The following is a 57,671-nucleotide window of genomic DNA, read 5'->3' on the forward strand; positions in this document are numbered from 1 at the left end:
GCAAGATACCCTAAACTCCTCTCACACCAGGCCTACTGGTCAATCTCTCCCCTTTTTTTCATACTTTGTCTAAATCGATACGATCCTCCATTAAGGAGGAAGATATGGGCCCTTTGGGTTAGTCGGTCCAGAAGAGCTGAGGTCATCTTTTCATCTCCGAATATAGAGGTCCAATCTGTAAATTCGAGATTCGTAGTTATCATGACACTAGCTCGTTCATAACGACTGACAAAGAATTGGAACAAGAGCTCAGATCCAATCTTCGTGAATGGCACGTAGCCAAGTTCATCTATAATCAGTTTTAATTTGAATATTTCTGGTATTATAAAGGTTCTAATTGCTAATGTAACTGTAACGATGGGAAAAGGAGCATTATTATAAATCATTTAACAATCTAAATATTAACAGCATACTCTTACTAATTATTCTGCTTACAATTTCATTGTTAAATCTTATTTTTCTTTTTATTTTCAAAATGATTGACTTTCCTAAATTTGAATAAATTGCATTATCTAAGTGTTACTCTTATGTTCCAGGACTTACTACCATATTTCCAATTGCCTCATCATAGGAAGAAAACTGAAATTTCCCCATTATTAAGCATATATATTTTATCAGCTCCTTTTAAACTTTCCAATCTATGGGTAATAATCAGGGTTGTTTGATCACTTTCCATTGTAAAATCTATTTTTCTTTCTGTAAGGTAATCAAGTCCAGATGTAGCTTCATCTAATATCAATAGTTGAGGTTTTTTTACTAACGCTCTTGCTATAGCAATTCGTTGTTTTTGCCCTCCAGAGAGATTTATAAATTTTTGACCTATAACTGTTTCATAACCCAATGGTAAATTTTCAATAAAATCATGAGCACTTGCGGATTTAGCAGCATGAATAATGTCATCCTGGCTAGCTAATAAATTCCCGAACTGTATATTTTCTTTTATTGTTCCGGAAAATAAATTACTATCTTGAAACACAACAGCTATTTTATCAAGGTAGGATTTTAAATTTAATTGTCTAATATTTGTTCCGTTAATAGTCATAGTCCCAACCTGTGGAAACCAGAATCCTAACAAAATATTTATTAAAGTTGTTTTTCCTTCCCCACTTTTTCCAATTATAGCTATAGTTTCACCTTTATTAATTTCAAGAGCAATATTATTCAATACACTTTTATCATGACCATAAGAAAGAGATACACCTTCTAATACTATTGGAAACAAATCTGTTTTAATTTCATTGAAATGGATAACTTCTTTTGGATTGTCAAATAGCTCAAAAACTCTTTTAGCTCCACCTAGACATCTTTGAAATTCTACATTTAAATTTAAAATAATGCTAATCGGACCAAACAAACCCATTAGGTAAGTTATAAAAACAATTAATGTACCTAATGACATTTCACCATTTTGTACTTGCTTCCCTCCAAAGTAAACAATAATTATAAAAACAAACCAATATATAATAAAATTAACATTTGAAGAACTAGCACTGATAAATTCTCTCTTTAGTTGTACCGGAAGTAACCTTAAATTTACCTGATTAAGTCTTTGAATATCCCAATCCTTTCGTAAAAATCCAATTATCTCCTTTGTATTTATTAAACTTTCTTGTGTTTTTTCGGTAATGTCGGAAATTATTAATTGTATTTTCTGAGATAATTTGTTTATCGGTTTTAAAAAGAATAAATTCACACCTAAATTTATAGGAATTAGGATAATAACTATCATTAGCAATTTAGGATTCAATAAGATTAATATGGTACTTGTTATCAGCAATTGCTGAATAATTGTAATGAAATTGGGTAAAATATTATTAAGAATATTTGTTATAAGTGATAGATCACTCTGAAAAATGGATAAGTACTCTCCAATACTTTTCTTGTTATACTCGGAAAATGATAATTCTCTTATTTGTGAAATCAAGTCATTTTTAATTTCAATAGTTATTTTTTGTGATATAAAAGTAATAATCAATTGTTTGGCTATATTAAGTGCAAAATAAATAATTGCTGCTAATGCTATTCCAAATATAAGTTTTGGGAGCAAATTAAATTGACCCTCTCCAAAAACATCATCAATAAGAATTTTATTTATAAATGGAAAAAAAGATTGTGTCAGAGATATTAGAAATATCAAAATTATGACTAAAAATATCTTAAATTTATGGCCTTTTGAATAATAAAATAATTTCATTTGGTCCCACCTATACTTTTTAAAAAACTTAAAAAAACTAGACCTACCCCAAAATTTAGTGGTAGGCCAGTTCTTAAGAAACGGACGCAAATAAAGCATCCAATACTCGGTGATCAAGGGACATTCACAGTAGGTTTGGAAAATCACTTGGCTTTTGAATGGTGTATAGTTTGGCATCGGCTAAATCACGAAGTCTTGGAGCAAAACGAAATCCTAACAAATGGCTTAAACCAAAAACTTGATCGGTATAACCGGCTGTATCAGTAAAGTGTTCCTCAATATTTAATTCTGTTTCATGATGAAGTAACCCATCGATGACATGTACTGCATCTCTTGCATTGGTATTAATGACTTTCGTATAAAAAGACGAAAATTGATCACTTGTAAACCTATAAATAGTTGCTCCTTTCCCTGTGCCGTAATGGGGATTTGCTTCGGCATGCAACGATGAAACACCAACTTGTACTCGCATTCCGTCAGATGAAGATGTGGTTCCATCCCCCCAATAAGAGGCTAGAGCATGCTTATGCTGAAAATTTACCAAAGTTGCCTGTGCTCGATTTATAGCATCGTCATACAAACGCCATTGTGCGGCATTGGCCAGCTGATGATAAGTAACTCCAGGTGTAGCATCTGCCATTTTAGTCAATCCAATATTCGTCCCCATTGCCATAAGCGCAGCCATTAAAATTACCTTTTCTTCTCCCTTTGGAGGGCGATTGGTGGAAGCATGTATTAACATTTCGTCAAACCCTGTCCAGTGCGCTACCTCCATTAAAAGATCAGTGAGCTTAATTCTTGGAAGCATATTATATAAGGATAAACTGAAGGTTCGTGCATCTTCTGGGGTATCCTTTTCCAAACGATCTACCCTAAGTTTTGCTTTTTCTATATTTACTCCTTCAAGACTATCAAGGTTATTTGAAACCCATGTAAAGCGTTCAGCTAGAGCTTTCCTTCTTTCCTCAAGGTATTCCTCTGCTGATGAGCGAACTGCCAATCTGGTATCTTTAAGATTGGTTGTTGTCCATTCATTTTTAGGAACAAGGTACTCCTCAAAGTCCTTATGAAGCCTACTACCGACTACAGATACGTCTCCTGAACGAATATGATTTTTTAATTCCGTTAGGGCAGCCATTTCATAATAATGTCGATTAATTGTTCCTTCCTCATCGTATACATGCTTTTCCCATCGTTTTGGGACGAAATCTAATGGCGCTCCATCTGGTACTTTTCTTTTTCCTGATTCATTCATCTCATTCAATGTTTTTAATGCACGTAATAATGGTTCTGCTGCATTTGTAGAACGAAATTCTAATGATTTAAGAAGAGTAGGGGTATACTTTCTTAGATAAATAAATCTATTCTCTAGCAAGTCAAGGTAATCATAATCCATTGGTCGTGCTAACTTTTTTGCTTCTTCAATGGAAGTAACAATTTTATCCCAAGGCATTACCTTTTCAATGGTACTAAATGGATCAAGCCCTTCATCTCGTGCTTGAATAAGCGCAGCCCCAATATCTGCAAAGTGAACAACCTTTTCATTAACTGCTTTTCCATTTTCTCTTTGCATTTCCTCTTGTGTTTTGCGACCTTTCGATTGTAAAATCATCATTTGTCGATCATGAATCTCAATTGCTTGGTCAATTAAGTCCTGACTTAGTGTTCCTAGATATGCTACAAGAATGGCATATTTCTTATTTTCTTTAAATCTGCGAAATGAATGGGGTTCATAACGTGCTCCAATACGTGATAATTGAAGCAATCGATTGGGATGTACTTCATGTATATTTGTCGGAAGTTTCAAATCCCGAATATATTCCAAACGCTTTATTACTTTTAGAAAAGCATCAGGTGATGACTGGCCGGGAATTTCCCTCAACCATGCTAATGGGGTTTTCCTGCTCTCCGCAAGTGGATTGATAAATTCATCCAACTTTTTCTTTTGCCAGCTTGAAAGGGACCCGGTTAAGGATTTAAAAATCTTTTCCTCTGCTCTCCGACGGGTTTCCCACACAAGTCGCTCTATTGTAGTCATTCCAGGAAGAATTATTTTTCGATTCCTAAGTTCTTCTTTAACAGTTCGAAGTAGATACATGGAATTGCCATTTTGAAGAGCATGTTTCAAAAGATACTGGGATAACTCCCGATATGTCCTTACAGAAAAATTCTGGTATCCATATACCTGTCGAATTTCTTCCATATGTTCATGCTTAGTTGGGTCACGTTGGGCATATAAAGAAAAAGAATCGGGATTAGCATCTATTTGTTTTGCTATGTATTGGATTACATAATCTGGTATAGGTTCGACATCTGAGAGAGACCAACCGGGATAGCGCAATACACATATTTGGACAGCAAATCCTAAACGATTATGATCTCTTCTATGTCGTTTAATAACTTCCAAGTCATATTGCGAAAAAGTATAATAGATTTCCATCTCGTTCGGTTATATCGGATGGAATCCGTACAAATTCAGCTCTTTGGTCTGCTGTAAGTAATTCTTTCCCTCTTGATGCCATTTCCTCCCCATCCTTTCGTATTCAAAGACTTATTTCTTTTCTAAATATCGATAAACAGTTGTTCGGGAAACACCCCACCTTTGAGCAATATCCGTAATGGGCGTCCCATTTGCCACTAATGTCTTTAACATTTCTAACTCTTTCTTATCTAACTTCTCTGGTCGTCCTCCTAATCGTCCTCTGGCTCTTGCTGCAACACGGCCAGCTGCTGATCGCTCCTGAATAAGATTACGCTCAAACTCAGCAAAGGCTGCAAATAGATGAAACATAAGTTGCCCCGTTGCACTAGCCTTGTCCATCGTAATGTTTTCCTGCAAGCTGTGGAAACTAATACCTCGGTCATTAAGGTCATTCACAATTTTAATTAAATGCTGCATATTTCTACCTAATCGATCTAAGCGCCAAACTACTATCGTATCACCAGAGCGTACAAATCGAAGGGCTTCATCCAATCCTTGTCTTTTATCTCTTGCTCCACTAATTTTATCTGTAAATATTTCTTCACAACCATGTTCTCTAAGAGCATCCAATTGTAAATCAAGATTTTGAATGCCTGTTGAAACACGAGCATATCCCACCTTCATTAAATTCTCCCCCCATTTTTTATTTTTTCAGTTTTATCGCATCATAACTTAATGTTAGGGGTAATATCTGAACGTAGATTTCTTTATAGGGTTTATGAACACATATAGTAGATAAAAAGCTAGAAAACTATTTAAATTTCTCGATGTACAGAAAGGGATGGTTTTCTGAACAATAATATTTTAGCGTTCTTTCCAGACTTTATCTGGTTTGGGCCAATAAAAAGAATAAAAATAAAAAATATATGAACAAAGAACTGAATGATAATTATGAATTTTTAAAAATTATTTAACACCGGAAGGAAAAAATTGGTTTTTAGCAGAATTACTACATTGTAAATATAAATTACGCCGGAATTGAGGATGTTGATATTGAATAACATAAAAAAAATTATTTTTATCCTAGTTGCCTTATCAATAGTATCCAGTCTTTTTTACTTAGGGTTTAAAAATGAAAATAAAGCAGCCTCTGATGTGAGTAATAAAGAATTATCCCTTAAAGAGGCAATTAATCTTGGATTAGATAGAGCCAAAAAATGGAATGAAAATGCTTCTTTATCGAGAGTTAGCAGTGTTGATGAAAAAATGGGAGGTTCAAGAGGAGGAACAGGGAAACGGTATAAATGGCATTTAAATTTTATGGTTCCAGGTACAAATAAAGCATTGCTCTTAGGAATTTCAAAAGGGGAAATAAGTACGTTTCAAGAGTATGAAGAACCCAATGATGGAGGGTATCTAAAATTAGATATTATTAAATTTGATAGCCCTCATCTACTGAAAATCGCAAAGCAGAAATACGCTCTTCAAAAAGGTGTCGATTGGGCCACAGGGTACCAGTTTACACTTTCCCGTGATAACAACGGCAAACCTACTGTAACCATATTTGGACTAGATAAGGATAACCTTTTTACACGAATTAATTTAGATCCTAAAAACGGGAAAATAACGAGTGCCATACACAAAGTACCAAACGGAGGAGGGTTAATCAAAGTACGGTTGGGAACAAATAAATCTGAAATATCAAAAAAAAGTATGGCTATAAAGGGGATTTTAGCGAAAAATGATGGTTTAGTTACTTGGGGAGATCGAAAGCCAAGAGTGTTTAATTCAGCAGTACAGCCTTTCATAGAAGTAAGTAATAACCATGGGAAGTCTTGGACTCCACTGGATTTTAATGAGAATATACAAAATGCTTGGGTTTCTGATAACGAATTATATGCTGCAACTAAACTAGGAATCTGGCATATTGGAACCTCTGAAAATAAAACAAAAAGAATTTTAACATTAAAAAGGAAGATTGAAAAAATTGACTACTCTCAAAATAATAACATGGCAGTTTTATCTAACAACTATATATACACAACAACCGATAGTGGTAAAAAATGGGATAAAATTTTCCTACCCGAACCTATTATTTCACTTCTAATTTCGGATGGAGGTAATTTGATACTTTTTACAAACGATCGAAAACTTCTCCTTAAAAAAGCTGATAAATGGGATACTCTTAAAATGACTGCAAGTGAAGTTGCAGTGTCAGATATAAAGGTAGTTGGGGATAATTTATTCCTCGCAACAAATAATTCATTGTTAGTTTATAATCTTAAAAATAATAGATGGAACAAAATAAAAATCAATGAACAAATAATTCAATTAATTAAAAAGAGAAACAATTTATTTGGGATTTCAGAAAATGGAGCGATTTATTTAATTAAACTTGTTGGAGGTGATGCTAATGGATGGATAGCCGAAAGGTTGTTCGAAGGAACAGAGGGGATTGTTACAGATTTGGAAGTCGCACAAAATGATTTCTTTATAGGAACACAACCAGATTATTTTTGGGAACCTATGAATTGAAGAGGAACTCTTTTAAATTATAATGTACATAATTTAAAAGAATGAGAATTTTTAAACCAAGATTCAAGAAAGAAGAAGAAAATAATTTATTACCTTCATAGGGGGAGGAATTTAAAATGAAAAAGAAAATGAGTATATTGTTTATTGTTTGTTTAATATTTTCTTTAGCGCCTCTAACCGGAAATGCTGCTTATTTTGAAAAAGCTAGTGAAAATGTGTCTGCTTATTCTGCAAGTCATTATAAAGCAAATGGAAGTATTAGAAAGACTGCCCATGGTGTAACTCCATATAATGGTTCTGCAGCGATGAAGGCGACAACAGTCAGTGGTTCAGTCCCATTCGGATCTCAAGCCATAACACCACAATATATAACAAATTACAATGGGTCTAGCAAAAACACTTTTTATATCGAAGATACAGGCGTCTCTTCACTCCTATCAGATTATGCTATAGATGTTTGGTGGGGGTGGTGCCGTGAATATGCTTATAATAATTCTGATCTCAATTTGGGTTGCAGCAAAACTGAACCTGCCTACGTAAGTGCAAAAAATTGGGGAGATCCATTAATGAGACTTAAATTCTTTACCAATTAATTTAGGGATATCAATTTTGTTGTTTGACTCAAAAATTTGTTATTGAAAATAGTAGAAAGTTTAAATTACCAAAGTCCAATCATAAAGCCAATTTTTCCTACGCTATGGGGAAAATTGGCTTTATTGATGGACACTAATTGGGCCATAGTCTTCCATCAAAGCTTTTTAAGATTTAAAGGACTGCTGTTTATTTTACAGCCAAGATGTAATTCGATATAGTCAAAACTAAATTTACAAAATCATTAATATAATTATCAGGAAACACAAAAAATCAAATGCCGGTGATGTCTTAACGTATGAAAAATTTATTCATGTCGAATTTTGCTTAGCGTATGTTTTCCGCGTTTTGTTGGTGGGACCCCTTAAAGGGCGCGATTGTTGTATAACCTTTAGATTTAAACGACTTTATTATTTTTTAATCGACTATATTTTTTAAACAACTTTATTATCATGAAACATTAGCACCCGCCATTAAGTGAATGCCAGGGTGCTATTCCCCTTTTTCGGGGGATGTGCAAAAACACCCTTAAAGCATCTCACATACACTTATCAGAATTGTTTAAATGGTATTTACTCCCATAGTGCCCCCTCATCGTTCGAATCGTTTCCAAACCCCTAAAAACGCTTTAATAAACGCATTTCATCTGTGTAAACGCTAGGTGTTTTTATTCTCTAAATTCATTGATACGACTGCTTTTATGGCGTCTACAAAGGGGACTGAATTAGACATAAATTTTTCCAATTCTCTAAACGGGATACGGCAAGAATTCGTTCTTTTTGGGGCCACTCATTACAGGTGAAAATTTTTTAGACTTTCGTTACAGGGGAACGGAAACGATTCGAGGATTAAGGGGACACATAAGAAGAAATTTCCAAGTTTTATGACATATCTTATTCTATTTCTTTTATCTTTCGATAAAACGCTGCCTGGCTAACCTCTGTAATTGCGTAAATCTCTTTTAGGGGTACCGACAGCTTTCCACGCTTGTTGGCGGTACCCCATCATCAACTTTCTTAATTGTTCATCTATTTAACCTTTTTTGTTCTTTTGTTAGATAAATAACATTACTAGGTCGATTTATACCAGGCAATAGGAGGGTATCCATAAAGCTATCTTTAAAGTTCAAAAAGTTCCATGGCTTTATAGCAAAAAATGCTTCAATTAAACTGACTAATATTAATTCTTGGTAAATCTTCGAGCCAACTCCGGGTTTCCCACTATGTTCCCAGGGTACCATTTCTTCTTTTATCATCAACGGAACATTACCAATTATTTTCCACTTTCCTTCGTCTAAATCTTCTGAACGAGTAGTAATTACAGATACCACGATTGATTGAATGATTTCTTCGACTAACAAAATATTCTCACTGTTCATTTTTAATATAGCACAAGTTACTGATTTTTTACCTTTATGCCATAATATCTGTCCATAACCATAGGAACCATTAGATAAAGGTATGGAAAAAACATCTCCATCTTTCCATTTTTGAGGTTTCGGGCGTTTCCAATGAATCAGAATGTTTCTAATTTTTTCTACATCTTCATCATTTAGCACTTGGTGATATGGAGGAATTAATAATTGATTTATAAGAATTGCGACTTCAAGAATATGTTCACCATGTTTAGGGTTTGAAGTTATAAAAATACAACCAGCTTCAGCATCAATTTTAATTTTTTTATAAACTTCATTATTATATCTTTTTAATGCTTCACGTAATTTTTGTTCAGCTTCATAATTCGTTTCAAGGCCAAATTCTTCTGCCAAACTTTGGGCAATCAAAAAATTTTGGTAGCCAACGCTAGGTAAATTAATTTTTACATCCCCTACTTCTACAGTGCAATTTTCATTTATAACCATAACTAATCCTCCGTTTTTTTATTTTTCAAAGAAAAATTATACATTCATTGAATCAAGATTCATTTAAATCTCGATACCATTCATGAATATAAAAAAGAACCGGCGACAATTGAAATTCTTGTCGCTCAGTTCTTGAAAAGGTGTGTGATTTAAATATAGGATAAAAATTGATTAGTTAGTCAAGAACTTATAATTATTTAATTTTGAAAAATTACTTGTCCTTAAAAAGCAGGGAACCAATTTCTACCAAAATATTATTTACCATCTTACATAGGTTTCCCCACCAAGGTCACTCCATTTCTTTGGTGAAATAGCGTTAATTTTATTTTGTAATGTACCATTCATGCTCTTGGCACCACCATGCATATTAATATAATGTTGTTCCCACCAACTTAATTGGCTCAATCTTATATTTTGCTTCAACCTAGCAAATCCATATGTTAAACCTACCTTTTTGCCGTTAGACTTATGTGCCGCCATACGGATTGAATAAGAAGTTGGACTTTTAGATTTTCCAACATACTTTAACCCTACAGTTCCTCTTGGACCAGCGACAACTCTTCTCATATAAATTATACCTGTTGCTGGGTCATTATTAGATCTGCTAATTAATTGTCCTACTCCAATTCCAGCTCCAACTGCAGCTAATCCGGCAACTGTAGCATATACGACAGAACCTTCTATTACACAGGCATCCCAAAAGCAATGTCCACTAGAATCAGTATATATTAATGGGTTATTATCGGTATATGCATATAGATTCATACTAAGTGGGTCATCTAACTTCCCTTTGTACGTATCCTCTGTTATAAACCGTCCTAGGCTCGAATTATAGTAACGGGCCATTAAATAATATAAACCTGTTTGCTGGTCAAAACGATAACCTGCGTAGCGATAAGGGTTAATATCTTTCATTGTTCCTGTTGAAGAAGTTATCTTTCCCCACGCATCATATTGATATTGGGCTACTATATTTCCGTTCTCATCTGTTAGAGCTGTTACATCTCCATGCCCGTTCAAATGATAATAATATGTTTTTCCACCCTTAACCATTGTTACTGGATTACCTTGATCATCCCAGGAATATTCTACAATTACATTGGTACTTGCATCTGTCTCAGCGATAACTTTATCACCGGCATAATAGAAATTTGTTGTACCAGTTGATGTTGTCATACTTGTACGGTTACCTTTGTAGTCGTAAGTAAACTTAGCCAAAGAGCTTCCATTCTGGTCTTTTACTTCGATCAGCTGGTTATTTTCATTGTAAACAAATGTTTTATCGCCGTCGTTCGTAAGGTTACCATTCTGGTCATACGTATACGCTAGGCTGTTAACACCGGTTAACTCATTTGCGGCACTATATGAATAAGTCGTTGTTGTAGAAGAAGTATCTTTTGTCTCAATTTTCTTTGTACGGTTGCCAACTGCGTCGTATTCATATGAAATTGTAGTTCCATCCGTTAACGATTCTTTCGTTAATTGGTTTAGAGCATCGTATTCATAGGACATTGTCCCTTTATCTGTTACAACGCTTGTTTGGTTTCCATTGGGGTCATAGCTATATTTATAAGAGTCTAATATGTCCCCAGTATTTTTGTAATTTTTCAATTCGTTTATGCGATTGCTACTATCATATTGAAGGGAAGCATAGGAATTGTTTGCTCGTTTAACGGAAGTTACATTCCCGCGTTCGTCATAGACAAACTTTGCTCGATTCGAACCGTTTCTTGCTAACGAAATTAGTTGATTTAACTTGTTATAAGCATAATCTAAAGAAACAGTTGTTGTCCCTGATGGGAATTTTACAGAATTAGGATTACTATTAGAATCATAAATGTAATCGATCGGAAAAGAATCACGAGATTCTTTGGTCAATCGATTATTACTGTCATAGGTAAAGGTAGTTTGTTTGCCTAATGCATCTGTAACTGAAGTTAAATTTTTATTCGCATCATAAACAAAATCCCATTTTTTTACGCTATTGACATAGGTAGCGCTTAAACGATTTAAATCATCATACGTGCTAGTAATCGAATCCCCTTTTGGGTATACGATCTTTGTTTGGTTCCCATTTTTATCGTAATTAAATTGGGTAATCTGGTTTAACGGGTTTGTAATTTTAGATAAATGATTAAACTCATTATAACCATAATTAGTTACATTGCCTTTCGCATCGGTAACGCTTGTACGGTTTCCATTTGCATCATAACCATAAGAAGTAATTCCCGTTTTTGTATCAGTAACTTTCGTCAGTAAATTACGACCATCATATGCAAACGAAGTCGTTTGTGCTTTTGCATCTTTAACGCTAGTACGATTACCAACAGCATCATAACCGAACGTAATGGCATTTCCAAGCGGATCTTTGATACTTGTTACATAATTTCCCCCTGCATCATAAGTGTTGGAGGTAATGGACGCTCCAAGTTCAAGACGCATCGCATCAAACCATGCAGTTCCAGTCTGGTTTTTATAATAATAGTACACATCAATATAATCAAACGTCGCTTTAGGATTGACTTCTGCTGCGACATGCTGCCAATCAGATGCTGTTTTACTAAAATCGTTGGCATTAGTCCAATCGAATGCGGTTCCATCGGTATAATGGATGCCTACCTGCAGGGCATAATCGCCACCGTTAGGATTTGCTCCCACTTGTTTGGACCATCCTGAAAACGTCAATTTCGTATTGGCATCCCCAGAAATATTAATGTGCTGTTTGATAAATTTATCCTTTCCAGTTTCCCCTGTCATTTGGAAAGAAGATTCGCCAATATAAACGTTGTCATCACTTTGATTAACGTTTTGAATGATTTTGTCATTGGCAGAAAGATTGCCGCTAGTTTCCCAGTTTTCAGGCATACTTGGTGGATTGGCATCCATTCTTTCATAACTTGAGTTATCAACCAAGTTATAAGCTGAAAGAGTGGTTCCTTTTTCCAACTGGACGCCGTCAAAATGAGCAGTACCAGATCCAGCATTAAGACCAACAGATACTCGAATAGAATCCGTTCCACTTGGCACATCGGAAACAACAGCTTGGACCCTAGTCCAGTCATGAGTACCCTTCAAACCAAATGAGTAGGATGTAGGTTCAATTGGAGTTCCTTGCGTATCCAGGTATTCAATTTTTATTAAAGCGGTGCCGGCCGTGTTTTCAGTTTTTATATAGGCACTAGCAATGTATTGATCGCCAGCCGTATATTTAATCTGCTTGGAGCTGACAATCGCCCAACCGGTTGGATTGGAAATGCTAACTGCCTTAATGCCAAACCTCTTCGTAGTGGACCAACCAAAAGTGGCAGTTTTTTGGTCCTGCATATACTTAGTCCATCCATCTGGCCAGTTATCGCTATTCTTATCCAGTTCAAAGCTCGAGTTTGATAACAGGTTGTCGGCCGCTGACATAGGATGGGTATCGTAAAGGAGGTTCCCTTTTGAGTCATACCGACCAGCAGTCGTTTGAATGTTTGGATCAGTCGTTTCCATTTGATTGTTATTTCCATCGTAATCGTTGGTACTAGTATTTTGATTGAAATCAGTTTCTTTTGTTATGTTGTTCTGGCTATCATATTCATACGTTGCCTTCTGGTTATCTGGGAGCTGTTCCCCTGTTAAATTTCCATTTGTGTCATATGTGTAAACATAACCTTTTGTTAAAGAAGGATTAATTTTAAAATTATTACACGTATTACTCGAGTCTTTACTTAGATTCGCATCAATCACTGTCGTCAAATCATTATTATCGTTATAACAATATTGTGTGACAGCTTTACTCGACACATCCTGCGGGTTTTCCGTGATTTTTACAACATTTCCATTCGGATTTGTTGTATAGTCAACCTTTTTTCCTTCTCCATCTGTTACTGATGTTACAAGATTCGTTGTATCATAGGAATACGTTGTTTGACTTGTATTGGTAACGCCATTGGTTGTGATTGGTCTACTAACACTGGTCACACGGTCTAATGTGTCATATACAATTGTAGTTTTAATATTGCTTGGATCAATAATCCCAGTCAAATTATGATCTGTATCATACGTAAAAGTAGTTGTTTTCCCTTTTGCATCTGTAACTTTTATTAGATTACCAGAGTTATCATATTCGTAATTAGTTACCCTCCCTGCAGGATCCGTCACACTGGATACATATCCATTTGTACCATAAGCGATGGCGGTTTCCCTTAAGGATGCATCTTGGACTTTTGTTAACCTTCCAGATGTATCATATATAAAAGTAGTTTTATTTCCATTCGTGTCTACAATTGAACTGATATTCCGATTGGAATTAAAATTGGTTTTAGTACCGTCGTTATCAGTAATCGTATAAGTGCCATCACTGTTTTTAGCTAAATCAAGATAGATACCCACGGGCGATTCATATCCGCCACCGACTTTTTCTCCAAAAATTTGGCGTGTACTATCTTCATCTACATAAGTGATCGGGCCGCTTCCTTTATCTGATAAATACCTTTCCCAATTGGTAAACCATCCGTAACCGAATATTCCTTTTGTTTGCGATTTTCGGTTATTAAAAGTGCGAGTGAGACTTACTTCAGGACCATTCCCTGGAATATCGATATCTGTTTCCTGATAAAAAAGATTTCCATTTGCTGGGTTAACTCCGTCATTGGTTGTTAACCAAAATGATTCTGCACCGATGGGCTCTACTCGATAGTTAATTGTCAGGCGAGGAGTGTTTGTTCCACTATTCACACTGTTAAAAGAACGATACGGTGATGTGGCTTCGTTCTGTTGTTTCAGCATGAAACCATAATTTGCTTGGTAACCGTTATACCAGTCCTTCGCAAGAGTTGTAATGTCCCAGCTCCAATAAGCATTATACGTATTGCTTGTCACAGTGGATTCTTTTGTACTTGATGTTGCTGGCTGTGAATTCCATGTTACAGATGCAGGCCAATCACTGTTGATTCGGTATAAATCAACCGAAACCTGCTGCCCATCATTATTTGTTTGATACGCATTAAACGTCGCACTCGTAATTGAACTATTGCTAGGAAGGCTAGGCAGATAGAATCTAGCAAGAGCCCTTGTCGTTCCAAATGTACTATTATAGCCTGTGTCCAAATAGGTATTGCTTGAATAAATGGAATCAGGAGAATTACTTGCGACAAAGTTGTCCCTTAGAATGTTCCAATCATCAATCGTAGGATCAATCGTTACTGGAAACTTTGTCTTGGGATCCTTCAAAAATTCTGGGTCAGCTACCACATCTACAAATGTTTTTCCATTCTCTTGACGTAGCTGAAGGGTAACCTTTTCAGAATATTTTCCATCTGCATCGGTCATAAAAGGGTTTTCGAAAAACCATACTGGATTTCCCTTTGAATCTTTGAAAACAATTGTTCCATTCTTTTCTTTATTAGCTGTAACATCTTTTTGTTTTAGTTCAAAACTAAAAGTGTTATTATTTTGGTATTGATTCAGAACAATATCCTCTTTGACTGTTCCGCCGTTTACACGGTAACGAATATCGGTATCCTGTAACATCCCTTTAAATGTCACTTCATTTTCTTTAATAGTTCCCGGTACCTTATTAGCAGCTACTGGTACAAGGCCGATACTTTTTCCGTTTTTTTCAACCGTTACGAGCTCGTCATTTCCAGATTGTTGGGCGAACAAGGTTTTTACATCATTCGCAGTATTTTCAAACTTATCAAGTTTGGAAGGACTGTTTTTTAATTTATTGTCAACTTTTTTCCACTTTTTATCGGATGAATCCTGGTAAAACTGTTGATTCATGAAGATTTCTTCTGTGAAGCTTCCATCGGGATTTAAATATCTGGTTGAAAATGAAGTACGTTTACTGGTTAGTTCCAGTTTCTCCTTTGGAAGTTTGCTTGGCAATTCACCAATATCTGCAATTAAAGTTTGCTTCTTTGGTGCTCTTTTTGCTTCTCCTGGTGCTGCTTTTGCAAAATTTGGCCCTATTAAGCTAAAAATCAGGCAAAATGATAAAACAATTGCCACATAACGATAGAATGACCTAAATAAAGGCATGTAATATACTTCATCCTCTCTCAATTTATGTACTAATCCGGATAGTCCAGATAATTATACCTAGATTATTAAATATTGGATATAGAGTAAATAGTGGTAAAAAGGTAAAGGATTTACCACTATTTTGTAATCTTAATTGAAAGAAGTTTTACCTTGAAAATCACCCTTTCCTCCTTACAAAAGATAAGTCTAAAAAGTTTTGTATTCTATCTTCTCCGTAAAACCCACGCCTTTACATAGTCCTTTGATAAGTCGTAAATGATGCGATGGAGTAGCTGTTGTACTTCCAACTATATTTGCTACATCACATACACATAATTCATCTTCTACGCTTAAGGCGTAGGCAATTTTAATCCTAGTGTCATCGGATAAAGCTTTAAATATTTGTGACATCTCGGCTGAACCCCGTATTCACGCGTTGATAAACGCGTTTCATCTGTGTAAACGCTAGGTGTTTTTCAGGCGTTTTTATTCTCTCAATCCAATGATATGACTGACTTTATGGCGTCTACAAAGGGGCCTAAATTAGACAATAATTTTTTCAATTCTCTAAACGCCTTAAAATCGCGTTATTTCAAATAAAAAAATCCAACACCTTTCACAGGGCTGGAGTTCTTTTTATATCGCTAATTCAAATGATTGTTGGATTTCTTGTATTAATTTTTCTGCACCTTCACGAGAAAGGATTAATTTACCCTCAGCAAGAATTAAATTTTTATCAGAAACGTCACCTGTTACTACACAGGTCATATTGGGTTTATATTTTTTCAAGATGATCTGATCCCCATCAACGTAAATTTCGTGAGAATCTTTTTCTTCAATATCAAGTGTACGTCTTAATTCGATAGGGATTACCACACGACCTAATTCATCAACCTTACGAACAATACCTGTAGATTTCATTTAAACATTCTCCTTCTCAATAAATAATAAAATATATCTCTATTAAAATACTAATTAATTTCTATATTCGTCAATTTGTATTAATATCCAGCTATTTAACTCTTTTAACCTTTTAATATCCGATTAATTTTATTCTCGACCTGTAAATTGCCCAACAAACTCAACATCATCTATTTTCCAACCTTGCTCTTTCACATAGATCAAGGACGTTTTGACAATGACTGTTTCCGTGTTGGTAACATTATTAAATTCTGTGCTTAGCTTAAATTCATTAAAAAATTCAGCTTCTGTCTTTGAAGATTGATATTCAAAAGGCTTTAATCCTACCATTGAAGATTGAACTGATTGGTCCGAATTCGGAAGTTCCATGCCCGAAGGGTGGGTTGCCTTATATCCCTGATCGGTCATGAAAGGCTTAATATTCTTATATCGTTCAGCGGTCGTTTGGTAGGTGAAAAAGTTTGTTAGAAATTTTCTGTTTACCTCTAATGCGTCCGTGTTTTGGATAGATGATAAGGAAGCGATCTTCTCTTCGTAGTTGCTTTGGTTCGCTCTGACTTCTTGTAATTGTGTTCGTAAACTGAAGGCATACACAATAAAAACGGCAGCAGCAATAAATCCAAGCATTAGTAAAATATAATTTTTCTTTTTATTTGGTTCTATGACGTCTCACCTCCATTACTGAATCCGTCTAAAACCTAAGAAGGGATACAAGCTTTTCCATTGTTCAACAGAAGAATAGGACGTTCCATTACTGTCATTAGAATTAATGAATTTCCCATCTCCCACATACATTCCAACATGGGAAGCTCCTGGTTTGTAGGTAGAGAAGAAAACTAAATCGCCAGGCTTAATTTGATCTTCAGGAACGGGTATCGTTTTATCGTATTGTGATTGAGCTGTCCCGGACAGCTCAATTCCAACTTGTGCGAAGGTGTATTCTATTAACCCTGAACAATCAAATCCTCCTGCTGCTGGGGTTCTACCACCCCACACATAAGGTCGCCCAAGAAACTGATTCATAATAGCAAGGACTTCCTCCACATCAAAACGTTGAGTACCGTCACCTACAACGACAACGCTGTCATTTTCACCATTGTAATAGCGAAGCACATGTTCCACATAATTCACGTCACCGTATCCGGACCAACCCATTTTAGCAGCCATCAACTGACTAAATTCACTAGCTGTTTTTTTGGAATATCCCCCACGCTGTAATGCGTAATCAATAAAGCCATTTCCGAAGTTGTACGATTGCAAAGCTAGGTTTATGTCGCCTTTGGCTTGCTTCATTACCTTTGCAAAATGTTCCACTCCGATTTGAATCGAATATTCAGGGTCAGTAATGGTTCCAGGAGGAAGTCCAATTGATTCCGACGATTGCATCACATCTAAATGCCGTCCTCCTGATTCTTGTTGAATAAGAGCCATGATAAGCCCCACATATTCACCAATTCCATATTCCTCTGCATATTTCCTTATAAGAGGTTCATACCGCAAGACGTCAGCCGCTACTTGCGCTGTCCCTCCTGTTCCTTCTCCTGAAATGCCCGAATCAAATTGATTCTCTCCGCCTAAGCTAATAGAAATAAATAAAGCGATTCCGAAAATAAATGTGAGAAGAAGAAGGATACCAGCAATAATCCAAGTCAGAGGGTTTTTAAGAACGGCTATGGTTTTAGCAACTTTTGCCCCCTTCTCCAAAACACCTTGCATATGCTCTCCTTTCTAAAAGCAGTTCTGACACAATGAAACAGGTCATTGTTTATAAAATGAAATGTAATTGCGTCATAATGCTTTTCTCCAACATCATTTTCGTTGTTTAGTTCTTGTTGGGTTTCTACTTTCTGATTTCTTGACATTTTCAGTAGATGGATTGGCATTTCGCGATTTAATTTGTTGTTGAGCTTCCCATTGAGTGAGATGTTTGCCCGATTCTCTTGAAGCTGCTACTTCATTTTTACTATCCATTCTTCCTGACGGACTACGGTGAGAGGAAGGTTTAACCTCTTCGTTTTTTCTAGCTTCTCGGGCCGCCCGACTAGAATTACTACTCTTATTAGCGTCTTCACCTTTTCCACTTTTGTAATCATCTAAATGCACAATAGCAGCACCAGCATTTCGTGAAGCTGAACGTGGGGCTGCTCCTGCTGCCAATGTAGCAGCTGCAGTTTTCCCACCTTTACCAGTAGCTTGTTGCCCTGGATTGTTGCTAGAGCCTTGTTTTTGAGGGGTATTTTCTCCCCCTGCATTTCGGTGTTTTGATCGGATTCCACTCGTTACTGTACCAGGTGTAGCAGTTATAGCCGTTTTCCGTCCTGCTCCTTCTTCTCCTGATTGAAACCCTTCTTGACGATTTTTATAAGCTTGCCCTACCATTCTTTTTGCCCCTTTGAAACCCTTTTCGCCAGCGTCACCCATTTTACTAAAGGAGTTTGTTGTCGCTCTCTCGACGATTTGCTGACCTTGTATCATCCCCGCTGAAGCAACTTCGAATAGTTCAGAGCGGTATTTAAATAAGCCCCACATAGTAATACATATCAAGAAGACGACAAATGCATAGCCTTCTACTCCATTCGTGACTTTGACCGATTCATAAAGCAAGCTAACAATTCCCGTAATGACAGCGATTAAAAGCACCAATCCTGCTTTCATCAGTAACACGCCTACTATCTTTTTTCCGTGATTTAATGCACTTTCACTATAAGAAGGGATTAACGAAAGAACGAGTGGAATTCCCGTGAAGATCACTAATGCTAAGAACCATACTTGAAGCAAAAACTTAAAGATTCCTAACAACAAAACAGGAATAGAAAGGGCAATGGTGGAAATGATCGTAACGATTAAATACCCAAATCGTTCACCGCTAAAATCCGGTGTCATTTGCTTGTTGTTAAAGTTGGCTACTTCATCACTTACAATAACTTTTCTTTCCTCTTTTCCTTCCTTTGTATAAGGCTTAATTTCCAAAAGTTTATCTACTCGGTTTGTATCCTCACTTACAATGTCCGCTTCTTTCGTTGAGCCATAATTTAAAAGTAAATACGGACGCTTGACCATAAGATTAAACAATTGATTTTCTAATACCGCCATTCCTTCTTTGGGATTATAGGCTGCGTTGCTGTCAAATCCATCAGAACTAACAAGAACGTTTACCGAGCTGGCAATCCCTTCAAGTTCCGCCCCTCTGTCATTCAGCCATTTGATATTTCCTGTTGCATCAGAATAAAACCAAAAGGTGAGAACCATGATAGCCAAAGCACCAACGATTGCTTTTACCGCATGCCCCGCTTGTTGATTGACAAAATAACGCCATGCTGCGGCTCCTCCTACAAAAATGACAAACAAAGATAAGAAAGTCCCTGACATAATTTCATAGATTCGTTGACTCATAATTCCTGCTTCGCTTGCAATGATACTAATTAAATCGAAAGACATAAGCTGATCAATTGAATAAAGGGTAAAGCTAGCGACTGTTTTATTAAACCCCCACATTCCTTGATTAATGGCATGTAAGGCATTATCACCAGTATCTTTAAGACTGTCCCCAATATTCGCTTCCATCCTGTAATGATCGAGAGGATATTCCTTGCTTTCCAATGTCACACGGCCAACGGTTTCTTCTTTTTTCTGAACAGTCGGTGAGATATCATCCGCAAGTGAAGCTGTTGGCATTAGGAGAAAAAGTAACGCAAAACATATCCCTATTCCCCGTTTCAGGAATTTCATCCAATCCCTCCTATTTACAGTTGATACAAGCTTCCCGTTCAAATTTCTGTTTAATTTCATCACGGTTAATATCCAAACTTTTACTTGTATCAACTTTCCACATATCAGCTTTTTTACGGAAAACAATATTGTCCTCTACTGCATTATCACCATTCGGATTGTCAAAATCCGCAAAAACATAATATTGCTTTAATTCTTTATCGTAGTATAATTCAAAACGAATATTTTCATATTTCAGACCTGAATCTATTTTCTTAGTAGTCTTATGAACCTCATACGAACCCTTCTCATAGATAAATTCTTGCTCTTTTTTATAATCTCGATCAAACTTGGCTTTTTCCCACTTATATGCGATTTTTGCAATTTCTTCAGGAGAAGTTCCCTGATTGCACCCCGCTAATAGTGCCATCAAAGCAATAAATAAGATTAATAATTTTTTCATCAAATAAATGCCTCCTCGGTTTCTGCTCTGCCTCGGTCCTTTTCTTTTGTATTGAAGGCACTAATCCATTCGTTAAACAACACATCCGTTTGAATTTTGGCAGTACGACCGTACATATCTTCTACAATACACTGACCTTCTGTCAGGTTTTTCAGCATATCCCGATTCTCTTTGTTATCCTCCATGCCTAGAAACTCAATGATATTGGCTGCTTCTTCTGTCGTCTTTGCTTTAAAAGCAAATTTCGTTCCTATATTTTCTTTAATTTGTGGCTTGTTATATTCATAAGTGGACTGTGTAATGATATAAACGGCTGAGCGTAAGGAACGGCCAGTACGCAACAATTCATTAATGAGTCGATCACCAGCGCCCGTATTCATCAACATCCACGCTTCTTCGAAAATGGTTAACTTCACGACCGAATCATCACGGGCAAATTTCGTGGCAAATTTCGCTAATGGCTGCATGAGGGCAACGGCAATGTGTTCATCTCGAGTGGCAGCCTTTTCGCCTTCATCTGGCAGATTCAAGTTTTGAATCTGCAGGATATTTACTTGTTCATTAAGGCTAATCCCTTCCACATTACCATCTGAAAACATTAATTTGGCAATCCCATTTGTGCCGATTTCATAAAGCAAGTCACCTACATTTTGAACATCTTGATCATCAGAATCTTGTAAATAGCGAACAACCTTTAAAAGCCCTGGCTTTTTGTCCTGCTGCATAATATGTCGGACACCTTTATAAATGGAAGTTTTAACATTCCGTTCATTGGACTGAAGCTCCGATAAATATTCAAGAATGCCTACAGCTGCATCCTGAGCTTCCTCTCCTTCAAGAAAGGTAAGAGGGTCAAGCTTCCCAGCATCCTTCCTTTCACTCGATAGAGTGATATAGTTAAAGCTTTCAATTAACTCTTTGAAAAATGGAGCTGTACGCTCCATTTCAGGCGTAAGCGCCTGTTTGAATTTTTTTTCGACTTCGTTTTTTGGGTCCGTCATAAGGATTTTGGCTCCAAAGAAGACGGAATTTAGTAAGATATCTTTTAAAAGATAAGATTTCCCCATCCCCGTTGGTCCCGAGATCGTGACATGGGGAGAAGAATACTTGGAACCTTTCAAGCCCAAATGAGCGAGAAAGGGATGGTAAAAAACAAGAGATTGAGAGCTTTCAATGCTTTCTCCTACATGAGATAGGTTTTTCCCTAAATAAAAACCTACCGTATTACCAATTTTACGTGTAAGAGAAAAAAGGGATTCCGCAAACGATTCAGGAGTAAGAACTTGTTCCCAATCCTCCGCTACTATTTTGGCTGCTGGTAACGATTGATGGAATAAAAGGAGTTGATCGGCTAATGGCTGCACAAGTTCAATTTGTTGGTCTTTAAAATCGATGATGAGCCTTCTGGCTCTTTTTCGGACTTCCTCTTTCGTCTGACCGTATACAACAAAATGGATGTGAGTTCTAAGAAGTGGTTTTCCTTGATTTTTAATTTGATTTTCTAACCCATGTAAAAGTTCTCGCCCTGTATTAATCAAGCTATCGTCATCTTCATTCGCTTCGATCAATTGAGCGTCTTGGTCGCGAAAACGCTTTTTAATCGTATTGGTTTGGTTTTCATCCTCCTTCTTCTTCTTGTAAATCGTCCGCATATTGACTTCTACTGGAAAGTTATAGGACTGGAAGAAATACGCCCATTCTTTATAGCTTAAATCAATCGGAAATTCTGAAACTGGGAGAAACGCACACCAAGATTCATCATCTAACTGATTAATATGTAAATATCCCGCTTTCCCTGGGTCAAGCATGCCTTCCGTCAGGCTATAAATACTTCCCTCTCCGTCAGGTTGTTTCTGACCTCTGGCGAACTGATGACGGATAATATAGCGTAATTCTTTCTCTTTTACTCGGTAAGCCCCTAAATAGTTAGTAAGGGTTGTATAAGCATCTTCTTCCGATTCTTCAAACAGGCTGACGGTTAAATCATCAACCTCATTTCCTCCAAAACCCGCAAGCTTTTGTATGTATCGATTCATACTTTTAAAAGAAGAAGAAAAGGCACCAATGATACTTTCATCAAGTTCTCGACGTTTCAGCTTCACACCGACAAAGAATTTGTATTCTACAACATTTTTGACTTCTTCACGCAAAATCTCTTTTGTTCGTTCCGCATAATATTTCCCTATCTCCGCATAGTTGCCTTCATACTGTTGTTGAAGACTATTCATCCGTTTATCAATATCAACAGGGATGGGAATGATTTTATAATCAATTTCCTCAAAGGCCGCTAACTGCCATGCAAGCCTTTGAAGACGGTCCACAAGATGATTTTCGGCTTCCTGCTCATTTACGCCTACGGTGTTTTCGTATAAACGATAGTAAGACCAAGCTTCCATTTCATGCGTATAGATAACATTTTCTTTATATGATTGAATCGGAAATTGTAACATGGATCCACCACCTTATTGGAATCGCTCATAAGACTGTGCTTTTTTCATTTGAGGCTGGTAAATAGGTTTATAGCTGCAATAACTGAATCGTTTAGTAAACAAATATCGGAAGTAACCAATAAAGAAACGGTCTAAGCGTTTCCCATCTAGTCTACTTCTACAAATCGTTCCGGCGATCATCCACGGCAACACGGCGTAAAAAGCTAGTTGCAAGGCCGTGGGTAAAACTTGATTAATACTTCCTCTAAACAAAAACAAAAGCCCAAATATCAGAATAGCAACAACGATTTGCCGAATTTCAATCCCTTTGGAAAAGACGATAGATTTTTCACCTTTCCCAATTTTCCAAATTTTCAAGGGGTATTTGAAGAACTTCCGGTAACTATAAGCTTCTGATCTCAATTAAGACCACCACTTTTTACTTTGTTCCAGATAGCAGTTGCTATACTTTCAAACTCTCCTGGACTAGAAACAATCACATAACAGACAACCGCAAAGATAAAGCTAGAGAAAAACATGCCCCAACGTTGCGAAATAAACGCTCGAACAATCATGATAATCATGATAATGAACAAAACCGCAGCGACTTGTGATGAAGCATATTGGGTAAGTCCTGTAATATCTGGCATTTAAATCATCCTCCTAAAGTATGTTTTAATTCTTGAACATAAAATTTATTGTTCTCTTTGTTCACAACAAGAGTAAACGGATGTTTCGTTTGTAGCCCCGTATTGGCCTCCTGTAAGAGCACAAGAGCCTTCACAATGTATTGACCTTCTTTCTTTCCATCATAGACGACAAAGTCTTCCAATCCCTTGTACTCATAAAGTTCTTTAAGAGACTCGGGATTTTCCATTAAGTATGACATCTCCTCAATAGAATTGGTCGTATACGAAGTGAAGAACTGTGTAGCAAACTGTTTCATTTGATCCTCAATTTTCACATTCTTTTTTGATTGATCAGTTTGATCTTGGACAGCTACCATTCGCGTCTCGCTCGGTAGAGCTTGATAATAGGGCTGTTCAATCACATTGAAAGAGTTCCCGTCGGTTCCAAGTCGAACAACAATCATTTGCTCTTTAACTCCTAGCGATTCGTCACTTTTCGTAACCTTGTCCTCTTTTCCTACATCTTCTTTGCCTTCATTGTTTATCTTCTTAACATCTACTTGTTCTTTTTTTTCAATGACCTTGAAAAGTTCATATTCGATTGCGTACACATAACTGGCTGCATCTTCGTTTACATTCTCCACATCATATAAGCTAGCACTCTTCAAAACACGTTTTCCTTGAAACGCTGTAAGATTCTCTAACTCTCCTACTTTTAAGCCTTCAGCAAGGAAACGTTGAAGTGTTTTTGCTCGTTCCTCTCGCTCTTTTTCATCATTCGATACATTGATATAAGTATCTATAAACTGATTGGCATAAGTTTTACCAGCAGGCGAATTGGCAAAACCCACCTTATATAAACTGGCGATTTGCGCTGCTGCTTTAGCCTGATATCCATTTACTTTTTCATTTAAAAACCCTGTCCTAGCCCATGATTGGAAAGCGAAAAAAATGACTCCCACTAGCACCAACCAAAATAGGATGGAGAAGACCCTTCTTCCATTAAAACGAGAGGATCTCAGACGTCTTTCATCTTTTAGGACTTTCTTTCTACCTTGTTCTGCATTTTTTTTTAGCCCACCCATCAATTTGCCGAAAAAACTCATTTAATCCCTCCTATTTCTAAGGCATTTCGGACATATACACGGCGAAAATAGGTATCACTTCCCTCTTCCTCAATCATTTTTCGATTAATAAAAATTTCACCGATTTGGAGATTTTTAATTTCGCTTGGATTGGCTTTAAATCGTTCTACATCTCGCACGGTCCCCATATTAGCTTCATAACGTAGGTGAGGATATTTTTTCTCAACCTGCTGCGTAATTTCCCGATCGGAGAACGTACCGAAAACTTGTGCTATTCGCTCAGCATCCTTAGATGAATTGACACGGCCAGTGGCAATAATGTTACAGTTTGAGATAATCTGTTCGGTCATAATCGGGTCAACCGCATCAATATCGGATAACGTTTGTGTAGAAATAATACATTCGAAGCCGGCTGAACGTGATTTATTAACAATGTCTACAATTCGCCGATCTCCATAAGCAGAAAATTCGTCATATACTCCAAAAATGGCCTTTCTTCCTTGCACCTGTCTGTAAGCTACTAAACTATTAACGTCAAGAATGATCATCTTTCCGATCTTTTTTATGTAATCAGCATATCGGCTTCCAGATATACTAAAAATGACAACGTCGTTTTGATCTGTAATCGCTTGAAGGTCAATTCCCTTTTCACTTTCTACAAATAAATGACCTAAATCAGATTCTAACAACTCACCTAATTGCATTTTCAGACGGGTAAGACACCCTTCTACAATCGATTCAGGAAATTCATCATCCAATATTTTCTTGATACGTTTCATTCCCTCTTGAAGTTTCGTTACGGATCGTTTACGCTTCTCTAAAACTATTGTTTTAACCGTCTCGATCTTTGGCTCAGAAGGAGCAATAAAATCGCTTAAATCATCATCCAGAGACATTTGTTCTGGCTTTCCGATCACAATCTTCTCTTCTACTTCAACCTCGATCTCTTCCTCAATTTCTACCTCTATACTGTGTTCTTTAAAAAATTCATTCATGTACTTAAAGTTCGTTAATCGCGCAATGGTCTTAAAATCTCTTGGAACACCCGCTTCATCGATAAGTTTAACGACAAGCTGTAGATAACGGGAAGCAATATCCGTATAATACGCCCCGTCCCCCTCACTCGAAAAACTAAACAAGGACATAAGCTTATCTCGGGTTTCAGTAGGGGTTCCGTTTTTAATAGGGTTATACGTTAAATCATCCATTTCAGAAAACAGATAGACCTTTCTGCCATACGCTTCACACAAGGCTTTAAATTCAAGCATGGATTTTCGTTCGCCCTTGCCGTCAACAAAAATAACAGGCTTATTTTGTTGCAATGCGGCTTCCATTAAAGAGGCAATTAATGTCGTTTTACCTGTACCTGTTCCGCCTGTAGCAAGCATGTGATAGTTTAATTCTTTGGATCCAAGAGAAACACGTTCTTTAAAATCGGTGTACCCTACAAATACTTCTTCAGAAGACTTTTCTCGATATGTTTGCTGCTTCTTGTTCAAAAATTTCACTCTGTTTTTACGAAATGCTTTATATTTCTGTTCTGTCTTTTTCTTCTTTACTTCGCCGGATTTGGTTGTCACTCTCTTTTTCCAAAAAAACTTCGCAAAGATAAAGTACCCGAATGAAAATAACAAAGCTAATCCTACTAACATCACATATGAAGAAGTTTTGACGCCAATGACATTTCCTTCATTAAAAAAACGTTCAGCACCCGTTGATAGATAAGGAATATTCATTTCTGAAACAAATCCAAAATAAGTAAGTATGTTACCTGATTGAAATTGCCAAAGAAGAAGGAAAATTCCTACTCCAAGAGCAACATAAGAAATCCAATCTCGTTTAAAAATATGAATGATCGCAAAGATCAACATTCCCAATAAGGCAGGTAAAAAGAAGATGATCCCGATAATCCCAATCAAGCCATACAGGACAAGTTCACCAATGATATGATCTGTTTCAGTCTGTTGTGTTTGCTCCTGGCTCTTCGCCATTGGATCCACTTGGCATCACCTCTTCCCAACGTTCTTCCACAATAACCGAAGGAATTTTACGTACTGAAATTTTACTAGCGTTAATTAATCGTTGCTTCGCTTCATTGATAACATTGTGTATTTTGACATCATCAGCAAAATAAATAACTTGATCATAAGAATAAGGCTGGTCTTTTAATCGTTCACTTGAAAGCAATTCCTCAAAAAATGTAAACTTTTCATCATATCGTTTTCGTTCTTTCTTATTCAGTTCCAGCTCTACCCAAGTTGTCGTAACCTTTTCATCAGCCGACTTGAAAAAGAACACAGCATCAGGTATTCGGTCCCTCATTGCATTGTAGGCCTTTAATTTACTTTGATTATCTCCCTCCCCAATCATTGAGTGACGAATTTCTCTTTCCGTCCGATATTTAAATTCAACTCCCTGCTTATTCGCTTGAAACTCATAAAACAAAATAAGATCGGTGATAAGAAGATCATGCTGCATGGTGTAAATAGTTGCTTTATTCGGAACGGTTACATTCACATTCGTAATCTTCCGGGCATCAATTGTGCCGAGATATACTCCAACCTTATGCGCAATACGTTCATGCTTCACGTACTTGTATTGTTCCAATTTCCGAAGCCTTCGGTATACTCGGTGAATATTCGGCTCACAGAATTTCAACATAATCTGTTTGGCCGTCACCATCCCATTTCTCAAAATAAACGAAAGGTATTCTAAATCTTTTTCTTTTAACGAAGTGTACTTTAGCATCATAAAATTATCATCCTTTACCACCAAATATAGGAATCACTCTCCCTTTTAGAAGTTTACCAAAACAACAACTAATTGCATAAACAATAATTACAATTAATACCGCAAACAACAGTACAACTAAGTTTAAGCATTTTCACGCTCACCCACATAAGCTTTAATCCACCAATTCTCGGAATAAGAATCACTGGAGATGAATAATTATGCATCGGGAATTATAGAAAAATATACAATTCTCCCCTGACAAACCTTAAGAATACTTACCTAGAATCATAATATTCAATTTTTCCTCTTTCACCATTAAGTCCTTATCATTCCTCTTTTTGACCTAGCACTTGACCTTGATCTTGAACCTATTTTTTGACTTTGAACTTACTCACTTGAACTACATTTACTTGAACTTATCTCTTGAACTACCTCTTTACCACTCACTCCATCATCTAAAATCTATCCAACACACCCCCATCTCACTTTATATTACCTCCGCCTTTAGACTAGTAGTAGAAGACCTCGGCTATGTTTACGTAGTATAGGCGAGGTCTTCTGCTGGTTACGGGATAAACAGGAGGTAATATTTCCTTACATCATTGGGGTGAGCAACGATTTCAAATCGCAAATAATAAAGACATTCATTAACATTAGATTTACGTATATAAATCTATATAGTTTGTGTTCTATTAATTTGAATTCAGTGTACTACACGTACACTTGTTTGACAATAAAAGTAATGGAATTTGATTCCAAATCACTAGAATTCTGACTATTCACATATGTATAATAGCCTATTAACCCCATCTCCAATAAAATTATAATTAACATTTATTTACAACTAAATAAGACCCTGACCTTTCATTATATCCTTTTCAAATTCCCCCATCAATCCCAGAAACTCATTAGACTTTCTTTACAACAACTGCCAACTATACAGACAGCAATTATCTGCATAAAATATTGTATAAACTTTGTGTGACCCCCACTTAAGAAATATAATATTAGTCTTATTTAATCTAGCAAACTACTCCAGCTAATCGAAAACTAGATATCGAACTGAAAGAGATACCTAGTCATGCAGAGGAATTCTTGGCCTGAATAAGCATAAAGATAGGGAAGCAAGAACGCGAGCAAAGGATAGTATAGATATGTATTGGCAGACTGGCTCATTAATTTTAGCCTGCCCTAGATGGCGGAGAAATTCCTGATCGATACAATAAATCAACTTCGTGAAGCACTAGCTCTGTTTCTAACGTTGGCATAGGTAATGTGCGAATAGTTGTATTCAATTCCGGCATTAATTCAACACATGATAATTGAGCTTGCTCAATTTGGTTTTTTCGTAACCGCAGCAGCCTTTTTAAAAGCATAGATCGACAGGCTACTTTTGTGACAGCTGCACGCCCTTGGCCAATACTACGCTTTATTATTTTTTTTGAACGCTTCAGGACTTCTTTAAGGGTGGATACAGCCATACCGAATGATTCTGCAAGCGTATTTAAAGAACCCTCTAAAAACGCCGTTTCCGGGCTTGTATGGGCTTCTAAATAGGCAATAATATCTTCTTCTCTCTCTTCGTAATGGGAGCGTATCCGTTCTTCACGGGGTTTTTTAAATTTATACCAACCTTCCCTTCCGGAAAATTGAACTTGTCCATCCGTCCATAAATCAAGCAAACCCTCTACATAACTACGTTTTGCCCCTTTATACTTACCAGAATAAGCACTTCTCAAAGTTCGTTCAAATTCATGTTTTGATAGAGGATGCTCCAAATTGCTATTGAATTGATCTAACTCGTCATAGGCTTCTTCAATAGACTTTCCACTAGCATAGTTAGCAATGGCCATAGTTAAAAGAGCATTGTTACGGCTGGCTCCATGATGGCCTTTTTGAATATCGGTAGCACAGATCAGTGCACGATACCAGTCAGAAGACGTTTGATCAAAAGCTGAATCGTCTTTGTTGTAAACAACCCGCAAAAAGGCTCTTTTCTCTTGTTCCTCATACTGCCTGGACCATTCTATAAGCCTGCTAGTGCTTGCGGGGTGATCGTAAAAATCAAGCGTATTGTCTTCTCTAGGAATACGATAAAAGCCGAAGGGCACACATGATGTATCAACTGGAACATATTTACTTAATGCTTTTCGAACATTATCTGACAAGCGTTCCGCTACTCTCAAAGCCTTGTAATCTTGATTTTTATGTATATAAAAAGGCGTATCCAGCACAAAGAAGCCCTGGAACCCTCTTGGGGTCTCCAGTAGGAGATTTGGCCGAGGCAACCCTAGTTCTTCACATCCTAAATAAAGAGCGTATAGGTCTACTTCTTTTGTATCAATATCGATACTAATGACATTGATTTGTTTTAAATTCTCACGCTCGTGTCCTTTAATTATTCGGTTTTTGAATTCATAGTATGTACCACCACGATAGGTATTTGGCGTCCAATGAGACAACCTCTGATACTTCTCGTGCAGTGTTTCATACGAAGTCACGATGTAACCTTTTCCATCCATAAGAGCGGCTTTTGACGGCGATACGAAGACTATACCTTTACGATGTGGATCCTCATGCACGGTTTTCGAGTAAGCTACAACTCTACTAAATGGTCCACTGGAGCCTTTTTTCTTGTATAAATGCAGGCTATTATGTGTCATGAATTGCATGACTTCAACTGTTGAAATTACACTTATCATTTCATTTCCTGTCATTGTTATTCCCATTTGTACACCTTCTTCTATTGCAGACTCTCTTAATCTATTTCCGCCATAAATTGCACCGATTTCCATTTCTTACATGCAAATATTTGTTGAATAAAGTATATCGAACTCGGTTTTTGAAAAAGGCTGCTCTCTAAGAGAAATGCACCAAAAATAAAAGGCCCCTTGGGGCTTAGAGCCTCAAGGGGTTGAAAAAAAGATTGATTTTTTTTACTACACGGTTTGGACGAGAAAACGCACCAAAAAACATAAAAATGCACCAATTTTGCCGTACTTGCCTATTTGAAATAAGTACTCATAAAGGTTTTATTTACCAAGGATTTCGCCTGATAATTATAAATATTTACTACACAGGTTGGACAATGAGGTCCTACTGCATGGTGCATTTTTAAGGCACGGGTTGGACGAAGTAGTGAAAATTCATGGTGCATTTTCATGATATTTATTTTACATATTTTTTCAAACTATTGATATATAAGTGCTAATCTGGCACACGGGTTGGACGAAATTATATTTAATGGTCATTTCAAGTAATTAAAAATTACTTTTATTCCACACGATTTGGACGTCAAAAGCTTATAATGGTGCATTTTAAAGGATTTTGCGGCACAGGTTGGACAAAGTGGTGCAAATTTGTGGTGCATTTTTATTTTAAATAGAGTACCATAACCTTATATAAGTTTATGGACGTACTTTTTTCAAAGGAGTGATATGAATGAGCGATTTAAAAACCAGAACAAGAATCGGCAATACACTAGATTCAAATTTACTAGAAAAATTAAAAGAACTTTCTAATGTTACTCGTATCCCTATGTCTCGCTTGTTAGACGAAGCCGTAAAAGATCTGATTCAAAAACATACTACTATAACTCCTTCTAGCCATTAAACAACACATAATTAAAAGGTAAAGGAGGTCCATAATTGATTACAGTCAATTATTCAGAAATTGAAGATCAATTAATTTTACCGTATCAATTATTAAAAATTGCTATATTTGAAGAAACAAAACATCTTTTTGAAGAACGAGTAATTATAACAGAAAAATGGTGCAAAGAAGCCTATCAAATGACTGAGGATGAGGTCAGGAATCAATATCCTCCTAACGGAATGAGTCCGAGTTTTAAGGCATTATATTTTTTCCTAACAGAAGGGTTATATTTTAAAAAGCATATTACAAAATACATGATTAAAGAAGCCGTTTTAAGATATTGGGAAACCATTATTACTACCATATCAAGTTATTTATATAATGAATTTCCTGAAGAGGTCAATCTGAGTTTAAACGAAATAACGATTGACCAAACCATCGAACAGAATTATTTATTTACCAGTATGGATAATGACTATCATATGATAAGGAATATTGTCGCGAAAAAGAAAGAATTTAAAGAAAGGGGTGCGGGGCAATTGGCTGCTGATCTAATTGATAATAAAGGCAATTTTAGAGGAATGGCCGAACTCCGTCCCACTCAAACAACACACATTACATTGAAAGAGGATCAAGAAAATATTTGGATAAGGTTGGTAGATTCAGCTTATAATGCATTGGATGAATGGACAGCTGATGTATTTGATTTGATCACCTATCTATGGCTAGTATCTCCTAAAAACACCGAAGGATATATTGAATTTCATAGTAACGATGCTTTACAACTAAGGCAAACACAGGACTCTGAGGAAAATACAAAAGAGTTAATCATTCGAGAACGAGATCGTTTTAATATTATGAAAAGAGTGGTCGCTTTATCAAGCATGTGGGTGTCATTAAGTGATGGGAAGGTTATTACTCAAGAGGATAAACAGTATGATTTCCAAGATTTTAAGCGAATGTTTGATATTGGAGCCTTGCGTGTGGCCTATGATAAGAATTCAGGTGAAGCACAAGGGATCTATGCGTTACAAATTAAACCAACAGCCATACTCACTCCTTTAATCAATGCCTCTAGTCAAATGATTGGTTTGTTACATATCAAGGTTTTTCAGTATAGCCATCAAACACAAAAAGAGCATAAACGGCTGCTGCGATACATTGATCGACAATGGAAAATGCGAATCCGACTCAAATCAAAATTGACTCAACCTTTTAAAATATCAACCTTATTAAAAGAGATGGATATACCTCTACGATATAACTGGAGTGACAAAAAAGATAAGTTGGAAAATGTATTGGATGACTTTAAAACGGATGGAGTCATAAAGAATTGGTTGTATAAAGAACGCTTTGATGAATCTGTAGTAGGCAAAAAAGGCTGGTATAAGAACTGGCTCAACTATAGTATTATTATTTATCCAACAGACAACTTGCTCGAAGGGTACAAAAAGCATTTGGAACTGCCATCTCCAGCGATAATAGATGAAACCATCTTAAAAAAAAGGCATCAAATAAGTCCAGAAAACACTTTGTTAAGAACGGAAGAAGCAAGGTTTGTTAGCAGTTCAAAGTCTGTAATACAAGAAACGGCTTCAACAATAGAAACAGCAAATATGATTGAAAAAACATTAATGAAAGGAAACTATAAAATTCATGACCAGACGAAAACTTTCAAAATTGCACAACAAGCGTTTGATTTTGATGAAATACAAGAAATTAAATTATCGTCCGAAGCCATGGATCAAATGATTAATCAATTAAATATGAGTATTCGCCAGGCAGCTGAAGAAATTGGGATTGCCCACACTACTCTCTCTCGGTACCTTAAAAAAGAAAATAAGCGTCAAAACAATAACAATGCTGAAAAAATGCTAAATTGGCTGAAGGAAAAAAGCAAACAGCCGATATAACTACGTCCTGATGTTCACTAACTTCTTAATAAACACAAATGCCCCGTTCCTTGGTCTTATTGCAACACTTTGGTTATCGGGGTCTTTGTTTGTTTAAAAATATGGCCGCAAAAGTTTGCCTTCGATTAAACTTGAACAGTGAGGTTCTTCATTCAACTGGGAGCATATGCTTCTGCTATTGAATCTACATAAATCAGACATTGCACTAAGAATCTAGATCTATCTTATTATCAACTTGATTGTTAGCTTAACTAAAATCACTTGCACTCAAACACAAAAGTTTTGGAATTGAATGGCTTTTACTTTTCTAAAACAATACTAGAAAGACTTCAATCTCACTTGAATGTACATCAGCGGTGTATCCTCCTCTCACCTTCACTTTAAACGTGTAAGATTTTATTTGATTGAAAGGTAGTTTTCTGGAATCTATTTGTCTATATAAGAAAATATGATTGTACAGAGTCCCACTTATTTAGCAGTTTGTATAAAAAAAGGTTTTCTTAAAGAATACATATTTATGTAAATCTTAAGTTAAGGATACAAAATGTACTATATATGTTCGATGCCCTAATAAAACAAATGATAAAACTGCCAATTAAGGACCTTGATTGCGGCCCTTAATTATCTTTCTAACTTAAAAAGGTAATGAATCTGCCTTTTATGGCGGTATATAATGGGCGTATTACAAAAATAGTTAGTATCTGTCTTATAATTTTACATGGCTTATTAAATAGACTAAACGTTAAGTAACGCAATTGCGTACCCTAATCTCGGTACCTAAAGGTTTGTTTTTTTCTCTAATTCTACGTTTTTAATTGCATATATTTAGCTTGTTTTCTATAATGTACCTTAAAGGTACATAAATACCAGCCTTTTAGGTCCATAAGGTGGTGGGAAAATGAATCAACCTGTTGAGTATAGTTATAAAGACTTGGATCAACTAGAATATGATGCGAACACCTTGCATTTTTTAAGAAAAAAACTAGATGATTTTACGATTGAAGTGTTTAGAAAGATCGTGAATGAAAATAAGATTCATAGAGGGTTGATTAAGGCCCGAATTGACGATTTTCATTCAATGAGAAAAAGATACGATGCTTCTTTCTTAGTTTTAGAATCTCAGGGTTTTATTGAGAAAAAAGAAGATGGGACAGCCACTCCCTATTTTGTCACGATTCGCGGAAGACAATTGGGACAACTGTTAAAAGAAGAAAAACTCAAGCGAGAGGGGCTTTGATATGATTAAGCCATTTAGTGAAAATGAAAAACTTGGAGCCATAAAAGCTTTATTATCATCTCACTTACTATCAGAAGAAGTAAAATCAGAAATAGGCCGTTTCCCATCCCAAGCAATTGTTGGATTAGGCCAAGGAGGCGGAAGAATTGCAGCTGAATTGTCTCGTTTCGGTTTTTCAACCTATTTGCTGAACTCTTCTAAATCAGATTTGGAAGAACACAAAAACTTAATTCCTGAAAACCGTAGAATTGTGACATCAAGTAAAGACTATCCAGAACTTGAAGGAACTGATAAGAATGCTCAATTAGGGTTCCAGATAGCAAAAGAAAATAAAGATTTATACGTAAAAGTGGCTCTTGACGATACGATTCAGGAAGCTGAATTTGTATGGGTCTGTGTTAGTTTAGGTGGAGGCACTGGAAATGGAGCTTTAAAAGTGGCACTGACCTATCTCTCAAAAGTAAGAGAAAACAGAGCTTTGCCAGGCGGAAAGATCCCGTTGGGCGTTATCTGTTCCCTGCCGTCTTCTGATGAAAAAGGCTCCGCATTTAGAAGAAATGCACTGGCAGGAATTAGTGTTATCCAGCAATTAATGAGCGAAAACAAAATGGGTACGGCAATTGTCATTGATAACGAAAAGATGAAAGACTATTATGCGAATAATCCATTGAAAACGTATGGTGGCACCGAAATAGATGCGAAATCGTACAGTAACATGGTAATAGCAAGCACCATCGCTGAAGTGTCATCCTTGCCGATAATGGAAGGAAGGTCCGTATTTGATAAAACGGAGTTTTTGACAACAGTCTCTACCCCTGGTTGGCTCTCAATCTCAAAACATAAAGATCTAAAAAGCGATGAAAACATTGAATCCGTTATCGACAACTTATTTAACAACAACGAAGTGCTTGCCAATTACGAAGTAGAAAATGCTTTTGCAGGTGCTGTTGCGGTCCTTTATCCGTCTAATAAGAATATCTCTCCAAAGATTGCGGATGATATATACAGTTATACGTCCAACTTATTAAATACAAAAGTAAATTTATCAATTGCAAAGAATTCAAAATTGGACAGCCTTACTCTTTATGGATTGGCAGTCTATCCTACCCCTTCCACTCGTATTCAGAAATTAAAAGAAGAGTTAAAACAATGGGAACAGATTGAGAAAGAACAAGAGGAAGCCAAAAAACAAGCCGCTGCCAGCATTGGACTTGATGAATTTGATGAATTTTTCTCTTCTACCAATACAGCTTCGATTAGAAAGAAACTAACTTTAGATGATCTAAATGAGGATTTCAGGGATGCTAAAAACCAGCCTAAGAAAATTCAGGCTACTGCGCTAGAGGATATTGATTTTTAAAATAGAAACAGCTGTAGGATTCCGTTGAAACCTACAGCTGTTCTTATAGGGGTCCTGATGTCCAAACGCAGATTTTATACGTTAATACAGATATTGTAAAAAATGTGTGTTTGGACTATGAATCTATACCAAAAACGGTTATCTGAGTATGATTTCGGTTATTTGTTTTTTGTTTTACTTTGAGTGATAGAAAAACAGATCAAAAAATAGCAATGAAAAATGTACTTTTAAATTAACCAGAAACGACCGCTTTTCGTACGATGTTTATGACACATTTGTTGCTTTAAACGTTATTATGAATGAGAGATCCTCACATGCTCAATAATTGCAAAGATTATCTGCTCTTCTAGAACTGCAAAGTTTTTATCGAGTAAAAGATGTCTTCCTTCAAATCGAAACGCCTCAAGTAAGTAGAAAACACTTGGTTTCTTGTATGCTCGACTATTCGCTATACATCGCTGCCAAACCAAAGCTTCAAACTCTTTCGATTAGTGACAATGTTGGACGCACTTGTGAATACGTGTTTTCTTCAACTCCACATGCCCTTCCCATATCTAGTTCTATCCACATTTCAGACCGAATACATTTTTCTACTTCTTTTTCAACAATTGCTGAGCTAGATTCTTTTACAACATCTGCTGTATAACCTTCTGGCAGACGTTGTTGAAGAAAATCATATAACGCCTCCTTGGCGATTTTCCAGCCTTCTTTTCGAGTAGAAGGTACTATTCCTATAAGTTTACCTTGACGTAACCATCTACGAACGCTTTCTTTGATTGTCGTGATTTTTATAGGTTTTTAACAATTCAAACACTTCGTCAACACTATAAATGTCCATCAAATCACCGATCCTATTTAATACAAAGAATGTTTTGTTAAATCCATGATACAACACTTGTTGTATTAAATCTGAGCTTTGTGGAAAATGTGATAAATGGTTGATTTTCCCCCTTAGCGTAAAATCATTTTCAATCATCGACCGCGGACATTAACGCTGCTTAACGCATTCGTTTTTATCAAGCTTACCCCTTCACCAACACCTTTAATGTACTGATTTTATCAAGTATTGATTTTTCGAGCTTTATCCCTTCAAAAGACACATAGCGCTATCGATATTGAATGGTAAAATGAAATGAATTTCATTCAAACTAAAAAATTACTTACTTCCTATTTGTATTTATGATTCATTTACGAAAGCGATTGATTGATCTTACGAAAACGTTACTCATGCACTATGGTTTTTATCAATCATATACATTCGCCAACTACTTCAATTGAAAAATTTGTACAAACATTGATTTATCGGGCGTTACCGATCCGCAAACGATCCTCAGCGCAATCGTCATTGATCGATAAAATTAGTTTGATTTCATTCAAATTCACAACCGAATCATTCAATCTTGTTTTGACGAATCATTTTCGAATTTGATTCATCGATTATCGTAAGCTACCGCAATCGCTACACGTCGTTTATTCCAAACAGCGCAACCGCTGCGCACCGTCCAAGAGGATGTAACGCCCTGCAAATCAACAAAATCGATTGATTTGTAAGCTTTTTGAGTGTAAAATTTTTATTATTAGACAAAAACGAGAATAGGGGGTGATAGAATGGAAAATCAGGATATGGAAACTTTGTTGAAGCAAGAATTTGCGAAAGATCCTGTATATCGGCTTGTAATGTTGGAAGGATTACAAGAAAGTGTGTTTACGCCAGGTATTCTTTCTATGCATAAAGATATCTCTTATAGTACGGTAGAAACAGGGAGAATCATTGTTCGTTCTGATTCAACTATACGAAATCATTTTCGATCTGATTTAATTGAGTACATAGAACCTGAAAAATTCGGTAAGTTCTATCGCTTAAATTATAAAAGTGTATTTCGCTTACACCTAATTTTTTTGTTAATGGAGAAAGCCTCAAAGACAACTATCGATATATTGGCAGAGCTAGGTATAAAGCCAGCTATTTCAATGGGAGGAAGTTTAAAACGAATTCAGAGGATTGATAGTAGAGAATTACAGGAATGGAATCAACAGAACGAGAATAACCAGGAAGAAATCCAAGAAAGATTAATAACTTTGGAAAATAATTTAGGCATCCAGGGAATTATGCTGAATATCCTTAAATATGAAAAAGATTTGTCTGATATTGAAAGAATGATAGAAAACGCTAAAACTACTATCAACCGAATTAAATCCGAGTCGTATATGAGATATTTAGAAGAAAAGCAGTCCCGACTGTTAATCAATTCTTTAAAGAAAACAATGCAGAAACCGTCTCTTTTTGCTTTGTTTAAAAAGAATGATGAAATCAATATTGAGCAAATATCAAAGGAAATTGAAACAACGCTCAAGGGAAAGATGGATCGCGAAGTAGAAGGTCAAGTTAAGGAACAAATGGAGGAAATTCAAAAACTTAAGGAAGAAAAGAACAGGGTGAATAAACTTTTGCAAACAGAAAAAGAACAATTTTCAAGCCTTCAAATAGAAATCACGAAACAAGAGACAGCAACAATAAAGGGTATTACGTAAAAGGAATTTCAAAAAGAGAGAACTATGCTCTTTTTTTTAAAATTATTATTTCGTTATGGTCTGAGGTAAGCAGGATTTAAAAACCGCTTATCTTTTTTTATCTAATGATTTCGCTGAAATGATCTGCTTTTGGCCAACAAACAAGTAATTTGTTGGATCAAGCTTTTTAGGCTAAAAATATTCTGGAAGGCTACAAGTCTAGCAAACTGAAAAATCTTTTTATGGGCTATTCAGAGCCTATAGATGAAGATGGAGAATTGAAAGAAGAAGATGTTTTTAACGAGGTGCTAAAGTGATGTTAACAACCAGAGATAAGGCCATAATTTACGATTTAAACCGCTTTAGGTACATGAGTAGGGATTATAGCCGACTTGCCTTTTAAAGGCTTAAAAGCCCAAAATACGCCGCTAATAATATCCTACTAAGATTGCACCGAGAAGGACATATTGACCGCTCCACAGCGTTTGCTCCATACGTTTACTTTAGTTCAGAAATAAATATGAAAAAGAATAGTACAAAAATAGGGCATTTTCTAGCCATTGTCCAGGCAGACAAAGAAATCCAATAGCAAGGCGACTTAGAAATTTTCTATGTCGGGGTACCGCCAATATTTTGACATAAAACCCACGTTAAGACATTTTTTACAATATAAAAAGCCGATATCCTTTACTGTAAGGGTACCGGCTCAGGAGTTTATCGATCTAATGGTCTTAAAGAGTTGAGTCCTGTCATTTTTTTTATGTCAAAAGTATACTCTCCTAAGAAATTAATGTGTTCCCATCCTAATGGTGAAATATGTTTTATCATTTGCTCTCGTAGTATCCCTTTTTCACTTAGAACAACACAGATTTACTAACACCAGTCATATCTGAAATCTCTTTTATACTGTACTCCTTAGAAGCATGTAGTTTTAATGCTCGTTCTACTAATTTTGGATCCTTAATTGGTCTTCCGCCATTTCTACCTCTAATTCTTGCAGATTGTAATCCTGCTTTAGTGCGTTCACTGATGATATCCCGTTCTAACTCAGCAATACTTGCCATGGTACGGAAGAAAAAACGACCCATTGCAGTTGACGTATCAATGTTGTCACTTATAGAAACAAAATTCACTTTTCTTTCCTCAAAGGTTTCTGCTAATTCAATTAAGTGCTTGGTAGATCTTGAGATACGATCTAGTTTATAGACAACCACTGTATCTCCTTCACTTATTGCTTTTAAGAGTTGCTCTAATTCTAAACGCTCTTTTTTTGTGCCCGTCATTTTTTCCTAGTAGATAACAGCTGCACCAGCTTTTTGTAAGGCATCCATTTGTAATTCTAAATTTTGATCTTGAGTAGAAACTCGGGCATATCCAAAAATTTTCCCCATTCTATTCCCCTCCTGAATTAATTATTCCCTAATACTGTTTACAGCCATGTAAAAGTGCCACCTCTGCCATTTTTTAGAGCCACTTCGGACAGACTTTAGAGCCACGCCTGCCATCGAGGGAGCCACACTAAAAAGTAAAACGGACGAGACGTGCACTTTATATGGAGAGGCGGGCATGATAGCCTTGTAGGCTTAGCCAGCCCTATGAATGCTGGCTTTTTGGCTGGGAATCCATGCTCGTAGAGGCTCCATGTAAAGTGACAATCAGATACCACTGGCTGCATCCAGAACACTTTTTATTGGTGGCTATTAGGTATTCCTTAGTGGCTCTCAATTTTGGCACAAGTGGCACTCAGTCAAGGCAATCTACACTAATACGGATGTACCGTCAATTTTAGGGAAAAAGTTAAAGGGAATAGTTTAGGGAACGGTAAACAGTTCAAAACTATGTAAATATAAGCGTGCAAAAAAAATCCCTAAAACGTTCGTTTCAGGGAATATTTTAAATAAATGTAAAGATCGGAATATGTTTATATTAAATTTTTGGAGAAAAACTGTAAACCTTTTGGAAAGGGTTGTTATTTATTCACTAAACCTTTCTTTATTTAATAGGTGTAAAAGTTATATACGAGGTGATCTAATTGATGTCTATGAAGTTATTACAGTGTTTTTGTGAAGCTAGGCGGACACAAGCTTTCTATACAAATTGTTTAAATGATGCTGTTACTAATGAGGAAAAAGAATTCTTAGCAGAATTAGTAAAGTCTGCAACCAAAACATCTAATGAAATTAGAGCATTTTGTGAATTAATTCAAAAAAAGGAAAAAGAATCTACTTTTATTCTATGAATTAATCATGATAATAGTGTAAAATTTTTTTATACTAAAATTCGAACATACGTTCCAGAAAGCTGGTTTTAAAAATGGAAAATAAAGAAGATTGTTGCGATAAATTCTTCGGATTTATCAAGGAAAATGAAGAATTTTTAAATAATCCAGTAATTAAAGCTTTTTTATCAAAGGAAGAGAATTATCAATTATTAAAAAAGTCCATTTGTTATCCGACTTTGCAAAACCAAGAACTGTTAGACCAGACATTTCGGGCTTTTTATTTTCATATTCGTTTTACTGCATATGTATCTTCAACACTTTACTTTCATGGGATTAATTTAGATAAAAAGATTCGAGAAACAAATTATCGTTTTCCAATAACGTTAGATCAACCTATAGGAGATAATTCGGAGATATCCTATAAGGACTTAGCCGAGCATCGCGAAGATTTCGAAATAGAATCAGATAATCTTTTAGATTATATAATCGATTCCAACCTTTATAAGGCGTTACAGGACATAACATCCAATCAAAGGAAAATTTTGTACCTTGTGTATGTAAAAGGATTTACAGATTCAGAAGTTAGTATTCTTTTAAACAAATCACAACAAGCCGTTTCTAAGTCACGTAGTAAAGCGTTGAAGAAAGTCCGGAAGTATATTGAAGGAAATTCAGGGAAATCAACTATGTAATTCAAAATAGATAAGGGGCGATTTACATGGAAAAAACTTTATATCAATTAGCAATTAAATCAAAAGAAGATAATGAGGCAATTGAAAAGGTGTTAAAGATATTCCAACCTAAAATAAAAAAGACTCTGCTCCAAACTGGTTTACAAAATAGAGATGACCTGGAACAAGAACTTCAGATTAAGTTGGTGAGTTTGATTAAAATGTACGATTTGGACAAAGTGGTTGGCTTTTGGGAGTTTCAAGAAATGGTGCAAAATAAAATTTCTTAACGTTAGGGTTGTTAAATTTGAAAGTTATTATTCTTTAAAAAGTATAAGAAAGGAGATGAAAACTTGGAGAAAAAAATCATAGTTTATACCATGTCTAATTGTATTTTTTGTATAAATCTAAAAAAGTGGATGGAAACAAATCAAATTCAATACGAAGAACGTAACATCATTAATAGTTTAGAACATGAGCAAGAATTCAATGATTTGAATGGAGTAGGTGTTCCTCTAATTGTTATTAAAAGTAACGGCAAAGACACGATTGTTAGTGGTTTTAATCAAAGAAAGCTGGAAGCGTTGTTAATTAATTAAAAGTTAGGACTAGCCGTTACTAACTTTCCAGTGGCAGTATAGCCAAGTGGTAAGGCAAAGGTCTGCAAAACCTTGAACCCCAGTTCAAATCTGGGTACTGCCTTCAAAAAATTATTGAAGCAGTTGTCAAATTAAATTAGGAGTATTTTATTATCTTTAAATGAAAGGAGGTGAATACAAATGGCAATCAACCTTAAAGTATTAAATAAAAAGTATATGGTTTTATTTGGAATTGCAATGTCTTTGTTGATGGTAGCTATTGGAGCAAAAGCAGGAACGGTTACTTCACAAGCTACACTAACTATTAACAATTACAATGAAGGTGGCTGGATATCCGTCTATGATGGGGAAGCAACAATGAATGCATATAATGGTGATGACAAAGACACCATGTATGCAAAAGTAAAACATTCCAGAGCATTATTAATTGACGATATTGTTTATTCTCAAACAGTTAGACCGGGATACTCAGTTGGAGGAGCTGTACCATTAGAATCCGGTCAGTATCGTGCAGTTGCTACCGGAGACTACCTAATTACGAATGGTTATGTGAAAATTTCAGATTATCATTATTAATTAGAATATCAAAAAAAGGAATCGTCTTTGATGGTTCCTTTTTTTGAATATATATTCACTTTCAGGAGGAATGTAAATGATCAGATCAGTGTTGGCGTTAATGTGTTTAAAGCTGAATCTACTGAAAAGAGTATGGTATTTTTGGGTGATTCAAATTCTTATTTTAGCCTATTCTATTTATTGTATTACTTACTATCTATATCTGGAAGGTGATCCGGGTAGTACAATTAAATATTCAAGTTATATAGTTACTTTAGGTATGCTCAACTTTACCATTCTCGGGTATAGAAATTCTTTGCAAGATAAAGGATACAATGTTTATTTCTCTTCAATATATGTTCCATACTTGCTAAGGAATGTAGTCAATCTAATTATTGTAAATTTAATTAACCTCTTGTTCGTATCTATAAATTTATTATACATTCTGATCTATTATGTTATATCTCATGCAAATATAAATTTATATATCGATACACTTCTTCTATATTTGTTAAATAATTGGTGTTTTCCATTTCTTATATCTAGCATCTTAGGTTTAACTATAGGCTTATTAAATTTTAAAAAATTTGGTTTTTTAATGCTTATAATAATCTGTCTGCTGCTAACTCCAATTAATAATGTACTTATCCCATTGTTCAGTGCTATGAATATACGTTATTCAGATGAGTTACTTTCCTACTTTAACAATATAAATGTTTCCATAATAGAACCGGATATGCCATATAACACATATTTTGGAGAAGAAATATTCTGGTTAAAAAAGCTCATTTTCACTATATTTTTGATAATCATTTTTGTGATAGTGGCATTAAGGAATCAAGTAGGCAATGGAAATAGGAATTTATTATTTTTATCAATTATCAGTGTTTTATTACTAAACTCCCTAAATCCTTATGTTTTTAAAAATGAGAAATCGGCAGACAGTTATTATCAACCATTAGTAGACATTGAGAAGGAAAGCTTCAAGTATCAAATTAATTCATATAACATTGACATTTATATGGAGAAAAGACCTTCTTATAAAGTAAATATGAAAATAACACAACTAAGAAGTAAAAAAATAATATTTAGTTTGTATCAAGGATTTTCTGTTCTTAATATTACTTTAAATAACAAAAAACTGCATTTTAACACTGTTGGGGACTTTATAATAGTTCAGCTTCCAGAAAGGCTTGATAGTTTTTCAATAGAAGTTAGTTATATAGAAAATCAAAAATCTACAGGATTATTCCTTCCTACTAATTATGGATGGTTGCCTTCTAATTCTATCCTTCCAACTCGTCTGAGAATAATGGATCAACCTATGCAAAAACCAAATTTAGATCAAATACAAAGAAAGTACACATTAAAAATTCACAAAAGTAAAAAACCTATTTTTACCAATATTAACAAAAAAAGTGAAGGAGCTTATGAAGGTTATTCCGATGGTCTAAGTATTTTTGCTGGCAACTTAAAAACAAAATTTTATAAAGGATACTCTTTTATATATCCCTATACATGGCTATTGGAGGAAGCATTTTTAGATAAGTATCTATTAACATTGCAACAAGTATTAAAAGATTATAATCAAAGCAATAACACAAATTATGAATTACCCAAAAAAATTTACATGATGCCTTTATTAGACCGTTCTAATAGTAATTTAATCGATTATATGTCTTTAACAAATAATCATCTCATTGTGCAATTGGAGCCAAGCAAGGTTTCAATGCTAAAAGAACCTATTCCATTAATAGCTTATCAACTCCCCTTTGCAATTGAAAAAAGGAAATTAATGAATGTAACGCAAAATAGAATTTTAAGAATAATGGATACAACTGCAGAAGCTGGTATTCAGTTAAATAAAAAATTAGGGCTAAACGAGGGAAAAAGGACATATGGTGATTTTTTATTACATTTTGGAGATGAAAGGAAGAATAAATAGTGATACAAATTATTAAACTTAATAAAAAAATAAATAGAAAACAAGTATTAAATGATATAAATATTAGAATAAATGACGGTATACATGGATTTATTGGTCCTCATGGCGCAGGTAAATCTACTTTATTAAAAATTATTTCCACTTTATTAAACTCAGATACTGGCAAAATAGTCTTTGAAAAAGAAATTACAGATAAACAGAAAATGCGTAATATAATTAGTTTTGTTCCTAACCAGTTTAATTTATATCCCAAATTGACTGTTCTAGAATCTTTGTATTTCATTTCTAAATTAAGGAATTCCAGAAATGATCATCATAATAATATCAACAGGTTATTAACAATGTCAGGTTTGATTGAATATAAAGACAATCGATTGAGCGATTTATCGGAAGGTGTAATAAAAAGAATTGGCATAGTTCAAGCTCTTTTAAATAATCCACACTATCTGATTATTGATGAACCAACAACTGGTCTGGACCAAGAGGAAAGGATCAGTATACGGAACTTTTTAAGAATGGTAAGTAAAGATGTGAATATAATTATAGCTTCCCATGAAGTTGAGGACATAACTCAAATATGTAAAGAAGTGACTATGTTGGTCAAAGGAAATGTTTTATTCAACGATACATTAGATAATTTTCTAAAATTATCTCAATCACAATGCAAGCAAGGATTTCATGAAAGCTATCAGTTTCTTCTAAACAGAGAGAAGGCTTCAAAATGAATATTTACTACTTAAAAATAAAATCAATAGGATTCTCATTTTATGTGCCGCTATTAGTAGTTTTGATAATAATTTTTATTATATTTAGTGGGTTTTACCGGGAAGAGGATTTACAAAAATTACTCGTGTTAATACAGGTATCAATGGGGTCAATAGCAGCATGGTGGTTTAGTAATATTTATAGGGATATTTTTTTTCGGGAACAAAACGATTTTCTATTAGTGAATTACAGATATGCGCATAAAAAATTTTATTCTTTTTTCATGATAATTTATGCAGCGCTGTTACTTATTATTTGTATCACCCTTTGGTTTCAGTATAGTCTACCATTTCTCCCATTTTTTTCGTTCTTGCTTTTTCAATGTTGTTTCTTTTCATCTTTAGGATTGTTCATTACGATGCTTTTAAAAAATACAGACATATCTGTTTTAGCTATAAGTTTATACTGTTTAATAGATTTTATTACAATTGGTACATTACCAAATTGGCATCATGTTATTCTATTTAATTTTACAGAAAAAGTGTCTTTTATCGAGACTGTTTCTCCAAATCTGATAAATTTAATTGCAACCCTCCTCTGTTCAAAGCTGGTAATGACGATATGGAAATAGGAAATAACTCATAATTTTTATAAAAGGGTTGTATTTCTTCCCTTTTTTATCTCTTTAAATAATAGATGGCCATCAACAAATAATTAATAAAGGAGATAAAAAAATGGAAAAACAAAAAAATGTCAAAGGGGATTTCCTTACAAAAAAGGAAATACAATCGTTAAAAGAAAGAGCCTTAAACAATTCTGACTTTAAAACTATTCTTTCTGAATTGGAGAACATTCACGGCTCAAAAATTTCCCTTATTGATGTGTTAAAACCATTAAAATTTGACTCAGTTAATGATAATATTTTTTATTCGGTGCAAACTGCGGTATTTAAAGTAATGGATGATGCATTCATCAAATACACGGAGGCTACCACTAATGATAGTACAGATGCACGTACTAAAGTATTCGGTGTCACTATTCAAGAACAAGGAACTGAGTTAAATCGTATTATAATTCATCCTGAGCTTGATGTGATGGTACAAAAGAATGAAACGGTACCATTAACAAAACAAGAGATGCGGGAATTTTGGAAGAAAAGTCTAGACAAATTTGATGACCTCGTTCCAAATGAGTCATATCAACCGGGGGATTTATTTAAAGAGGCATCGGCTCAAGGGTTCTGGGATGGGTGTGTCACGGGAGGATATTTATGGTGCGGAAAGGGTTGTTACATTGATGGAAATGGATGTAATGGACCTTATGTTTACAATCCTAATAATCCGGATTTAGACAATTGCTGCCGAATTCATGACTGTTGCTACTACGAAGGAAGGACACATGCATCATGTGATGATTCGCTATGCTCATGTGCGATCCGGGTAGACCCATTTGGTGTTGCTTCCACTATGATTCAACTTTACTTCTGTTAGAATACAAAGGGGTTGTTCTAAGCTCTATAAAGTGATATATAGGTCTTGCCTTAAAAACTGAAAAAAGGAGCAATTCAACGGGATTTTATTGTTGAGTTGCTCCTTTTTCGTACTATTGTGCTCTTTGTCTTTTTACAAATAGTGTAACAAAACTAACTATTATAGCAATTAGCATCATTGCTATACCTGTTGTTGTAATCGGTGCCAACTCAAAGCCTTTTCCCCTAGAAAATAAGGTAATAATTAATCCTAGTGCAAAAATAATTAAGGAAGGTAATTGCGTTTTAGATGTTCCATTCTTTATGGATATACCAAGAATAATAAAATAAACTAATGGAATAGGTAAAAGTAACATACTGCTCACCTCATTTTGTCAACTATTTACCTAATATTAACATATAATGGCAGGGTTTTATATTTAAAATAATAAATAAGACTAAATATCTATATATGATTTGAAAGTCTAATGAAAAATGTTTACAAGCAGTATATATACTTTTAAAAGGTTGTAATTTTTTTTATTAACCACCCTTTATTTTTAAAAAAGGAGGTGGTTAAAGTGAGCAATAGAATACATCTATATCCATTAAAAACGATGGATTTTAAAGATTTATATTTATCCAATATTAATCAGGTGGGAGCTAATAATAAATGGAAACAAAATATAACCGGTAAGAATGTAATTATCTCAGTGATTGATACAGGAGTAGACGATTTACACCCGAATCTTAAAGGACAGGTTATTGATGGATTTAATTTTACCAATGACTATAAAGGAGACATATCTATCTATAAAGATAACAACGGCCATGGAACTCATGTTGCTGGCATTATCGCCGGAAAGTTTAGTACCGATAATGAAGTAATAGGAATAGCACCTGATGCTAGAATACTTGCTTTAAAAGTATTGAATGAAGACGGTGCAGGGGATGTTAAATCCTTGATTGAAGCCATACATTATTCTATTGATTGGCGTGGTCCAAATCAGGAAAAAGTGTGTGTGATTAATATATCATTAGGAGTTAGAATTGACAATTCCGATCTGCATGAAGCTGTAAAAAGAGCTGTTAAGGCTCAAATACCTATAGTAACCGCAGCAGGAAATTATGGAGATGGCAATATTTTTAGCAGAGAATATTTGTACCCCGGTGCATATCAAGAAGTGATTGAAGTAGGCGCTATTGATAAAAATAATAAAATTACTGCCTTTTCCAATACAAATGAACAAATTGATATTTACGCTCCCGGTGTTGAGATAATGTCATCTTATTTAAATGGGAGTCTAATTGCTTTATCCGGCACTTCAATGGCTACACCACATGTGTCTGGTGCAATCGCATTATTAATAGATCAAGAAAGAAGAAAAGGGAAAACTTTAAATGAAAGCGAGATATTTTCCCTGTTATGCAAAAGTACAAAACCTATGAATTTGGGACATAAAGAAATCGAAGGATGTGGAGCATTATACTTATCATGAATTTGGTTTGTGTGTTATAAAAATAAATTTCTAATTTTCTTTTTAAATAAAATTATTAAAGAAGAGGTGAGACAATGACTCCTGCAGAAATTCCCCTTTGGGTGGCTTTGTTAGGAAACTTCGGATTTCCAATAGCAATTACAATTTATCTATTTCTCCGATTTGAAAAGAAACTTGAAAAATTAGGAGAAGTCATTATTCAATTGGCTGAAGTTATTAATACTACAAAAAAATAATGGTAGTCGAATATCTGTACACGCTTAGAGTTAGTAGTTTGTAAGGAAATGAATCCCTATGGTTTCTATAAATCTATAACCTTTAAACTATATTCGCTGCGTTCTCCTATCCAATAATGAAAAGCCGATGATTCCTTTGAGGAAAATCGGCATTTCTTCATCAATCTGGGTTGGATGGCAAAGGTGGCCATCAAGGTATTCAGCGTAGGTGGGGCTGATACTCAACGGGAGCTGATATGCCCAATTTTTTTTGCATAAAAAACCACCTTTATACCACCTTCAAATTGGATCCAGAATCAATATTCACCATTAGACTAAAATGATAATTATAGTTAGAGAATTAATAAAAACAGACAAAAAAACTCAGAAAACAGAAGGTTATCATTAAATAATGTACTATTTAATGAATTTTCCAATAGCAAATTAATGATTTTCATAAAAAAAGCCTATCCATAAAGATAGGTTTTAGTTTTTTCATTTGTCATTCCCTTAATACGGCTTAGTTCTCTTTATGTTCATTTCACTCTTTTATACTTAACCACCGCTGATTCTTGTACCCACCCTATTTCACCATGGTAGTCCCCATCGTCTATCTCAACTTTTAACCAATTACTACGCCTGTCCAATATTGTTAAAGGGGTTTTAGATGTTATTTTTGTTTTCGTAACCAAAGGAGCATTCTTTGAAGAACCTTTACGAAGGTAGGAGTCTTTTCTAACAAAAGCTAATTGTCCATAAGGATTGAATTTTACATATTTAGTAATAACCTTTCTTAAATCTTTCACTGTTGTTGTTTCCATAACACGTTCCTTAATAGCAGCTTTTACTTCTGCATCATAATGGCCAGTTAATAACGAACAGCAAACAACCAACATGATTTCTATAAGGATCCGTGCTGCCTCATTAACATAGTCTGAATATAATGCGTATATAAATCCTAGCAATGAAAATGCTTGTGTTTTAGGATTAATACATCTTTTCAGCAAGTTGATTAAATCTTCTTCAGTCATATCAATTAACTTTTTCTTAGGACTAGTTACTAAGATAGACCCTGGTAAATCTGCTTCAGCTATATTTATCGCCTGATTAGCCTCTTCTGAATTTATAGTTATGTCAAGTTCATCTAATCCAGTAAAATCGATATTTAAAGCAGCTTGACTCAAAGTAGTTCTAAAGGAAGTCATTAATTCGTTTATCCGAGAAGAATCTATAATTACCGCCGCTGCTCTATTTTGAGGTAGAGGCACTGCAATGTTTGATAACTGTCTGGTTATATTTTTAAACAACTTGTTTTGTTTTGCTATAAATGGATCAATTGAGTAAGCGAGAGTACGTTGATTTTGAGCAACAGATTTTAAAATTGGACTAATTGCTTCATTTAGGTCAATTCGACTTACCGACACTGATTTCATAGCAGGAATCAAGCTATTGTTAAGAATATTTTGAGTCTGATTAATTGTCTCGAGCAATTGATTTCTAAGTAGTTCGGAAGATGAGACAGTAGACTTCAACATTGTTTCATGCTTACTAATATTGTCCCTCACAGATATGAAATTTCTCTGATAAACTGATAAAGCAGAATCCAACGGTCTTAACATCTGTTGAAATCTTTTTTGATCTTGATCAAATAGAGATTTTGCGTCTTTATATTTCAAAATATTTTCTTCCTTTCATAGTTCTTAATAAGTCTATAAATCCACTACAAAACCGCACTTTTGTACACCTTAGTCCAAATCATAATTGCAGAAAAAAGGAGTGCATTTTATTATTTGCACCCCTTTAATTAATAAATTTCATATGTAAAGTAAAAAAGAACCTACTCGGTCCCCTTTAAAATATATGTCTACACATTTCCAAAACATTGGCGAGATCTTCTGGATGAAGTTCCCCTATGTATCCCCTAGGTTTTTCAACGCCATCTCTCTCAACAATATCTTGTTTTAAATCGTTTTTTAGAATTGTAAGAGGTTTAGACGTTCTTACCCAAGAGGGGACTTTTAAACCTGATTCAGACCAATATTTAAGTTTAACATCGAAGTCATCACGGGCACCTTGTTTCGTTACAAAGTTGATAATTAAACCAACCTTATCGTTAGCTCTATCATTACCAACAATAAGAACGGGACGTGGAACAAATTTATTGTCTGTATGGGACCATATTGGCGCCACCCATAGATGTCCTTGTTGGAGAACCTCATCAGATGTAATCGGCGTACTCTTCGTCATAATCTTTATTTTCCCCTTCAAAAAGAAACTCGTAAGCTTTTCCTACTTTAACACCATTATTTTCTGTTTCGAATTCAGCTTGATCTGCGATCTTCTCACGATTTTTAATCATTAGAAAACCACTCCTCTCTTATTAGAGATATTGTATCATACGGAAAAGGGGATTTCCATAGGTTCTACCTAGGTTTTCCCTGGAAGAACGTTCATAAACCAATAAATTAAATTTTATTTTTTCAAGCATAACTCGTCCAATCTATTCATAGGTTTTATTGATAATAAAGCTGATGAGGTGGTAGCTTGTCTAAATATAGAGATGAAGATGATCATATTATTAGAACTGATGAAGAATACAATTTTTTTGATTTTTGTGATCGAAACAATTTAACGATTGAAGTAGCCCACAAAGTAGGTAATGAAATTGAAAGAATTGAAGGGTACTTTACTGGTTATCATCCCGAAATATCCATGTTTTCACTAAAAGGTCGCCAAGGATACGATTATGTTATTCCAATAAAAAATGTTGAATATATGACAGTTAAAAGTAAATTATAAGCCTGTTACCAGACTTTTTTTATTTAACCGTTGATTTGTTATTGCTGATTCAAATTGAATACATAACAACGCTATTGTAAAGGCTAAATAAACTTGTTCAGCCATTGAAAAAACTAATAAAATTCATGAACATCGCCAAGAAGGGTAGAGGAGGAATACTTGCCCGTTTCTTAACACTATGTAATTTTGTAAAAGCTACTCAAGCAAGTAATTCTTCAAGATTGATTTCGTTGTATTTGTTCAGCCTTTCATTCTTTTGGAACTACTATGGCTTCTGCTGAATACATTGTTTCCCGTATTTCCATTATATCAGTTTTTAAAAACCTTTTAACTTTTACTTCGCTCGGTACTAAAATACATCGTTTACATAGTTAAAATAGGCGGAATAACCATTGATATGTATTCTTTGAAATTCCCCATTTGTACCTTCTTTTATTAGGAAAACAAAATTAGTTTCCTGGTGGCATCATAAAATGATCTTTGTTTAAATGAATTAAAATCACGGACACACATAACTGTGTACATACAAATGTCCTCCACGTCTTTTTAAGAAATTCATTTTTCTCTACGTTTATCCAATGCCTCTGAAGCCAATCTAGCTTTTTCTCTCGTTGTATTAATGTATAACAATGAAATATCGGAAGAACTATGACCAAGTTGTGACATAATCAATGGAATATCACCATTAGTTTGTTCTGCAAGATTCGTTGCATAAGTATGTCTTAGTTTATGAGGGGACATCCTTTTGTCAAACGCTTTAGTATATTTGTAAACAATATCTTCAATTGCTCGATTGGTAAGTGGCCTAGGTTCATTATTGTATAATTTGACATACACAAATTCGTTTTCCCCGGTACCAGCTTTATATCTTTCGTTTCTAACGGAAAGATAAGCTTGAAGATCATCCATACTAGAAGGGGTGACTGAAACAGTATCTTTTTTATTTCCTTTTCGTATTACACTAATCTCTTTTGAAGTAAAATCAATATCTTTAATCCTTAGGTTCGATAGTTCATTTACCCGGATTCCGGTCCCTAAAAAGAGGGAGACGATACTAATATTTCGTTCCCGATCACGATTAAAATATTTAAGTTGAGTTGGGGAGAGGGAGCTCTCATATTCAAAACCTTTTATATAATCTAAGAACTCTAGATCCTTATCCCCAATAAAAATCTTATCGGTCAATTGTTTGGCTCTCTCATTAAAGGTTTCTTTGACTTTAGTTACTTCAATTTTTTGCATCACGTTCCTGTGAAAATAGGGTTCATTATTGTCTAATTCCGCTTCGATAGTTAGATATTTAAACAAGGAGCGGAGGGAGGACTTATGTCGGTTTACCGTCTTAGCATGAATTTGCTTCGTTTCATCATCTGCTTGTGATACCTTATACTTTTTCCTCGCCAAAAATTTAAAATAATTCCTGGCTTCATCTAGTGTAAGGGTTGCTAGTATATCTGTTGGGATATCTTTAATTTGTTCACACTTAGCAATTCCCTCAGTTATTAACCAATAAAAGAAATCACGGAAATCTCTAACGTAATTAAATAGCGTTAGGGGAGAGCGGTTGTCTTGCTTAGCATCCACGTATTCCACCACATAGGTAGGCATTTCTTTGAGCAAGATTTCTAATTGTTTCTCATATTTCTCATGTTGTTTGGAAATTGCCATAAAAAAACACCTCAGTAAAATATATTATACATAATAGAACTAACGTTCGCATAATATGATTTTTACGAATAATAGTATTAATGTTGATTAATTTTATCCTTTAGAGTAATCCCAAATTTATCCAATAAATAAAGTTCATTTTCTTGATTATACAAGTAACTGGAAACGAGGTCAGATTCCTTAAAATAGATATCATCAAAACTTATTCTAAACTTTTGTAATTGGTGTGAAAAGAACATTGCAAATTCTTTTAACTTAAATTCAGTAAAATATTCACCTCTAAATGAATTAAGGTGAGAAATAATTTCGCTTGTCCCTTTACCATTTACTAATAAATAAGATGGCGGAGTTATTAACCTAGCTCTATTATAAAATACCTTAGCTATTAATTCTGAAAATTGAATTGGATGCAGGGTGTGTTGCTGAAATGGAATAATTTCTTCACTCATCAACTCCGAAATTATCCCATCTTCCCCAATACAAAGAATAATTCCAATTTCTCCAATTTGAATGGCTAACTGAGTTCGTTGTTGGTCATCTGTATAATGAAAATCAAATCTTGAATCATTATATGGGCTTAAATGTAATTTGAAAATAAATAAGGAAAATGGTTCCTTATGAAAGTGCATAGTAATACGTGTAGACTGCAAAAATTCGTGGATCATCTTATATTTTTTTAGTAATTCCTTACTTACTATTGTCCCTCGATTTAGATTTTTCCTATCAGCAATTAAGGACATGTCTTTAAATAGCAATCCGTAATATATTTTCAATAACCATTTGAAAATGGTTATTCTATCAAGCTTATTAAACTCTTCAAAAGAAACCGACGCATTTTTAATTTCATTTTCAATTTCACTTAAAAAAGTATTGTTGCATGGTTTACAGCAAGGAATCTTAAGGTACCTGTATGATATATATGTATGATTCATTAATCTTAATTGTTGATTCCATAAGTCATGTTTTTTTTGCAACCATGAGGGTATCACATGCTCATCCGAAGAATTTTCTTCTGTTAGTGGTGCGCCACACAAAAAGCAATGTTTATAATCACATTTCATATTTGAAAATGGAATGTGATGCTCTTGATTCATATTCTTTCCTCCATATTTAGTTTTCCTTTTGTTTTTATAAGACCAAGCTTAAGAAATATCGGATAAGATACATTTGAAAATTGGCTTGTTATTTGTGCTCTATTCATTAATTCTGGCCGTTTAGAAACATCTTAAATTTGCTTTTTAGCTTATTTAATTAAATAGTGACCAAAGGTTTCACCAAAAAATTTAATTAGGGTGTTTAAATGGATTTTCGTCTTCAGGATTAGCACTCCAGCAGCTACTAATGTTTTTTTCTTTACACATACGATACGCTTTATAAGAGAGTAACAACCTTGTCTTTTCAAGATTTTCGGTGCTTACTTTATGTCCAACTTTACTATTATCTCGCCATTTAACAAAATAGATTTTAGCTGCTTCCTCAACTTTATCTCGATATATTGCTACTTGGCTAGGCTTTGGAACATTGGTGGGTAAGGCTATCTTAGGGATATTTTTATTAAACTCTTCGAAAAAGTAAGCAGGTTTATAATGACTATCTGGGTTATATTCAAAGCCCATAATTTTGCAAAACTTATGGTACTCATTTAAGTAGGCTGTTATCTCAAAATCTTTACCAACAGGAATTTCAAAATAGTAGTTATGCTGCTTAATTCCAAAAGCAAGTATATTGGGAATTTCATCGATAAAGTACAGAACATCAAACTGTACAGATTGGTAAATAAAATCGAATTTATAGCGTTCTATCTTTTGTTGCTTCATACATTGATATAATTCTTTTAAACCATTTAATTTCATAATGCCTCCCCACAAACTAATATCCCTATGTTACTTTCTCTTTTTGTGCTTTAAGCAAAGTATCCATATTAATCATTATTTTCTGTTTTTAATTGAAATAGAGGGGGGAGTATCATCCTTTTTAAGAGCAGGGTGTGTATAGCCCTCTAAATATTTCTTTGTATCAAATATACCATTTTTATCATGTTCAACTACTAATGGCCCTGGACCAGCAAATAAGTTTAAGTTTAAGCCATTTCTAATTTTCCCACTACCAATAACCATGAACTCTTGCTGTTGTTTACTAGGAATTGTAAATGTAAGTGAGCTTTCCAGTTTTTGAACTTTAGATTGAAGTTTTTCTTTATCAGCTTTTTCAACCTTATAATCTTTTAGTACCTCTTCAAGCTGCGTTTTTAATTCATCAATTGCATTTTGTTTTTTGAGATTTTCAGCTTCTAATTTCCCTGTGTTAAGCTTTAATTCTCTAATTGACGTTGCCATTTCGTCAGCACTACCGGCAATTCTATTTAATACTAATAATTGCTTAGTAAGCTGCGCGTTATTTGTATCGTTAGGATATCTGAGTTGGTGATCGATTTCGCTCCAACCTTCTTCAAAGATTGTTCTTACCTGTATTTCTGCAATATGTAGATGTTTTGTTGCTTTAGTGCTAATTAGATAATGCCATGAACGATAACCAGCAGGATGTACTTTGAAGTTAAATAATTCATTGTCTTTGTGTTCTTCCTCTTTGGCGTAATCACCTTCACGGTAATTAATCGTACACTTTTCTTTTAAATTCCATAGCTCCCTGATAAATTTATCAATGGAAACGGCCTGATCCTTATAAAGATGAAGAACTCGAATCCCAATTAAATCAGTAATTTCGTTTTTGTAATTATTAATGTCAACTGTATAATCAGGTTTATTTTTCTTTTCTCTAATTATCTTTCTAATAATTTTATCAATTAGATGTTCTGGGTCTTTAACTCTCGATCTAACTGAATGAGCTTCCGGGTGTGTACGTAACATATTTGATATATACTCTGCTGTGGGCTTTAACGTTTCTTTATATGAGGAGTATTCTTTATATATGTCTAATAGGGACTCCCAATTTATTTCTGCCGCATCAAAATCAGATTTGCTAATGTTATAACTTTTGAAAAATTGTTCCTGAGATAATTCCATGGATTTCATCTCCTAAAAATTATGGTGTAGGAATATTATACCAAACATTTAATCTTATTGTATATTTTGCGTAAAATTAGCATTATACGAATTGTTGTTAGTGATAAAAAGACACTCCCCCTTGAGAAGTGTCTTTTACTTTTATGTTCTTAAGCCAGTGCTAGTACCACAATCTTGATTAAGTCACTAGCAAAGTTAATCATTATACCTGTTGATATAGTTTTACCTGCAAGAAAATATTTATTAGTTTCCATTGGCAACACCTCCAGTAGAATTATTGCACTAATAAGTATAGCGATGACTCCACAGATTATTGGAATGGCCACTGGACTAAAAACATAAACTATTAATTTTAAAGGTTCCTTTACTACATTAAATCAGATTTCTATTTTCCTAGTCAATTGTCGTTAGGACAGAATTTGGTGGTACCCCTATATAGAGTTATAGCAAAAAAGAAGAGAGGAGGTGAAAATAAAAAAGCACCCTAAGGATGCTTATAAGCCGTTCTCTTTTGGAGTACCCACATAGGGAAAAGCAGATATAAAAACAAGTATAAAAGCAGTGGATTTCGCAACTGAAATCGCACTGCTTTTAGTATTTTAAGGAATGTTTTTTATGATTTCTCTAGTAATAAACCCAATTATTATTCCAGGAAAAACAAACAATATTGGGAGCCAAACAGGACCCAATAATACTCCAAATATCATTAAGTTCGAGGAAAAAATCAATCCAACAGTTACAAAAAATGCAGCAAACACATACGGAAGAAAAGAATAAGGGTCTTTCCCTCCGCCTGCATCTTTCACTGCGTCCCACATAGAGAAAAAGTACAAACAAGGATAAAACATCAACCACTGATATTCAGCATGTTTTATGGCATCTCCAATTTCTCCATGAAAACTTAGAAGTATGACCTGATTAAAATTAGCTTGTACATTAATCAGAAATTCAAGTATCAATAGAACAGTGCCTTTAAAATACTTTCCGTTTAAATACTGCCCAAACCCAGGAAGTGCAATGCTCCACATTAGTTTTTCAAATGGACTCCTATTCACTTATACATATCCTATAAACAGAGTTCTTATTATTTTTCTTTTGCAATTTCTTTTCTATTAGGAGCAAGTGGAGGCTGTTCTAACCATTTATTTTGCACCATAATATTAAACCATTTCTTCGTTACAATAAGATTTTGTAGAATGGTGCTTTCGTAAGTGGCTACAAGGTCTGCTCGCATTGCGGATGCTAAACCTACCCCGTGATACGCTTGTGCAGCTTGGAATAAGAAACCAGTATGATACAACATTAACTTATCGGAAAAAGGGGAGTCTGTTGAGGTTGTAACTTCAGCTTCCCACGACTTAGGAACGGGTAAATTATCCGTTTGCATAATTTTTGAAAAACTTTTTATTTGTTTGTCAGCCGCTTTTTCGGCATCCTCTAAAAATTTCCTTACTTCTTTTGATTGTGCGACTTGACTGAATGCGATTGAAAGAGTTTTTGCCATAATACTTTTTTTAAGATTGAAAGAAATACTTATGATTTCTGTCGCTGCTAACGTTCTACCCTTTCCGAAAAATCCATCTGTGAAATCTTGGCTGGAAATATTTTCAGGGTTTTTACCTGGATAAAATAAAGGGTCTCTCTGAAAACTTCCTTTTTCAAGCAATAAATCAATTGTTTGATGATACATCCTTTTCCCATCATTATCACAAGAGTCGTAAAAAAATCTTAAGTCCTCTCTGACAGAAACGCCCAATGAAGTGGAGTGTCCTAGCAAACCATGTAATGTCATGATGTGTAAATAATTCAGGCAAAATATATCTGTGAACAACCTCGGTTTACCTTTGAAGAGGTCGAATTCTGTAAAACCAATTGGAACGGGAAACCCATCGTTCTCCATAAAAGTAACGATTTGTTGTTTTTGCTTTTCGAATGTCTTGATAGCATCCTCAAAAATAGCTTTAATTTGCTCATCCTCAATAATAGAGACCATATATCTATTTACAATATCAACGGCTGTTCCATTTACATACTCTCCCCATAAAGTTCCTATTTCGGAAGATGTGAGTTTTAATTTATCCTTTTCCATTCCGTCACCTCTATGATATTAT

At 34.9% G+C, this 57,671-nt stretch carries 45 protein-coding genes, 1 tRNA gene and 3 pseudogenes; 19 read left to right on the forward strand and 30 right to left on the reverse strand.

Features of this window, described 5'->3' with window-relative positions:
* Nucleotides 1-32: 32 nt before the first annotated feature.
* From V7121_RS17715 to V7121_RS17730, 4 genes and pseudogenes are all read right to left on the reverse strand, one after another.
* The gene (locus V7121_RS17715; protein WP_420489471.1) at nucleotides 33-386 is read right to left on the reverse strand and encodes an ATP-binding protein; all 354 of its coding nucleotides are present in this window, start codon (nucleotides 384-386) and stop codon (nucleotides 33-35) included.
* 179 nt (nucleotides 387-565) lie between these two features.
* Nucleotides 566-2,194 (reverse strand): ATP-binding cassette domain-containing protein, encoded by a 1,629-nt coding sequence (locus V7121_RS17720; protein WP_176525575.1) that lies wholly within the window; start codon nucleotides 2,192-2,194, stop codon nucleotides 566-568.
* Between the two features lie 130 nt (nucleotides 2,195-2,324).
* Nucleotides 2,325-4,716, reverse strand: a pseudogene (locus tag V7121_RS17725) (Tn3 family transposase); the annotation flags it as partial.
* 29 nt (nucleotides 4,717-4,745) lie between these two features.
* On the reverse strand, nucleotides 4,746-5,300 hold the full coding sequence (locus tag V7121_RS17730; RefSeq protein ID WP_098262533.1) for a recombinase family protein: 555 nt from the start codon (nucleotides 5,298-5,300) through the stop codon (nucleotides 4,746-4,748).
* Nucleotides 5,301-5,669: 369 nt separating this feature from the next.
* Here V7121_RS17730 and V7121_RS17735 point away from each other — a divergent pair, with 369 nt between their 5' ends.
* Both V7121_RS17735 and V7121_RS17740 read left to right on the forward strand, forming a co-directional pair.
* A complete protein-coding gene (locus V7121_RS17735; RefSeq protein ID WP_098262532.1) occupies nucleotides 5,670-7,151 on the forward strand; it encodes a hypothetical protein in 1,482 nt (493 codons plus the stop codon).
* A 116-nt stretch (nucleotides 7,152-7,267) separates the two neighbouring features.
* Nucleotides 7,268-7,744 carry a hypothetical protein gene (locus V7121_RS17740; protein WP_098262531.1) on the forward strand — a complete coding sequence of 159 codons (477 nt, stop codon included), beginning with the start codon at nucleotides 7,268-7,270 and terminating at the stop codon, nucleotides 7,742-7,744.
* 1,022 nt (nucleotides 7,745-8,766) lie between these two features.
* On the opposite strand, the gene V7121_RS17745 is transcribed toward V7121_RS17740, so the two are convergent.
* The 15 genes and pseudogenes from V7121_RS17745 to V7121_RS17815 form a co-directional block, all read right to left on the reverse strand.
* Nucleotides 8,767-9,603, reverse strand: coding sequence for an Imm26 family immunity protein (locus V7121_RS17745; protein WP_098262530.1), 837 nt, complete (start codon nucleotides 9,601-9,603; stop codon nucleotides 8,767-8,769).
* 258 nt (nucleotides 9,604-9,861) lie between these two features.
* Nucleotides 9,862-15,627 (reverse strand): DNRLRE domain-containing protein, encoded by a 5,766-nt coding sequence (locus V7121_RS17750; protein ID WP_098262529.1) that lies wholly within the window; start codon nucleotides 15,625-15,627, stop codon nucleotides 9,862-9,864.
* 237 nt (nucleotides 15,628-15,864) lie between these two features.
* Nucleotides 15,865-16,011: pseudogene (locus V7121_RS17755) on the reverse strand (ArsR family transcriptional regulator); the annotation flags it as partial.
* Between the two features lie 234 nt (nucleotides 16,012-16,245).
* Nucleotides 16,246-16,530 carry an AbrB/MazE/SpoVT family DNA-binding domain-containing protein gene (locus tag V7121_RS17760; protein ID WP_098262527.1) on the reverse strand — a complete coding sequence of 95 codons (285 nt, stop codon included), beginning with the start codon at nucleotides 16,528-16,530 and terminating at the stop codon, nucleotides 16,246-16,248.
* A 129-nt stretch (nucleotides 16,531-16,659) separates the two neighbouring features.
* Complete coding sequence (locus V7121_RS17765) at nucleotides 16,660-17,157, reverse strand: hypothetical protein (protein ID WP_098262526.1); 498 nt, start codon at nucleotides 17,155-17,157, stop codon at nucleotides 16,660-16,662.
* A 51-nt stretch (nucleotides 17,158-17,208) separates the two neighbouring features.
* The gene (locus tag V7121_RS17770) at nucleotides 17,209-18,246 is read right to left on the reverse strand and encodes a bifunctional lytic transglycosylase/C40 family peptidase (protein WP_098262525.1); all 1,038 of its coding nucleotides are present in this window, start codon (nucleotides 18,244-18,246) and stop codon (nucleotides 17,209-17,211) included.
* Nucleotides 18,247-18,339: 93 nt separating this feature from the next.
* On the reverse strand, nucleotides 18,340-20,259 hold the full coding sequence (locus V7121_RS17775) for a CD3337/EF1877 family mobilome membrane protein (protein WP_098262524.1): 1,920 nt from the start codon (nucleotides 20,257-20,259) through the stop codon (nucleotides 18,340-18,342).
* A gap of 10 nt (nucleotides 20,260-20,269) precedes the next feature.
* A complete protein-coding gene (locus V7121_RS17780; RefSeq protein WP_098262523.1) occupies nucleotides 20,270-20,701 on the reverse strand; it encodes a hypothetical protein in 432 nt (143 codons plus the stop codon).
* Nucleotides 20,701-23,151 (reverse strand): ATP-binding protein, encoded by a 2,451-nt coding sequence (locus V7121_RS17785; RefSeq protein ID WP_098262522.1) that lies wholly within the window; start codon nucleotides 23,149-23,151, stop codon nucleotides 20,701-20,703. Before V7121_RS17785 ends, V7121_RS17780 begins: the two co-directional genes overlap by 1 nt.
* Before the next feature lie 12 nt (nucleotides 23,152-23,163).
* Nucleotides 23,164-23,553, reverse strand: a complete 390-nt coding sequence (locus V7121_RS17790) for a TcpE family conjugal transfer membrane protein (protein ID WP_098262521.1) — start codon at nucleotides 23,551-23,553, stop codon at nucleotides 23,164-23,166.
* Nucleotides 23,550-23,780 (reverse strand): hypothetical protein, encoded by a 231-nt coding sequence (locus tag V7121_RS17795; RefSeq protein WP_098262520.1) that lies wholly within the window; start codon nucleotides 23,778-23,780, stop codon nucleotides 23,550-23,552. The genes V7121_RS17790 and V7121_RS17795 overlap by 4 nt, the downstream gene beginning before the upstream one ends.
* A 5-nt stretch (nucleotides 23,781-23,785) precedes the next feature.
* The gene (locus V7121_RS17800; RefSeq protein WP_098262519.1) at nucleotides 23,786-24,865 is read right to left on the reverse strand and encodes a conjugal transfer protein; all 1,080 of its coding nucleotides are present in this window, start codon (nucleotides 24,863-24,865) and stop codon (nucleotides 23,786-23,788) included.
* A complete protein-coding gene (locus V7121_RS17805; RefSeq protein ID WP_141525534.1) occupies nucleotides 24,862-26,835 on the reverse strand; it encodes a type IV secretion system DNA-binding domain-containing protein in 1,974 nt (657 codons plus the stop codon). The genes V7121_RS17800 and V7121_RS17805 overlap by 4 nt, the downstream gene beginning before the upstream one ends.
* Nucleotides 26,801-27,595: a hypothetical protein gene (locus tag V7121_RS17810; protein ID WP_098262517.1), complete on the reverse strand. Its 795-nt coding sequence runs from the start codon at nucleotides 27,593-27,595 to the stop codon at nucleotides 26,801-26,803. Before V7121_RS17810 ends, V7121_RS17805 begins: the two co-directional genes overlap by 35 nt.
* A gap of 1,163 nt (nucleotides 27,596-28,758) precedes the next feature.
* A complete protein-coding gene (locus V7121_RS17815; RefSeq protein ID WP_098262516.1) occupies nucleotides 28,759-30,372 on the reverse strand; it encodes a primase C-terminal domain-containing protein in 1,614 nt (537 codons plus the stop codon).
* A gap of 646 nt (nucleotides 30,373-31,018) precedes the next feature.
* Here V7121_RS17815 and V7121_RS17820 point away from each other — a divergent pair.
* The 5 genes from V7121_RS17820 (at nucleotide 31,019) to V7121_RS17840 (ending at nucleotide 38,213) form a co-directional block, all read left to right on the forward strand.
* Complete coding sequence (locus V7121_RS17820; RefSeq protein WP_098262515.1) at nucleotides 31,019-31,189, forward strand: ribbon-helix-helix domain-containing protein; 171 nt, start codon at nucleotides 31,019-31,021, stop codon at nucleotides 31,187-31,189.
* Nucleotides 31,190-31,224: 35 nt separating this feature from the next.
* Nucleotides 31,225-33,084, forward strand: a complete 1,860-nt coding sequence (locus V7121_RS17825) for a helix-turn-helix domain-containing protein (protein ID WP_098262514.1) — start codon at nucleotides 31,225-31,227, stop codon at nucleotides 33,082-33,084.
* Nucleotides 33,085-33,982: 898 nt separating this feature from the next.
* The gene (locus V7121_RS17830) at nucleotides 33,983-34,321 is read left to right on the forward strand and encodes a hypothetical protein (RefSeq protein ID WP_098262513.1); all 339 of its coding nucleotides are present in this window, start codon (nucleotides 33,983-33,985) and stop codon (nucleotides 34,319-34,321) included.
* 1 nt (nucleotide 34,322) lies between these two features.
* On the forward strand, nucleotides 34,323-35,681 hold the full coding sequence (locus tag V7121_RS17835; RefSeq protein WP_098262512.1) for a cell division protein FtsZ: 1,359 nt from the start codon (nucleotides 34,323-34,325) through the stop codon (nucleotides 35,679-35,681).
* Nucleotides 35,682-37,289: 1,608 nt separating this feature from the next.
* The gene (locus tag V7121_RS17840) at nucleotides 37,290-38,213 is read left to right on the forward strand and encodes a hypothetical protein (protein WP_098262511.1); all 924 of its coding nucleotides are present in this window, start codon (nucleotides 37,290-37,292) and stop codon (nucleotides 38,211-38,213) included.
* An 833-nt stretch (nucleotides 38,214-39,046) separates the two neighbouring features.
* Here the strand turns inward: V7121_RS17840 and V7121_RS17845 are convergent.
* A pseudogene (locus V7121_RS17845) lies at nucleotides 39,047-39,583 on the reverse strand (recombinase family protein).
* Nucleotides 39,584-40,227: 644 nt separating this feature from the next.
* Here V7121_RS17845 and V7121_RS17850 point away from each other — a divergent pair.
* From V7121_RS17850 to V7121_RS17890, 9 genes are all read left to right on the forward strand, one after another.
* Entirely contained in the window at nucleotides 40,228-40,431 is a 204-nt protein-coding gene (locus tag V7121_RS17850) for a hypothetical protein (RefSeq protein ID WP_098262510.1), read from the forward strand.
* 74 nt (nucleotides 40,432-40,505) lie between these two features.
* Nucleotides 40,506-41,105 (forward strand): sigma factor-like helix-turn-helix DNA-binding protein, encoded by a 600-nt coding sequence (locus V7121_RS17855; RefSeq protein WP_335393573.1) that lies wholly within the window; start codon nucleotides 40,506-40,508, stop codon nucleotides 41,103-41,105.
* 26 nt (nucleotides 41,106-41,131) lie between these two features.
* Nucleotides 41,132-41,374 (forward strand): helix-turn-helix domain-containing protein, encoded by a 243-nt coding sequence (locus tag V7121_RS17860; RefSeq protein WP_098262508.1) that lies wholly within the window; start codon nucleotides 41,132-41,134, stop codon nucleotides 41,372-41,374.
* A 63-nt stretch (nucleotides 41,375-41,437) separates the two neighbouring features.
* Nucleotides 41,438-41,683, forward strand: a complete 246-nt coding sequence (locus V7121_RS17865) for a glutaredoxin family protein (protein ID WP_098262507.1) — start codon at nucleotides 41,438-41,440, stop codon at nucleotides 41,681-41,683.
* A gap of 32 nt (nucleotides 41,684-41,715) precedes the next feature.
* Nucleotides 41,716-41,786, forward strand: a tRNA-Cys gene (locus V7121_RS17870).
* A gap of 77 nt (nucleotides 41,787-41,863) precedes the next feature.
* Nucleotides 41,864-42,259, forward strand: a complete 396-nt coding sequence (locus V7121_RS17875; RefSeq protein ID WP_098262506.1) for a hypothetical protein — start codon at nucleotides 41,864-41,866, stop codon at nucleotides 42,257-42,259.
* A gap of 76 nt (nucleotides 42,260-42,335) precedes the next feature.
* The gene (locus V7121_RS17880) at nucleotides 42,336-44,183 is read left to right on the forward strand and encodes a hypothetical protein (protein WP_335547315.1); all 1,848 of its coding nucleotides are present in this window, start codon (nucleotides 42,336-42,338) and stop codon (nucleotides 44,181-44,183) included.
* Nucleotides 44,183-44,908, forward strand: coding sequence for an ATP-binding cassette domain-containing protein (locus tag V7121_RS17885; RefSeq protein WP_176525574.1), 726 nt, complete (start codon nucleotides 44,183-44,185; stop codon nucleotides 44,906-44,908). Before V7121_RS17880 ends, V7121_RS17885 begins: the two co-directional genes overlap by 1 nt.
* A 714-nt stretch (nucleotides 44,909-45,622) precedes the next feature.
* On the forward strand, nucleotides 45,623-46,378 hold the full coding sequence (locus V7121_RS17890; protein ID WP_098262502.1) for a hypothetical protein: 756 nt from the start codon (nucleotides 45,623-45,625) through the stop codon (nucleotides 46,376-46,378).
* A 112-nt stretch (nucleotides 46,379-46,490) separates the two neighbouring features.
* Here V7121_RS17890 and V7121_RS17895 read toward each other — a convergent pair whose 3' ends face one another.
* A complete protein-coding gene (locus tag V7121_RS17895; RefSeq protein ID WP_098262501.1) occupies nucleotides 46,491-46,733 on the reverse strand; it encodes a hypothetical protein in 243 nt (80 codons plus the stop codon).
* Nucleotides 46,734-46,937: 204 nt separating this feature from the next.
* On the opposite strand from V7121_RS17895, the gene V7121_RS17900 reads away from it, so the two are divergent.
* Together V7121_RS17900 and V7121_RS17905 are read left to right on the forward strand one after the other, a co-directional pair.
* A complete protein-coding gene (locus V7121_RS17900; RefSeq protein ID WP_098262500.1) occupies nucleotides 46,938-47,855 on the forward strand; it encodes a S8 family peptidase in 918 nt (305 codons plus the stop codon).
* 74 nt (nucleotides 47,856-47,929) lie between these two features.
* Nucleotides 47,930-48,091 carry a YvrJ family protein gene (locus V7121_RS17905; protein WP_098262499.1) on the forward strand — a complete coding sequence of 54 codons (162 nt, stop codon included), beginning with the start codon at nucleotides 47,930-47,932 and terminating at the stop codon, nucleotides 48,089-48,091.
* Between the two features lie 515 nt (nucleotides 48,092-48,606).
* Here V7121_RS17905 and V7121_RS17910 read toward each other — a convergent pair.
* From V7121_RS17910 to V7121_RS17920, 3 genes are all read right to left on the reverse strand, one after another.
* Nucleotides 48,607-49,746 (reverse strand): SH3 domain-containing protein, encoded by a 1,140-nt coding sequence (locus V7121_RS17910; protein ID WP_098262498.1) that lies wholly within the window; start codon nucleotides 49,744-49,746, stop codon nucleotides 48,607-48,609.
* Nucleotides 49,747-49,921: 175 nt separating this feature from the next.
* Nucleotides 49,922-50,317 (reverse strand): type II toxin-antitoxin system PemK/MazF family toxin, encoded by a 396-nt coding sequence (locus tag V7121_RS17915; RefSeq protein WP_098262497.1) that lies wholly within the window; start codon nucleotides 50,315-50,317, stop codon nucleotides 49,922-49,924.
* A complete protein-coding gene (locus V7121_RS17920) occupies nucleotides 50,289-50,429 on the reverse strand; it encodes a hypothetical protein (protein ID WP_176525573.1) in 141 nt (46 codons plus the stop codon). Before V7121_RS17920 ends, V7121_RS17915 begins: the two co-directional genes overlap by 29 nt.
* Nucleotides 50,430-50,614: 185 nt before the next feature.
* On the opposite strand from V7121_RS17920, the gene V7121_RS17925 reads away from it, so the two are divergent.
* Nucleotides 50,615-50,869 carry a hypothetical protein gene (locus tag V7121_RS17925; RefSeq protein ID WP_098262496.1) on the forward strand — a complete coding sequence of 85 codons (255 nt, stop codon included), beginning with the start codon at nucleotides 50,615-50,617 and terminating at the stop codon, nucleotides 50,867-50,869.
* Between the two features lie 555 nt (nucleotides 50,870-51,424).
* Here the strand turns inward: V7121_RS17925 and xerS are convergent.
* The 6 genes from xerS to V7121_RS17955 all read right to left on the reverse strand — a co-directional run bounded on the left by xerS (nucleotide 51,425) and on the right by V7121_RS17955 (nucleotide 57,649).
* Nucleotides 51,425-52,537, reverse strand: a complete 1,113-nt coding sequence (xerS, locus tag V7121_RS17930; RefSeq protein ID WP_098262495.1) for a tyrosine recombinase XerS — start codon at nucleotides 52,535-52,537, stop codon at nucleotides 51,425-51,427.
* A gap of 77 nt (nucleotides 52,538-52,614) precedes the next feature.
* Nucleotides 52,615-53,631 carry a hypothetical protein gene (locus V7121_RS17935; protein WP_098262494.1) on the reverse strand — a complete coding sequence of 339 codons (1,017 nt, stop codon included), beginning with the start codon at nucleotides 53,629-53,631 and terminating at the stop codon, nucleotides 52,615-52,617.
* 189 nt (nucleotides 53,632-53,820) lie between these two features.
* Nucleotides 53,821-54,390: a DUF6037 family protein gene (locus V7121_RS17940; protein ID WP_098262493.1), complete on the reverse strand. Its 570-nt coding sequence runs from the start codon at nucleotides 54,388-54,390 to the stop codon at nucleotides 53,821-53,823.
* Between the two features lie 75 nt (nucleotides 54,391-54,465).
* Complete coding sequence (locus tag V7121_RS17945; protein WP_098262492.1) at nucleotides 54,466-55,560, reverse strand: hypothetical protein; 1,095 nt, start codon at nucleotides 55,558-55,560, stop codon at nucleotides 54,466-54,468.
* Nucleotides 55,561-56,159: 599 nt separating this feature from the next.
* On the reverse strand, nucleotides 56,160-56,615 hold the full coding sequence (locus V7121_RS17950) for a hypothetical protein (RefSeq protein ID WP_098262491.1): 456 nt from the start codon (nucleotides 56,613-56,615) through the stop codon (nucleotides 56,160-56,162).
* A gap of 29 nt (nucleotides 56,616-56,644) precedes the next feature.
* Nucleotides 56,645-57,649, reverse strand: coding sequence for a DUF3231 family protein (locus tag V7121_RS17955; protein WP_098262490.1), 1,005 nt, complete (start codon nucleotides 57,647-57,649; stop codon nucleotides 56,645-56,647).
* Between the last annotated feature and the right edge of the window lie 22 nt (nucleotides 57,650-57,671).

It is taken from the genome of Neobacillus drentensis (assembly GCF_036962125.1).
In the GTDB taxonomy this organism is placed as follows: domain Bacteria; phylum Bacillota; class Bacilli; order Bacillales; family Cytobacillaceae; genus Neobacillus; species Neobacillus drentensis_B.

Coding starts and splice junctions, on each gene's coding strand:
- V7121_RS17805 (WP_141525534.1), bottom strand. CDS start 26,835: ATGGCGAAGAGCCAGGAGCAAACACAACAGACTGAAACAGATCATATC.
- V7121_RS17850 (WP_098262510.1), top strand. CDS start 40,228: ATGTCTATGAAGTTATTACAGTGTTTTTGTGAAGCTAGGCGGACACAA.
- V7121_RS17720 (WP_176525575.1), bottom strand. CDS start 2,194: ATGAAATTATTTTATTATTCAAAAGGCCATAAATTTAAGATATTTTTA.
- V7121_RS17915 (WP_098262497.1), bottom strand. CDS start 50,317: ATGACGAAGAGTACGCCGATTACATCTGATGAGGTTCTCCAACAAGGA.
- V7121_RS17935 (WP_098262494.1), bottom strand. CDS start 53,631: ATGAATCAAGAGCATCACATTCCATTTTCAAATATGAAATGTGATTAT.
- V7121_RS17955 (WP_098262490.1), bottom strand. CDS start 57,649: ATGGAAAAGGATAAATTAAAACTCACATCTTCCGAAATAGGAACTTTA.
- V7121_RS17880 (WP_335547315.1), top strand. CDS start 42,336: ATGATCAGATCAGTGTTGGCGTTAATGTGTTTAAAGCTGAATCTACTG.
- V7121_RS17820 (WP_098262515.1), top strand. CDS start 31,019: ATGAGCGATTTAAAAACCAGAACAAGAATCGGCAATACACTAGATTCA.
- V7121_RS17780 (WP_098262523.1), bottom strand. CDS start 20,701: ATGAAAAAATTATTAATCTTATTTATTGCTTTGATGGCACTATTAGCG.
- V7121_RS17795 (WP_098262520.1), bottom strand. CDS start 23,780: ATGCCAGATATTACAGGACTTACCCAATATGCTTCATCACAAGTCGCT.
- V7121_RS17840 (WP_098262511.1), top strand. CDS start 37,290: ATGGAAAATCAGGATATGGAAACTTTGTTGAAGCAAGAATTTGCGAAA.
- V7121_RS17750 (WP_098262529.1), bottom strand. CDS start 15,627: ATGCCTTTATTTAGGTCATTCTATCGTTATGTGGCAATTGTTTTATCA.
- V7121_RS17740 (WP_098262531.1), top strand. CDS start 7,268: ATGAAAAAGAAAATGAGTATATTGTTTATTGTTTGTTTAATATTTTCT.
- V7121_RS17810 (WP_098262517.1), bottom strand. CDS start 27,595: ATGATGCTAAAGTACACTTCGTTAAAAGAAAAAGATTTAGAATACCTT.
- V7121_RS17815 (WP_098262516.1), bottom strand. CDS start 30,372: ATGGAAATCGGTGCAATTTATGGCGGAAATAGATTAAGAGAGTCTGCA.
- V7121_RS17895 (WP_098262501.1), bottom strand. CDS start 46,733: ATGTTACTTTTACCTATTCCATTAGTTTATTTTATTATTCTTGGTATA.
- V7121_RS17905 (WP_098262499.1), top strand. CDS start 47,930: ATGACTCCTGCAGAAATTCCCCTTTGGGTGGCTTTGTTAGGAAACTTC.
- V7121_RS17770 (WP_098262525.1), bottom strand. CDS start 18,246: ATGCAAGGTGTTTTGGAGAAGGGGGCAAAAGTTGCTAAAACCATAGCC.
- xerS (WP_098262495.1), bottom strand. CDS start 52,537: ATGGCAATTTCCAAACAACATGAGAAATATGAGAAACAATTAGAAATC.
- V7121_RS17760 (WP_098262527.1), bottom strand. CDS start 16,530: ATGAAATCTACAGGTATTGTTCGTAAGGTTGATGAATTAGGTCGTGTG.
- V7121_RS17765 (WP_098262526.1), bottom strand. CDS start 17,157: ATGCTTGGATTTATTGCTGCTGCCGTTTTTATTGTGTATGCCTTCAGT.
- V7121_RS17715 (WP_420489471.1), bottom strand. CDS start 386: ATGATTTATAATAATGCTCCTTTTCCCATCGTTACAGTTACATTAGCA.
- V7121_RS17745 (WP_098262530.1), bottom strand. CDS start 9,603: ATGGTTATAAATGAAAATTGCACTGTAGAAGTAGGGGATGTAAAAATT.
- V7121_RS17945 (WP_098262492.1), bottom strand. CDS start 55,560: ATGGAATTATCTCAGGAACAATTTTTCAAAAGTTATAACATTAGCAAA.
- V7121_RS17890 (WP_098262502.1), top strand. CDS start 45,623: ATGGAAAAACAAAAAAATGTCAAAGGGGATTTCCTTACAAAAAAGGAA.
- V7121_RS17785 (WP_098262522.1), bottom strand. CDS start 23,151: ATGTTACAATTTCCGATTCAATCATATAAAGAAAATGTTATCTATACG.
- V7121_RS17830 (WP_098262513.1), top strand. CDS start 33,983: ATGAATCAACCTGTTGAGTATAGTTATAAAGACTTGGATCAACTAGAA.
- V7121_RS17775 (WP_098262524.1), bottom strand. CDS start 20,259: ATGAAATTCCTGAAACGGGGAATAGGGATATGTTTTGCGTTACTTTTT.
- V7121_RS17875 (WP_098262506.1), top strand. CDS start 41,864: ATGGCAATCAACCTTAAAGTATTAAATAAAAAGTATATGGTTTTATTT.
- V7121_RS17835 (WP_098262512.1), top strand. CDS start 34,323: ATGATTAAGCCATTTAGTGAAAATGAAAAACTTGGAGCCATAAAAGCT.
- V7121_RS17800 (WP_098262519.1), bottom strand. CDS start 24,865: ATGAGTTTTTTCGGCAAATTGATGGGTGGGCTAAAAAAAAATGCAGAA.
- V7121_RS17860 (WP_098262508.1), top strand. CDS start 41,132: ATGGAAAAAACTTTATATCAATTAGCAATTAAATCAAAAGAAGATAAT.
- V7121_RS17940 (WP_098262493.1), bottom strand. CDS start 54,390: ATGAAATTAAATGGTTTAAAAGAATTATATCAATGTATGAAGCAACAA.
- V7121_RS17920 (WP_176525573.1), bottom strand. CDS start 50,429: ATGATTAAAAATCGTGAGAAGATCGCAGATCAAGCTGAATTCGAAACA.
- V7121_RS17855 (WP_335393573.1), top strand. CDS start 40,506: ATGGAAAATAAAGAAGATTGTTGCGATAAATTCTTCGGATTTATCAAG.
- V7121_RS17730 (WP_098262533.1), bottom strand. CDS start 5,300: ATGAAGGTGGGATATGCTCGTGTTTCAACAGGCATTCAAAATCTTGAT.